Below are 55,089 nucleotides of genomic sequence, written 5' to 3'. Positions count from 1 at the left end.
ATCGTCGCCGGCAACGACCTCATGGCGCTCGGCGCGATCGACGCGCTCCGCGAGGCCGGCAAGGACGTCCCCGGCGACGTCTCAGTCGTCGGCTTCAACGACATGGACTGGAGCGACCGGTTCGACCCGCCGCTCACCACCGTCCGCGTCCCGCACGACGAGCTGGGGGAGGAGTCGGCGGCGCTCCTGCTCGAGCGGCTGGCCGACCCGCAGGCCCCGCCCCGTCACGTGACGCTGCCGACGAAGCTCGTCGTCCGGGGATCGACGGCGCCGCCGGTCGCCGCGCTCCACGGGCGTTCCTGAAGGCGCCCGTCGAAATCCTCTTGACAGACCGTCACACTGCGGTCTAGCCTCCGGCCCAGGGTTCTCGCAAACGTTTGCAGCGCACGAGCTGCAAACGATTGCAACTCACGAGGAGGAGAGGGTTCATGCGTAAGGGAATGGCGCCCTTCATCGCGCTCGCGGCGTGCCTCGCCGCGCTCGCCGTGGGGTGCGGTTCGGACGACGACAACGCCTCCGCCGGGGGCGGCGGAGGCGGCGGAGGCGAGATCAAGATCGGCGCCTCGCTGCCGCTGACGGGCGAGTTCTCCGAGCCGGGCAAGGCGGCCAAGCAGGGCTACGAGGTCTGGCAGGCGATGACGAACGAGAAGGGCGGCCTGCTCGGCCGGCAGGTCAAGTTCATCTTCCGCGACGACGCCAGCGACCAGAACACCGTGGTCTCCGACTACACGTCGCTGATCTCGCGCGACAAGGTCGACCTGCTGATGGGCACGTTCTCCTCGCTGCTGAACATCCCCGCCTCGACGGTCGCCGAGCGCAACAAGATGCTCTACGTCGAGCCCGCGGGCGGCGCGCCGGAGATCTTCGAGCGCGGCTACAAGACGATCTTCTTCGCCCAGCAGGCGACGTCGAACAAGCAGGGCGACGTGTGGGCCGACTGGGTCCTCAGCCTCCCGGCCGACAAGCGGCCCAAGACCGCCGCCTACCCGACGCTCGACGACCCGTTCGCGATCCCGGTGCTCGAGGGCATCCGCGAGAAGTTCGAGGCCGCAGGCATCAAGACCGTCCAGCAGTCGACCTACCCGGCCGACACCAGCAACTTCGACTCGATCGCCAACGCGGTGAAGTCCAAGAACCCGGATGCGGTCATCCACGGCGCGACGTTCGCGGACGGCGTCGGCTTCGTCCGCGCGCTCAAGAAGGTCGGCTTCAAGCCCAAGATGCTGTTCGAGACCTCCGCGCCGTCGTTCGGCGACCAGTACCTGGAGGGCGTCGGCAAGGAGTCGACCGAGGGCATCTTCTACGCGGTGAGCCACACGCCCGAGGCCGCGACCCCGGGCAACGAGGAGTTCGTCGGCAAGTACGCCGAGATGTTCGGCACCGAGGTCGTCCCGGAGGACGCGGCCGACGCGTTCGCCGCCGCGCAGGTGATGGAGGCCGCCGCCAAGGCCGTCGGCTCCGTCGAGCGCAAGGACCAGATGAAGCTCGCGGACTGGCTGCGCGAGAACACCGTGGACACGATCCTCGGCCCGCTGAGCTGGGACGAAGCGGGCCGCCCCGAGGGCGAGTTCCTGGTCGGCCAGTGGCAGAACGGCAAGGCGGAGATCGTCCTGCCGAAGGAGGCCGCCACCAGCGACACCATCGTGGAGACCTACGGCGGCTAGCCGTGACCGAGCTCCTCCAGACACTGATCCTGGGCCTGCTGATCGGCGGCGTGTACGCGCTGCTGGCAGCAGGTCTGACGCTGATCTTCGGCGTCATGAACGTCATCAACGTGGCGCACGGCGCGTTCCTCATCCTGGCCGCCTTCGTCACGTGGACGCTGTGGGACGCGACGGGCATCGATCCGCTCGTCTCGATCCTCTTCACGACGCCGTTGATGTTCGGCTTCGGCTGGCTGCTCTACAACGCCGCCATCCGGCCGATCCGCAAGGCCCCGCCGTCGTCGAGCGTGCTGCTCACGTTCTCCCTCGCGCTGGTCCTCGAAGGGCTGATGGGGATCATCTGGGGGAACACGTCGCACGCCGTCCGCACGCCGTACTTCGACGAGTCGTTCGGCATCGGGGAGATCTTCCTGCCGAAGGCGCAGGTGTACGGCTGCCTCGTCGCGGTCGGCGTGCTGCTCGGGCTCTACGTCTTCCTGAGCAAGACCTGGACGGGCCGCGCGATCCGGGCGAGCGCCGTCAACCCGCAGGGCGCCGAGCTGGTCGGCGTCAACGTCGCCGCGGTCGCCGCGATGACGTTCGCGGTCGGCATCGCGGTCACCGGCGCCGGGGGCTCGATCGTCAGCGTCCTGTACCCGTTCCTGCCCGGCTCCCACTACGTGTGGATCAGCCGCCTGCTCGGCATCATCGTGCTCGGCGGCATGGGCTCGCTGCCCGGCGCGGTGATCGGCGCGCTGCTGATCGGCGTCGGCGAGACGATGACCGCCACCTACATCGGGCCCGAGTGGGCCACGGCGGTGCCGTTCGTCGTCATCTTCATCGTCCTGCTCGTGCGGCCGCAGGGCCTCATGGGCGCTCGGCTCCGGGAGGACGTCGCGCTGTGAGCACGTCAGCACCGCAGGCTCCGATGGCCACGGCCGCCGGCGCCGCGCCGAAGGCCAAGCCGCCGAAGCGGCTGCCGCTGGGCGGGTGGGGGCTGCTGCCCGTCGCCGGCGCGATCTTCGTCGCGCTCTACCCGGTCCTCAGCGACGACCTCTTCTACCAGAACATGATCATCCTCTCGATGATCTTCGCGGTGGGCGCCGTGTCGCTGAACATCATCAGCGGCTACGGCGGCTACATCTCGCTGGGGCAGAGCGCGTTCATCGGCGTCGGCGCGTACACCGTCGCGCTCGGCGCGCTGAAGGTCGGCGGGAACCCGTTCGTGTGGGTCCCCGTCGCCGGCCTCGTCGCCGCGCTGTTCGCGCTGCTGATGGGCGGGATCGCGATGCGCACCCGCGGGCACTCGTTCGTGATCCTCACGATCGGCCTGCTGTTCCTGTCGCAGCTCGTCGCGACGAACTGGGACAGCCTCACCAACGGCACGCAGGGCCTCTCGCTCCCCATCCCGATGTGGGACGTGGCCTACCAGTACTGGCCCTTCTACTACGCGCTGCTCGCGCTGCTGGCGGTGGCGCTGCTGACGTCGTGGCGCATCCGCCGGACGAAGTTCGGCATGGGCCTCATCGCGATGCGCGAGGACGAGGACAAGGCCGCGACCGTCGGCGTCAACACGCCGGTCTACAAGACACTGGGCTTCATCGCGAGCGCCGTGTACATCGGCATGGCCGGCGGCATCTACGCGTACTACACGGCGTTCGTCGACCCGCGCGGCGTGTTCGACATCGTCATCTCCGTCCAGATCATCCTGTGCATGCTGCTCGGCGGTCGCGGGACGCTGTGGGGCCCGGTGCTGGGCGCGTTCCTCGTCGAGCCGCTCAACGAGCTGGCCAACCAGCAGATGGGCGGCGGCAACTCGCGCCTGCTGATCTTCGGCGGCCTGATGGCGCTCGTCGTCCTGTTCCTGCCGAAGGGGATCATCCCGACGGTCAAGGAGCGGCTGGAGGCGCGGCGCACGAAGGGCCAGGCCGGCCTGGTCGGCGCGCGCCTGGACGGCCCGCTCGTGGTGAGCGAGCGCACCAAGCCGCCGGCGACGAACGTGGCGGCGGGCGAGCCGCTGCTGGAGGTGCGCGGCCTGGCCAAGCACTTCGGCGGCGTCAAGGCGGTCGACGCGTGCTCGTTCTCGGTGCCGCAGGGATCGATCACGGCGCTGATCGGGCCGAACGGCTCGGGCAAGACGACCGCGTTCAACCTCATCGGCGGGACGATGACCCCGACCGCCGGCGAGGTCTGGTTCGACGGCCAGCGGATCGACAGGCTGCCGCCCTACCGGCGCGCGCACCTCGGCATCGGGCGCACGTTCCAGATCACGCGCCTGTTCAAGGAGATGACGGTGCTGGAGAACGTGGTGGCGCCGCTGCACACGTTCTCGCTCGGGCAGCTCAACGCGGGCGCGATGCGCGGCGACGAGGCCGAGCGCGCGATGGAGCTCCTGACCTTCGTCGGGATGGAGCGGTTCGCGCAGCAGCAGGCCGGAGCGCTGTCGTACGGCCAGCAGAAGCTGGTCGAGCTCGCGCAGGTGCTGATGCTCGATCCGAAGCTGATCATGCTCGACGAGCCCGCCGGCGGCATCAACCCCACGCTGATCGAGCGGATGGGCGAGATGATCCGCATCCTCAACCGGCAGGGCACGACGTTCCTGATCGTCGAGCACAACATGCCGTTCGTGCTCGGGCTGTGCGACCCGGTCCTCGTGCTCGCGCGCGGGACCTGCATCTGCGAGGGCACGCCGGACAGCGTGCAGAAGGACCCGCAGGTGCTCGACGCCTACCTGGGCGACGACTTCAACCTCGAGGCGCCCGTGGGGGTGAGCCAGTGAGCAGCTTGCTGCGGATGGAAGGCGTCATCGCCGGCTACGGCGGCGGCGACGTGCTGCAGGGCGTGGACATCGCGCTCGAGCCGGGGCAGATCGGCTGCATCGTCGGGCCGAACGGCGCGGGCAAGTCGACGGTGATGCGGGCGATCAGCGGGCTCCTGAAGCCGCGCGTGGGGCGCATCTTCCTCGAAGGCGAGGACATCACGTCGATCGCGCCGGGGGACATCCTCGGCAAGGGCGTCGCGCAGGTCCCGCAGTCCAACGGCCTGTTCCCGAACATCACGGTGCGCGAGAACGTCCTGATGGGCGGCTACATCCTGCGCCGCGACAAGAAGCTGCTGCAGCAGCGGTACGCGGCGATCGAGGAGCAGTTCCCGATCGTCGCCGAGCGGGCGGGGGAGAAGGCGGGCAACCTCTCCGGCGGCCAGCGGCGGCAGGTGGAGATCGCGCGGTCGCTGATGCTCGACCCGAAGCTCGTGATGCTCGACGAGCCGTCGCTCGGCCTGGATCCGAAGGCGCTGAAGGTCGTCTTCAGCACCGTGAAGGACCTCGTGGCCGCCGGCAAGACGGTGCTGCTGGTAGAGCAGAACGTCCGGTTCGGGCTGCGGCTGGCGACCCACGGCATCGTGATGGAGAGCGGCCGCGTGCTGCTCACCGGCAAGGCCGATGACGTGCTCAACAACCCCGAGATGGCGGCGCTGTACTTCGGCGGCTCGATCGAGGAGTCGCGGCGGGCGGCGTCCGCGCCGTCGGCCGCGCCGGCATCCGCGTCGCCGCCGGCGTCGCGGATCGTGCCGGCGACCTGAGGCGAAGGTGAGCGGAGCGTTGCTGGCCGCCGCGTCGGGGGTCGGGTTCGGCCTGTTCCAGAGCGTCAACGTGCGCGCGCTGCGCGGCAGCGACGACCCGTACGCGTCGACGTTCGTGCAGGTGTGCTGCGCGGCGGTCGCGCTGTCGGCGGCGACGGTGGCGGCCGGCCGGGTCGGCGAGCTCGGCGACGTGCCCGCGGGCGCGCTGCTCGACTTCGCGGTTGCGGGCGTCCTCCACTTCCTCGCGGGGTGGTCGCTGTTGAACCTGTCGCAGCAGCGGATCGGGGCGGCGCGCACGTCGCCGCTCCTGACGACCGTGCCGGTGTTCGGCGTGGCGATCGCGGCGGTGACGCTCGGGCAGCTGCCGGGGCTCGTCGCGCTGGCGGCGATCGGCGTGATGGTCCTCGGGGCGTGGCTCGTGGCGGCGCGCGGCGGGCAGACGGCGGCGTCGTGGGGCGACGCGCTGCCGGGCCTGGGATGCGCCTTCCTGTGGGCGCTGTCGCCGACGTTCGTGCTCCACGGGCTCGAGTCGTCCGAGGGGTCGCCGCTGGTGGGGCTGACGTTCGGGCTGCTCGTGTCGGTGGTGCTCTTCGCGCCCGCGTACGTGCTGTCGCGCGGCGGCGCGGGCGCGCTGCGGGCGGTGACGGGCGCGGCGATGCCGCTCAAGCTGCTGGCGGGCGCGCTGGTGGCCGTCTCGACGTGGTGGCGGTGGGCGGCGCTGGACGGCGAGGACGTCGGGCCGGTGCTCGCGCTCTCGCTCCTGTCGGTGCCGGTCGTGCTGCTGCTCGCGCCGGTGATCGCGGGGCGGGACCGCGAGCACGTGACACGGACGTTGTGGGCCGGTGCCGCGCTCGTGGTGGGCGGCGCCCTGATCTTGGTGGTGGCTTGATGGTGATCGATGCGCACGCTCACGTGATCCCGCCGGAGCTGCTGCGCAGCGCCGCGCCTTCGGAGGCGTGGCGGCCGCAGGTGAGCGGGCCGTCCGGCGCGCAGGCCGTGGAGCTCGACGGGCGCGAGATCCGCAGCGCGGTGCGCGAGTGGACCGACCTCGACCTCGTCCTCGCCGACCAGGACCGCGCGGGCACCGACGTCGTCGTGCTCTGCCCGCTCGTCGTGCTGCTCGGCTACGACGCGCCGTCGGTCGGGGAGGCCGAGCGGCGCTGCCGGCTGCAGAACGACGCGCTGGCGCGGATGGTGCGCGCGCGGCCGGACCGGGTCGCGGCGCTCGGGACCGTGCCGCTGCAGGACCCGGTGCGGGCCGCCGCGCTGCTGCGCTCGGTGATGGCCGAGGGCGTCCTGCGGGGCGTCGAGGTGGCGGCGTCGGTGAACGGGACGTTCCTGGGCGACGACGCCTTCGAGCCGTTCTGGGTGGCGGCCGAGGAGACCGGCGCGCTCGTGTTCATCCACCCGACGACCCGCGGCTTCCCCGCGCCGGTGTTCCAGGAGCACTACCTCTGGAACGCGGTCGGCAACCCGATGGAGACGACCGTCTGCGCGGCGCATCTGCTCCTCACCGGGACGATGGAGCGCCACCCCGAGCTGCGCGTGCTGCTGGCCCACGGCGGCGGGGCGATCATGGCGCTGCGCGGGCGGCTGCGGCACGCGCACTCGTTCCAACCTCAAGCGCGCTCGAGGTCGAAGGAGCCGGTCGAGCGGTCGCTCCGGCGGTTCCTGTTCGACACGGTCGTGCACGACCTCGACCTGCTGCGCGCGCTGGTCGACACCGTGGGCGCCGACCGGGTGCTGCTCGGCTCCGACCACCCGTTCGACATGGGCGACCTGCGGCCGGCCGACACCGTCCGCGACGCGCGGCTGCACCCGGCGGACGAGGCCGCGATCCTCGGCGGGAACGCCGCGCGCCTGCTCGGACTGGAGATCCCCGCATGACGACCGTCCACGCCGACGTCGTGGTCGCCGGCGCCGGCCACAACGCGCTCATCACCGCGGCCTACGTCGCGCTCTCCGGCCGTCGCGTGGTCGTGCTCGACGCGCGCGCCGTGCCGGGCGGCGGGGCGGCGACCGAGGAGCTGATGGGGCCGGGCTACCTGCTCGACTCGTGCTCGACCGGTCACACGCTCATCCAGACCAACCCGGTGCTGATGAACGACGAGCTCGGGCTGCTGTCCGAGCACGGCCTGGAGTACCTCGCGCCCGACCCGTTCGCGCACGTCGCGCTCCCCGACGGCGAGCACCTGACCGCGTGGCTCGACCTCGACCGCACGTGCGAGGAGATCGCGCGGTTCAGCAAGGCCGACGCGGCGGCCTACCGGCGGCTGCTCGCCGAGTACGACGAGGTCAAGCACGTCTTCGGCGCCGCGTCGTTCACGCCGGTCGGGTTCGGGCCGTCGCTCGACGAGCGGCTGCGCGCGCACCCGCGCGGGGGCGTGTGGCGGCGGCGCGCGGCGCTCTCGGCCTACGACGTCATCACGCGCGAGTTCGAGTCGCGCCACGTGCAGGCGTTCCTGCTCTGGCAGGCGTACCAGACGCTCGTGCCGGTCGACGCCCCGGGCTCCGGCGTGCTGGCGTCGTCGGTCGTGTTCGGGCGGCAGAAGCGGTCGTGGTCGATCCCGCGCGGCGGCTCCGGGCAGCTCACCGACGCGCTCGTGCGGTGCATCGAGTCTCGCGGCGGGACGGTCGTCTGCTCCGCGCGCGTGTCGTCGCTCGTGCTGGGCGACGGCGGCGCGTGCGTGGGCGTGCGGACCGAGGGCGGGGACGAGTACCTCGCGCGCGACGCGGTCGTCTCGACGATCCACGTCAAGCACCTCGTCGACATGGCGCCCGCCGAGGCGTGGGGGGAGGACTTCCTGTACGGCGTCGAGACGTTCGACGTCGGCGTGCCGTGCAGCGCGACGTTCCTCGCGACGAGCGCGCCGCCCGAGTTCGAGACCGACGCAGGGCCGCGCAGCGCGGTGTCGGCTGGGCTGGCCGGCTGGCCCGAGGACGTCGTCGCGTTCAACCGCCTGCTGCGCGACGGCGCGTGGGTGGAGGAGCCGCAGTGGGTGCTCGTCGCGACCCCGACCCTCGTCGACCCGAGCCGCGCACCGGAGGGCCACCACACGGTGAAGTTCCTCGCGCCGCAGTCGTACGGGTTCGCGGACCGCGCCGCGGCGTTCGCCGACGCGCTGCTCGCGCGCGTCGAGGCCGTCTGCCCGGGGTTCTCCGCCAGCGTGCTCGACCGGCTCGTGCGCATGCCCGAGGACGTCGAGCGCGCGAACGAGCACATGATCCGCGGCACGTTCCACGGCGGCGACCGGACGCTCGCGCAGAGCGGCGCGCTTCGGCCCGTGCCCGGCTACGCCTCGCACCGGATGCCGATCCCCGGGCTCTACCAGACCGGCGGCACGACGCACCCGGGCGGCTCGATCACCGGTGGACCGGGGCGCAACGCCGCGGTCGTGCTGCTGCAGGATCTCGGAACCAGTCTGGAGGAGGTGGTGTCCCATGCCGGACGCCCGCGTGCAGGCCGCCATTGACCACTGGGGCTCGCGCCTCATCGCCAACGGCATCGCGTACGACGACTTCAAGCGCGTCACGGGCGCGCTGGAGCGGTGGGACGACTGGCTGCAGGCGTGGGTCGCGGTCGCCGACGACCACCTCGCCGACGCGCGGCGCGCCCGCGACGACGGGCACCTGGTGTCCGCCGGCGAGGCGTTCCTCCGCGCCGCCGTCTCGTACCACTTCGCGAAGTTCGTCTGGGTGCTCGACGCGGAGCGCAACCGCGAGACGACCGCGCGCGCGATCGCCGCGATGGCCGCCGCGCACGAGCTGCTCGACCCGTCCGCGGTGCGGATCGAGGTGCCCTTCGGCGGCGCCTCGCTCGCGGCGAACCTGCGGCGGCCGCCCGGGGCGGAGCGTCCGCCGCTCGTCCTGCTGATCCCCGGCCTGGACTCGACGAAGGAGGAGTTCTTCTGGCTCGAGGAGGTCTTCCTGCGGCGCGGGATGGCGACGCTGTCGATGGACGGGCCGGGGCAGGGGGAGTCGGGGTTCGCGCTGTCGATCACGCCGCGGTACGAGGAGCCCGTCGGCGCGGTCCTCGACGCGCTCGCGCCGTACGCCGACGTCGTCGACCTCGATCGCATCGGCGCGGTCGGCGTGTCGATGGGCGGCTACTACGCGCCACGGGCGGCGGCCTTCGAGCCGCGTCTGCGGGCGGTCGTGGGGATCTCGGGCCCGTACGACATGAGCGCGAACTGGGACGGGTTGCCGTCGCTCACGCGGGAGACGCTGCGGCACCACACCGGCGCGTCGTCGGACGCGGAGGCGCGGGAGCGCGCGGCGGAGCTGTGCCTGGCCGGCGTCGCGGAACGCATCGCGGTCCCCGCGCTGATCCTCACGGGCAAGCTCGACCGCCTGATCCCGTGGGAGGACACGAAGCGCATCGCGGACGAGATCCCGGGTGCGGAGTGGGTCCTGTACGAGCACGGCACCCACGTCTGCAACAACGTCCCGTTCAAGTCGCGCCCCCTCGTCGGCGACTGGATCGCGGAGCGGTTGGGGGCGACCGCGCCCGCGCCCGCGTCGGAGGTCGCCGCGGCGTGACGCGCCCGCCGGCACCCTCGCGCGGCCCCTCCGAGCGCCCTCCCGGAGTGGCCCTTCTCGGGGCGGGCATGTGGGGCACCCGGATGGCGGCCGCGTGCGCGCGGGCGGGGCTGCGGGTGGCGTGCGTCCACGTGCGCGACGAGGCGCGGCGGCGGGAGGTCGCGGCGTCGCTGGGGTGCGACGCCGCGCCCGACCTCGCCGCGGCGGTCGGCCACCCCGACGTGCGCGGGGTGCTCGTGCTGACACCCAACGACGTGCACGAGGAGCAGGTCGTCGCGGCGGCTGCGGCGGGCCGGCACGTGTTCGTCGAGAAGCCGATTGCCGACACGGTCGCCGCGGCGGAGCGGATGCGCGACGCGTGCGCGGCGGCGGGGGTGACGCTGATGGTCGGCCACGCGTTCCGGCGCCTCGGCGCGGCGCGGAAGGTGGCGTCGCTGGTGGCGGGCGGCGAGCTGGGGCAGGTCGTGCTGGCAGAGGCGACGTTCTCGCTGCCCGGGTCGTTCGGCACCGGCGCGTGGCGCGGCGCGCGGGCGCGCAACCCGGGCGGCCCGCTGATGCAGCTCGGCATCCACCACGTCGACACGCTGATCTCGTGGCTCGGCCCGGTCGCGCGGTCGAGCGGCCGGTTCTCCCACGTCGCCACCGCGGCGGACATCGACGACGTCGGCGTGGTGACGCTCGAGTTCGCGTCCGGCGCGCTGGGCGTCGTGACCGGCTCGTACGTCTCGCCGAAGACGCTGTGGCTGCGGCTGCAGGGGACGGAGGGGGTCTGCGAGGTGCGCACCGACTTCTCCGTCTGGCCCGACTCGCGCGCGCTCGACGGCGCGACCACGGTGACGGTGAACGGCCGCTCGGTCTGGTTCGACGACGTCGACATGCTCGCCGACGAGCTCGCGGAGTTCGCGCGCTGCATGACCACGGGCGCGCGGCCGGAGACCGGCGCGGACGAGGGCATCGCCGCGCTGCGGGTGATCACCGACGCGCTCGCGCCCGCCGCCGCGTCCGCCGCCGCGTCCGCCGCCGCCGCGCCCGCCGCGCCTGCCGGAGCGCCCGCGTGACCTCCGCCGCGCGCACCTCCGCCGCACCCCCGCGCGGCCTCGTCGGGACGCCCGTGCCGCGCCGCGAGGACGCGCGCATCCTCCGCGGCCACGCGCGGTACCTCGACGACCTCGACCTCCCCGGCCTCGCGCACGCCGCGTTCGTGCGCTCGCCCCACGCGCGGGCGCGCGTCGTCTCCATCACGGTGCCCGACGCGGCGGAGGGGCTCGTCTCGGTCTTCACCGCGGCCGGCCTCGCCGGGCGCGTGCGGCCCTTTCCGGTCCAGGTGCCGGAGAGCGGCGAGATCGCGGACGATGCCGGCCACCCGGTGCTGGCCGAGGACGAGGTGCGGTACGTCGGCCAGCCGGTCGCGCTGGTCGTCGCCGAGACCCGCGCGCTGGCGGAGGACGCCGCGGAGCTGGTCGAGGTGGAGTACGAGCCGCTCGACGCCGTGGTCGCCGCGCGTGACGCTCCGCAGTCCCACATGCGGTTCGTGCGGAACGGTGGCGACGTCTCCGCCGCGTTCGCGTCCGCGGCGCACGTCGTCCGCGGGACGTACGGGCTGCCGCGGCTCGTCGCCGCGCCGATGGAGACGCGCGGCGCGATCGCGCAGCACGACGCGGGCAGTGGGGAGCTGACGGTCTGGTGCAGCGCGCAGGACCCGCACCGGCCGCTCGCGCAGCTGTCCCACGTGCTGACGCGCCCCGACGACACGATCCGCGTCGTCGTCCCGGACGTCGGCGGCGCGTTCGGCTCGAAGGGCGTGGTGGGCGCGGAGGTCGCCGCGCTCTGCGTCGCCGCCGCGGACGTCGGGCGGCCCGTCAAGTGGGCGGAGGATCGGCTCGAGAACTTCCAGGCCGCCTACCAGGGCCGCGGGATGGAAGCCGACGTGGAGCTCGCGCTCGACGAAGACGGCACCGTGCTCGCGCTCCGCGCCCGGATCACCGCGGACCTCGGCGCGTACCTCTTCACGACCTCCGCGATCCCGCCGCACACCGCGGCGATGCTGATGTGCGGGGCGTACGCGTTCCCGGCCGCCGAGGTGGAGGTCGTCGGCGCGCGCACCGACAAGGTCCCGACCGGGCCGTACCGCGGCGCCGGCCGGCCCGAGGCGGCCTACTTCGTCGAGCGGGCGATGGACGACGCGGCGCGCGCGCTCGGCCTCGACCCGGTCGACCTGCGCCGCCGCAACCTCGTCCGCGCCTGGCCTCACGCGACACCGCTTGGCTTCACTTACGACAGCGGCGACTACGAACGGTGCCTCGACCTCGCGCTCGAGCTGCTGGAACGGAACGCTCCGGTCCACGAGGGCGAGGTGGTCGGCGAGGGCGTCGGCCTCTACGTCGAGCGCGCCGGCGGGATGTGGGAGAGCGCCGACGTGACGATCGAGCCGACCGGCCGCGTCGTGATCCGCTCGGGGTCCTCGCCGCACGGCCAGGGCCACGACACGACGTTCGCGCAGATCGCCGCCGACCGCCTCGGCGTCGCCATGGACGACGTCAGCCTCCGCTTCGGCGACACCGCCGTCGTGCCGCGTGGTGTCGGCACGTTCGCGTCGCGCTCGGTCGCGATGGGCGGGAGCGCGATCGTCGTCGCGCTCGACAAGCTCGTCGCCCGCGGCCGCATGCTGGCCGCGCACGCCCTCTCGGTCCCGGAGGAGACGGTGCGGTTCGAAGCCGGCGCGTTCGTCGCGGCGGACGGGCGCGCGGTGTCGTGGCGGGAGGTCGCGGCGCTCGCGTACCAGCCGGCGCGGCTGCCGAAGGGCGCGGAGGTCGGGTTGCAGGCGGCGGGGCGGTTCCGGTCGCCGCAGGTGTTCGGGTCGGGCGCGTACGCGGCGCGGGTGGCGATCGATCGCGAGACCGGCGTGCTGCGCGTGCTCCACCTCGCCGGGGTCGACGACGGCGGGACGGTCGTCAACCCGCTGCTCGCGCACGGGCAGGTGCTCGGCGGGATCGCGCAGGGGCTCGGCGAGTGCCTGGTCGAGGAGGCCGTGCACGACGACGCCGGGCAGCTGCGCACCGCGTCGTTCGCCGACTACTCGCTCCCCACCGCCGCCGAGATGCCGCCGATCGCGCTCGGGGTGGTCGAGTCGCCCTCGCCGCACAACCCGCTCGGCGCGAAGGGGCTGGGGGAGGGCGGCGCGATCGGCACGCTGCCCGCCGTCGCGAACGCGGTCGCCGACGCGCTCGGCGGCCGCCACGTCGACCCGCCGTACACCGCCGAGACGCTCTGGCACGCGCTCCAGGAGGACGCATGAAGCTCACGAACGAGTTCGACGTCGGCGCCGGGGTCGACCGCACGTGGTCGACGCTGCTCGACGTCCCGCGCGTGGCCCGCGCGCTGCCCGGCGCGACGATCGACCCCGCGGGCGACGGCGGCACCTGGCGCGGGACGATGAAGATCAAGCTCGGCCCGGTCACCACCGAGTACGCCGGCACTGCGCGCGTGCAGGACGTCGACGAGGACGGCCGCGTCGCGTCGTACCGCGTCGAGGGGCGCGAGGCGCGCGGGCAGGGCAGCGCCGCGGCGACGATCACCACGCGCGTCGCGCCCGCCGCGTCCGGTGGCACGCGCGTGGTCGTCGAGACCGACATGCACGTGACCGGCCGCCAGGCGCAGCTCGGCCGCAACCTGATGGAGGACGTCGCAGGCGCGATCCTCGGCGAGTTCGCCGGGCGGCTGGAGCGGGAGCTCGAGGATGCCGGCGCGGGCGCGGCGGCCGGCGCCGGTGCGGGTGCGGCGGCGGGAGCGGCCGGCGCGGACGACGTCCTCGACCTCTCCGCCGCCACCCGCGGCGCCCTGGCCGAGCGCGCCGTGGTGTTCGCGGCCGGGCTCGCCGTCGGGCTCCTCGCCGCGCTGGTGCTGCGCCGCCGCCCGCGCGCCGTCGTCCTCCCGCCGGTGCCGCCCGCGTGAAGCCCGCGCCGTTCACCTACGAGGCCCCGCGCACGGTCGACGACGCGCTCGCGCTGCTCGCCGCCAACGAGGACGCGAAGGCCCTCGCCGGCGGGCAGAGCCTCGTGCCGGTGATGAACTTCCGCCTCGCGCGACCCGGCACGCTCGTCGACCTCAACGGCATCGGTGACCTCGCCTACGTCCGCAAGGCGGAGGGCGCCCTGCGCATCGGCGCGCTCACGCGGCACGCGACGGTCGAGCGCTCCGGCCTGATCGCGCGCGAGTGGCCGCTGCTGGCCCAGGCGGTCAGGCACGTCGGCCACCCGCAGATCCGCTCGCGCGGCACGATCGGCGGCTCGTGCGCGCACGCCGACCCGACCGCGGAGCTGCCGGTCGCCCTCAGCGCGCTCGATGCGCGGTTCGTCATCCGCTCCGCCGCCGGCGGCACCCGCACGCTCGCGGCCGCGGACTTCTTCGTCACGCACCTCACCACCGCGCTGCACGCCGACGAGCTGCTCGTGGCGATCGAGATCCCGCCGCTGCCCGATCACGCACGAACGGCGTTCGTCGAGTACGCCCGCACCCACGGCGACTGGGCGATCGCGGGCGCCGCGGCCGTCGTCGCGCCCCAGCGGTGCGCGATCGCGCTGCTTGGCGCCGGCCCGACTCCCGTCCGTGCGCGCGAGGCCGAGGGCGCGCTCACCGAAGGCGTCCCCGCCGCGGAGGTCGCGCAGATCGCCGCGCGCGCGGTCGCCGACCCGTGGCGCCGCGCGCTCACCGGCAAGCTCGTCCGTACCGCGCTCCGCGAGGCAGGCGCCGCGTGAAGGTCGCGCTCGACGTCAACGGGGAGCGCCGCGTCGTGGACGTCGAGCCGCGTGCGCTGCTCAGCGACGTCCTCCGCCACGACCTCGGCCTCACCGGCACCCACGTCGGGTGCGAGCACGGCGTCTGCGGCGCGTGCACGGTGCAGGTGGATGGCGAGCCCGTCCGCGCGTGCCTGATGTTCGCGGTGCAGGCCGCCGGCAAGCACGTGCGGACCGTCGAGGCGCTCGCCGCGGAGGACGGCACGCTCCACCCGCTCCAGCAGGCGCTCCACGAGCACCACGGGCTGCAGTGCGGCTTCTGCACGCCGGGGTTCCTCATGTCGCTCGAGCCGTTCGTGCGCGACCGCCCGGACGCAGACGAGGAGGAGATCCGCGCCGCGCTCGCCGGGAACCTGTGCCGCTGCACGGGCTACGAGGGCATCGTCGCCGCGGTGATGGACGTCCTGCGCGGCGCGCGGGCCGACGCGTGAGCGACTACCCGCGCTTCTCTCACGCGGAGCTGGCCCGCCGCCGCGCGGCGGTCGAGGCGCTCGCCGCCGAGCATGCGGCCGACCACGTCCTCGTCTACGGCGCGAACCGGTTCGGCTCGGCGGTGCCGTGGCTCACGCGCTGGCCGGTCACCCGCGAGGCGGTCGCGCTGCTCACGCCCGGCGAGCGGCCCGTGCTGTGGGTGGACTTCTACAACCACGTCCCGAACGCGACGGCGATGGCCGCCGGCTGCGACGTGCGCGGGCTGGAGGGGCGCGGCCTGGAGCTGCCGCGCGCGGAGGTGCGCGCGCGGGGCGGGAGGCGGGTCGGCGTGATCGGTCCGCTGCCGTGGCGCGCGGCGGCGGCGCTCCAGGAAGCGGTCGAGCTGGTCGCCCTCGACGCCGGCATGACGCGCCTGCGCCTGCGCAAGTCCGAGGAGGAGCTGGCGTGGCTGCGGACCGGCTGCGCGCTCACCGACGCGGCGGTCGAGGCAGTCGCCCACGCCGCGCGCCCCGGCGTCGACGAGCGCGAGCTGGGCGCCGCGTGCGAGGCCGCCTACCTCGCGCAGGGCGGCACCACCCACATCCACTACTTCGCCGCCAACCCGATGGCGAGCGGCGCGCCCGGCCTCGCCGCACCCGCACAGTGGCCGACGACCCGCCGCCTGCAGGTGGGCGACGCGCTCGTGTGCGAGATCAGCGCCGCATGGTGGGACCACCCCGGCCAAGTCCTGCGGACGTTCGCGATCGCCGCCGACCCGACGCCGCGCTACGCCGAGCTGCACGCCGTCGCCACCGCCGCCTTCGACGCGATCGTCGCGCGCGTCAGGGCCGGCGCTCACGCGCACGAGCTGGTCGACGCCTCGCGGGTGATCGAGGACGCCGGTTTCACCACCCGCGACGACCTCGTCCATGGCTTCGTCGGCGGCTACCTGCCGCCGGTCCTCGGCTCGAGCTCACGTGAGCTGCGACCTGCACCCGACTTGCGGTTGGAGGCGGGGATGACGATCGTCGTCCAGCCCAACGTCTGCACGCGCGACGAGACCGCCGGCGTGCAGGTCGGCGAGCTGCTCCTCGTCACCGACGACGGCCACGAGCGCCTCCACACCACGCCACACGGCCTGCGCCGCGTGGGCGACTGACGGCCATGCCGTTCGACCCCGGACCGCCCTGCCGAAAGCGACCGGGAAGCGGCGGCGGCGGGCGTAGGTTCGCGGAGGTTCCAACCGAGGGAGCGCCGCATGTCCACCACGGCCGCAACAACTACCGTCCGCCCGTTCCGGATCGACGTCCCCGAGGAGCGGCTCGCCGACCTGCGCCGCCGCGTCGAGGCGACGCGCTGGCCCTCCCGCGAGCTCGTCGCCGACCGCTCGCAGGGCGTGCAGCTCGCGGCGATGCAGGCGCTCGCCCGGTACTGGACGACCGAGTACAGCTGGCGCGCGTGCGAGGCCAAGCTCAACGCGCTCCCGCAGTTCGTCACGACGATCGACGGCGTCGACGTCCACTTCCTGCACATCCGGTCGCGGCACGGGGACGCGCTGCCGCTGATCATGACCCACGGCTGGCCGGGCTCCGTCGTCGAGCTGCTCGAGACGGTCGCCCCGCTCACCGACCCGACCGCGCACGGCGGCACCGCCCAGGACGCGTTCCACGTCGTGCTGCCGTCGCTGCCCGGCTACGGGTTCAGCGGCGAGCCGGCCGAGCTGGGCTGGGAGAACGGCCGCATCGCGCAGGCGTGGGCGGAGCTGATGACCCGCCTCGGCTACACGCGCTACGTCGCCCAGGGCGGCGACGTCGGCGCGGCGGTGACGGACGCGATGGGCCGCCAGGGCCCGGCCGGGCTCGTCGGGATCCACGTCAACCTGCTCGCCACGGCGCTCGGCCTGAAGGACCAGCTGCCCGCCCGCACCGACGAGGAGAGCACCGCCCTCGCCGCGCTCACGACGTTCACCACCGACGGCTTCGGCTACTTCCTCGAGCAGTCCACGCGACCGCAGACGATCGGCTACTCGCTGCTCGACTCGCCCATCGGGCTCGCGGCCTGGATCCTCGACCACGACACCGACAGCTACACGAAGATCGCCCGGGCGTTCGTCGACGGCCAGGCCACCGGCGGCCTCACGCGCGACAGCGTGCTCGACAACATCACGCTCTACTGGCTGACCGGCACCGGCGCGTCCGCGGCCCGCTGGTACTGGGAGTTCGGGCGCTTCCTCGCCGCCGCGACGGCCTCCGGCCAGCTGCCGCCGCCGGTCACGGTGCCGGTCGGCTTCACGGCGTTCCCCGGCGAGATCTGGGCGGCGCCGCGCAGCTGGGCGGAGACCGTCTACCCCGGCCTCGCGTACTACAACGCGGTCGACCGCGGCGGGCACTTCGCCGCCTGGGAGGAGCCGCGCCTGTTCGCGGAGGAGGTCCGCGCCGCGTTCCGCCGCCTGCGCTAGGCGGCAGCTGCAGTAGTGGCCCGGGCGGCACGCGCGGCGGCCCGGTACCGCCCGGGCGGCACGCCGCGCGCCCGCGCGAAGGCCCTGTTGAACGCGTACGGCGACGTGTAGCCGACCGCCTCCGCGACGGCCGGCAGCGGGTCGTCGGTGTCGCGCAGGCGGCGGGTCGCGAGGTCCATCCGCCACCGGGTCAGGTAGGCCATCGGCGGCTCGCCGAGCGCCGTCGTGAACCGGCGCGCCAGCGTCGCGCGCGACACCGCGGTCTCGCGCGCGAGGGACTCCGCCGTCCAAGGCGCGTCGGGCCGCGCGTGCAGATGGGCGAGCGCCGCCCCGACGACCGGGTCGCGCAGCGCCCCGAGGCCCCGGGGCACCGCGTCGGGTGCCGCGGTCTCGAGCCACGCGCGCAGCAGCTGCACGAGCAGGATGTCGACGAGGTGGTCGAGCACGACCGAGGTCGCCAGTCGCGGCCGCGCGAGCTCCCGCCCCAGGAGCCGGACCGTGTCCGCCAGCCCGTCGTCGCCGTCCTCCGCGCGCACGTGCACGACGTCGGGGAGCGCGGGGAGCACCGGCGTGGCCACGGCCGCGTCGTGCAGGTAGTGCGCGCACAGGATGTGGGTCCGCTCGGGCGGCACGCCGATGCGGACGATCCCGCTCGTGTCGCCGGTGTCGGCCGCGTCGAACCGGCCCGGGCCCGTGCGGCGCAAGGCGGCCAGGTCGCTCCCGAGCACGTGCTGCGTCCCGCGGGGGAGGAGCACGACGTCGCCCGCGAGCAGCTCGCGCGGCTCGTCCCCGTCGACGTGGAGCCACATCGTCCCCGAGGTCACCGCGTGGAACGCCGCGCCGTGGCTCTGGGCCGACCACCAGCCCCAGTCCGAACCGGCCTCGATGCGCGCGCCGAGGACGCCCCGGACCGAGGCGGCGGCGAGCAGGTCACTCAGGACGTCCACGTGGATGAGCGTATCGGACAACAGAACGCGCTCGGGAGCCATTGAGACGCTCGCAGGCGACCGTACGGTGGTCGACATGGACATCACCGGCAGCGTCGCCCTCGTCACGGGCGCCAACCGCGGCCTCGGCCGCCACTTCACCGAGCAGCTGCTCGGGCGCGGTGCGCGCAAGGTCTACGCGACCGCCCGCGACCCGCGCTCGATCGAGGCCCGTCAGGGCGTCGTGCCGCTCGCGCTCGACGTGACCGACCCCGAGGCCGTCGCCCGCGTCGCCGCGGCGGCCGCCGACGTCACGCTCCTCGTCAACAACGCCGGCGTCAGCACCTACAGCGACCTCGTCACCGGCGACCTCGACCGCATCCGGCTCGAGCTCGAGACGAACCTCCACGGCCCGCTGGCCACGATCCGCGCGTTCGCGCCGATCCTCGGCGCCAACGGCGGCGGCGCGATCGTCAACGTCAACAGCCGCCTGTCGTGGCTGTCGGTTCAGGGCGCGAACGCCTACGCCGTGTCGAAGGCCGCGGCGTGGAGCCTGACGAACGGCGTCCGGCTCGAGCTCGCCGCGCAGGGCACGCTCGTGACCGGCGTCTACCTCAGCGCGACCGACACCGACATGATGGCCGGCTGGGACATCCCGAAGAACGACCCCGCGGACGTCGTTCGCGCGACGCTCGACGGGGTCGCGGCGGGCGCCCACGAGGTGATCGCGGACGCCGACACGGCCGCGGCCAAGGCCGCGCTGAGCGCGGACCCGGCCGAGGTGTACGCGGAGCTGCTGGGCGCGCCTGCGGCTACTTGACGCCGACGAGGTCGACGACGAAGACGAGCGTCTCGTCCGGGCCGATCACGCCGCCCGCGCCGCGCTTGCCGTAGGCGAGGTTCGGCGGGATCGTGATCTTGCGGCGGCCGCCGACCTTCATGCCCGCGACGCCCTGGTCCCAGCCGGGGATGACCTGGCCCTTGCCGAGGCCGAACTTGAAGGTCGAGCCGCGATCCCACGAGGCGTCGAACTGCTGCTTGGTCTGCCACGACACGCCGACGTAGTGCACCTCGACGACGTTCCCGGCGGTCGCCTCGTCGCCGTCGCCCACGACGAGATCCTCGATCTCGAGCTGGTAGGAGGGCGACCCGTCGGGGATCTCGATCTCAGGCTTCTCGGTCGTGCTCATGGTCGGACCGTACCTTGGACTGCTCGATCTGCTCGATCACCCCGCTGGTGATCGGCTCGCCCTTGAACGCCGACGGGTCGTCGACCTGCTCGCCGGCCACCGAGACCGAGCCGTCCTCGTGGTGCTCGACCTCGGCGGGGCCGAGCTTCGCCGTCGGCCCCTCGCCATACGGCTCGTCGCTCTCCCCGCCGTAGGTGACGTACTTCGCCTCGCCGCCGGGCCAGTCGGACGGGTCCTTCGGGACCTCGTCGGACTGCTCCAGCCGGCGCATCTCCTCCGCAGCCTCGGCGTGCGGATCCTCGCGCTGATCGTCGGACGCCATGTCGGGTCGCATACCCGCGCCTCCCGCGCGGCACCCGCCGGATGTCGTGTTCTTCCAAGACGGATGTGGGGACGGCGCGTAGCGTCCCGGCCATGAGCAAGGTCGTACGTTTCGCGAAGTCCAAGGCCCAGCCCGGCAAGGGAGACGAGCTCGTCGAGAAGCTGCTGGAGGCCGCCGCCGGCCTGGAGCGGTTCCCCGGCTGCGAGCGGTACGTGGTGTGCCGCGACCCGCAGGACCCGGACACGGTCTGGGTCGACGAGCAGTGGCGCTCGATGGACGACCTCCAGGCGTCGCTGAAGCAGGAGGGCGTCCCCGAGAAGATCGCCGAGGTGCTCCCGCTGCTCGACCGTGAGAGCTCGACGTCGTTCGACCTGCAGCCGGTCGGCGGCAAGGGGTACGTCGACGCGGCGGAGGGCGTTCCCCCGTACACGAAGGTCGCGCTCGGCGAGGTCGAGGACCAGGCCGCCAAGTTCGGCTACGGCGAGATGGGGGAGGCGCGGTTCGCCAACACGGCCCTCGCCACGAAGGCCACCGGCGTCAGCGTCCAGTCGTTCCGCCCCGGCAAGCGCGCCATGTTCGGCCACGTGCACGTCAACGCCGAGGAGGTCTACGTCGTGCTGCGCGGCGCCGGGCGGCTGGCGCTCGACGACGAGGTGATCGAGGTGCGCCCGGGCGACGCGGTGCGGGTCGCCCCGCCGGTGACGCGGGCGTTCGAGGCGGGCGACGAGGGGCTCGAGGTCCTGGCCGTCGGGCCGCGCCACCAGGGCGACGGCGACGTCGTGCCGGAGTGGTGGCCGGCATGACACCAGTCATCTGACGGTTGGCACGGGCTTGACGGGTCTCGTAGCGTCGCACCTGACCATGCCTCCCGTCTCCCGTGGCTTCTTCGGCCGGCGTCGCCCCGACGTCGACCCCGCCCGGCTTCCGCCCGGGCAGTACTTCACGCCCGACTTCCCGGTCCTCTCCGCGGGGCCGACGCCGCACACGCCGCTCGACGAGTGGTCGCTCACCATCGACGGCGCGGTCGCCGCGTCGGCCTCGTGGACGTGGGAGGAGCTGCTCGCGCTCCCCGCCGAGGAGATCACCGTCGACATCCACTGCGTCACGAAGTGGTCGAAGTTCGACACGTCGTGGAAGGGCGTCTCGCTGGACACGCTGCTCGACGGCGTCGAGACGTCCGGCGACTACGTGACCGCCTGGTGCGACGGCGACTACACGACCAACCTGCCGCTCGAGGACCTGCTCGACGGCAAGGCGTGGATCGCGTACGAGTACGGGGGCGAGCCGCTCGACCCTGAGCACGGCGGGCCCGCGCGCCTGCTCGTGCCGCACCTGTACTTCTGGAAGAGCGCCAAGTGGGTGCGCGGGCTGACGCTCACGCACGACGACGTCCCGGGCTTCTGGGAGTCGGTCGGCTACCACAACTACGGCGACCCGTGGCGGGAGCAGCGGTACTGGAACGACTGATGCCGCCGCTTGCGAGCGCCCGCGTCGTCTGGCGCGAGGCCGTCGTGCGCGAGGTGGTGGTGGAGACGCCGTCCGCCCGCACGCTCGTGCTGGACGTGCCCGACTGGCCGGGACATCGCGCCGGCCAGCACGTCGACGTGCGCCTGACCGCGCCGGACGGCTACCAGGCCGAGCGCTCGTACTCGATCGCGTCTGCGCCCGAGCTGGATCGGGTGGAGCTGACGGTCGAGCTCGTGGAGGACGGCGAGGTGTCGCCGTACTTCGTCGAGGTGATCGAGCCGGGCGACGTGTTCGAGCTGCGCGGCCCGATCGGCGGGCACTTCACCTGGTCCGCCTCCGACGGCGATGCCCCGCTGTTCCTGGTGGGCGGTGGGAGCGGGCTGGTGCCGCTGATGGCGATGGTGCGGCACCGGGCCGCGCGGGGATCGACGGTGCCCGCGACGCTGCTCGTCTCGGCCCGCACCGCCGGCGACCTGCTCTACGCCGACGAGCTGGCCGAGCTGTCGGACGCGCTCTCGATCGTCCACACGTACACGCGCGGGGCGCCTGCCGGGTGGGACGGCTACACGCGGCGGGTCGACCTCGACATGCTCCGCGACGTCGCGCCCGCCGCCGACGCGGGCGCGCGCGTCTTCGTGTGCGGCCCGACCCCGTTCGTCGAGCTCGTCACGGGGCTGCTCGTCGAGCTCGGCTTCCCGCCCCGCGACATCCACGCCGAGCGCTTCGGCCCCACAGGAGGTTCCTCGTGAGCGACGCCCTTCCCACCGACGGCAACTCGATCGCCGGCCTGCTCGGCGGCGTCTTCGCGGTCGACCTCACGGTCGTCGAGCGCCGCTGCCGCACGTGCGGCTACACCGGTCCGCTCGGCGCCCATCGCGTCTACCGCGGCGCCGGGGTCGTCGTCCGCTGCCCCTCCTGCTCCGACGTCGCCCTCCGCGCCGTCGAGCGCGACGGCGCGGTGAGCGTGACGTGGGCGGGGACGTTCTCGGTCCCCGCGCCGGCGGCCGCGGCGGGTTAGACGAGCGCGGCGGACGCGCCGGTGTCGGCCGCGACGCGCGGGACGGCCGTCTGCGCGTCGTGGTCGAGCACGGTGTTGCGGTCGCTCGTGACCTCGCGCTCGACCGGCAGCGCGCCGCCGGTGGTGTAGAGCCGGCGGCCGGCGACGAGGAGGTCCTCGGCGGGGAAGCGCGTGATGACCTCGCAGCCGGTCTTCGTCACGACGAGCTGCTCCTCGATGCGCGCGGCGCTCCAGCCGTCGGACGACGGCCAGAAGGTCTCGAGCGCGAAGACCATGCCCTCCTGGATGACCTCCGGGTGGTCGATGGAGACCAGGCGGCTGAAGACCGGCTTCTCCCAGATCGTCAGGCCGACGCCGTGGCCGAACTGGAGCGCGAACGCGGCCTCCTCGTCGGGGAACCCGAACTCCTGCGCCTTCGGCCAGACCTGCACGACCTCGCCGGTCGTGGCGCCCGGCTTGATGAGCGCGATCGCCGCGTCGAGGTAGTAGCGGCACCGCTTGTAGGCATCGACCAACCCGCGCGACGCGCTCCCCACCGCGAAGGTGCGGTAGTAGCACGTGCGGTAGCCCATGTACGAGTGGAGGATGTCGAAGTACGCGGGGTCGCCGGGGCGCATCGCGCGGTCGGTGAAGACGTGCGGATGGGGGGAGCAGCGCTCGCCGGAGATCGCGTTGACGCCCTCGACGAACTCGCTGCCGCGCTCGTAGAGCACCTTGTTGACGAGCGCGACCGCCTCGTTCTCGCGGAAGCCGGGGCGCATCGCCTCGTAGAGGTGGTCGTACGCCTCGTCGACCATCCCGCATGCGTGGTTGAGCAGCAGGATCTCGTCGCGCGTCTTGATCATCCGCGACTCCTGCATGAGCTGCTGGCCGTCGACGATCTTCACGCCGGCGCGCTGCAGCGCGAACAGCACCTCGGGCTCGATCGCGTCGACGCCCACCGGCTCGTCGAGCAGGCCGCGCTCCGCCAGCTCGGCCCGGATCTTCTCCGCCACCGACTCGGCGCGGCCGGACTGCGGCGACATCGCGCCGCGGAGGGTGGAGATGCCGGCCCGTGACCGCTCTTCGCCGAGCCACGGGTTGTAGAGCTGGTGGTGCCGGGCGGCCGAGCCGAAGTCCCACATGATCGGCTCGCCGCCCTGGGGCAGGAGGCAGAACCGGTTGAGCTTGTCCGCCGCCCACGTCCCGATGTGCGTCGCGGTGACGTAGCGGATGTTGCTCATGTCGAAGCACAGCAGGGCGCCGAGCTCGGACTGCTCCAGCAGCCCCTTCAGGCGCGCCAGCCGCTCGTCGCGCAGCCGGTCGAAGCGCACGCGCTCCTCCCAGTCCACGCCCATCGTCCCGTAGCTGTGGATGCTCACCGCGGTCTCTCCTCCGAAGGCTGCTGCAAACGATTGCAACGCTACCACGGCGGGTCGGCATGCTCCACCCCTTGACGTCCTCGCTTTCGCTCCTCTACGGTGTGCAAACGTTTGCAACGAGCGGACGAGATCGGAGCGAGGAGCAACCACATGGCACCCGTGAACGGGACTTCTGCGCGGCTCGGCTGGGCCGGGACGGGGCGGATGGGCTACGCGCTCGTGAGCCGCCTCCTGGAGGCCGGGCACGACGTGGCCGTCTACAACCGCACGCGGGCGAAGGCCGAGCCGCTGGCCGCGCTCGGGGCGACGATCGTCGACGCCCCGGCCGACCTCGGCGACCGCGACGTCGTCTTCACGATGGTCGCGGGGCCGGCGGACTTCACGGAGGTCGTGCTGGGCCCGGGCGGCATCCTGTCCGGGGGTCGCAAGCCGCGGCTCATCGTGGACTCCACCACGGTCTCCCCGGCCGCGGGCGAGGAGGTGCGTGCTGCTGCGGCGGAGGAGGGGGTCGCGCTCCTCGCGGCACCGGTCTCGGGCAACCCGAAGGTCGTCGCGTCAGGCAACCTGACGATCTGCGCATCGGGCCCCGCCGACGCGTGGGAGGAGGCGCGGCCGCTCCTCGAGCTGCTCGGCAAGGGCGTCACGTACGTCGGCGAGGGCGAGCGCGCGCGGCTGGTGAAGATCTGCCACAACCTGATGCTCGGCGTCGTCTCGCAGTGCCTGGCGGAGATCACTGTGCTGGCCGAGAAGGGCGGCGTGTCGCGCGCGGACTTCCTCGCGTTCCTCAACGACTCCGTGATGGGGAGCGTCTTCACGCGCTACAAGACGCCCGCCTACGTCAACCTCGACTTCACCCCGACGTTCACGCCCGCGCTGCTGCTCAAGGACTTCCACCTGGGCTTCGAGGCGGCGCGCGAGCACGGTGTGCCGATGCCGGTCGCGGCCGCGACGCAGGAGATCGTCCAGGGGATGATCGGCCACGGCTACACCGACGTCGACTTCGCCGCGCTGCTCGAGCTGCAGGCGCGCACGGCGGGGTACGCGATCGAGCCGGAGGACGTGGCGGTCGCGGACGGCCTCTCACCCAACGGCGCGCCCGCGCCCGCTCCCACCCCGGCCTGACGCCGCGCCTTCACCGCCCGCCGTCGCTCGCGTAGGGTCCCCGGCATGTCCGAGTGGGCCACGTGGACGGCGCGGGCGGTGCGCGCCGCGGTCTTCCAGGTGTTCGCGGAGGAGGGCCGCGCGCCGTCGCCGGCCGAGCTGGCGGAGCTCGTGCACGCCGACCTGGGCGAGATCCGCGGTGCGCTCGACGAGCTGCATGCCGCGCATGCGCTCGTCCTGAGCTCCGCCGGCGATGCGATCCGCATGGCGCACCCGTTCTCGGCCGCGCCGATGGGGTTCGTCCTGCGCGGGAGCGGCGACCGCCTGTGGTGGGGCGGCTGCGCGTGGGACTCGTTCGGGATCGTCGCGGCGGTGGGCGAGGAGCTGACGATCGGGACGATCTGTCCGGGGTGCGGGGCCGAGCTGCGCTACACGGCGTCGCCGACCGACCCGCCGTCGGGTGCGCCCGAAGGGGCCGTCGTGCGCGTGCCGCGGCCCGCACGCGAGTGGTGGGACGACGTCGTCGCGACGTGCACCCACATCCGCGCGTTCTGCTCGCGCGACCACGTCGACGCATGGGTTGCGCGCACGCACTCGGCGCCCGGCGACGTGGTCGAGCTGCGCGCGCTGTGGGCGCTCGCCCAGCCCTGGTACGGCGACCGGCTCGACCCCGAGTGGGAGCCGCACGCGCGCGACCACAACCAGGCGCTGCTCGAGCAGCACGGCTTCACCGGCGACTTCTGGCGCCTGCCCTAGCCGCCGGACGCGGCGAGCGCCGCGCGTCCCTGCTCCGTGGCGACGTAGCCCTCGCCGCCGGCGTCGCGCGCGATCAGCCCCGCGGCAACCAGATGCTGCACGGCCGGCGTCTCGGTGTCGACGCCCGTGCCGTTCGCGATCGCGCGCAGCGTCAGGCGGTGGGCGAAGTCCAGCACGCAGGGAACGCTACAGGGCGAACGCGAGCGGCTGCTCGAGCAGCTCGCGCACGCGGGTGAGGAACTCGGCCCCGTCCGCGCCGTAGAGGATGCGGTGGTCGCAGGCGAGCGTGAGCGTGAGCATCGGGCGCGCCTCGATCCGGTCGTCGTCGCCGACCACGACCGCGCGCTTGCGCAGCGCGCCGACGGCGAGGATGGCCGCCTGCGGCACGTTGATGACGGCGGAGAAGCTGTCGACGCCGAACATGCCGAGGTTCGAGACCGTGAACGTGCCGCCGGCGAGCTCGGGCGGGGTGATCGAGCTGTCGCGGACCTTCGCCGCCAGCTCCCGTGTGCGGCGGGCGACGTCGCCGAGCGAGCGGCGGTCGGCGTCGGTGACCGTCGGCACGACGAGCGCGTCGTCGGCCGCGACCGCGACCCCGACGTTGACGCTCGCGTAGTGCTCGAACGTGCCGTCGCGGTACGACCCGTTCACGCGCGGGAGCTCGCGCAGCGCGAGCGCGCACGCCTTCACGATCATGTCGTTGTAGGACGGGAGCGGGTCGGCGCCGAAGTCGCGCAGCTTCTCCCGCAGGGCGACGCACTCACTCATGTCGACGTCCGCGCGCAGCTCGAACTCGGGCACGGTCGCGCGCGACTCCGCCATCCGCCGCGCGACCGTCTGCTGCAGCCGCGTGAGCGGGATGGCCTCCACGTCGCCTCGCGCGCCCGCGGCGGCCGGGGCCGCGGGGATGGGAGGGGGCTCCGGCGCCGCGAGCGGCGCGGGCGACGATGCGGCGGCCTCGACGTCGGCGCGCACGACGCGCCCGCCGGGGCCGGTGCCGGTGAGGGCCGCGAGGTCGACCCCGAGGGCCGCCGCCACGCGGCGCGCGAGCGGCGACGCGGGCACGCGCGTGGGGCGCTCGGCCACGGCGACGCCGTTGGTGGGCGCGGCGGACATGCCGGTGGGGACGCCGGCGTCGGCGGCGGCCGCCCACGAGGGTGTGGTGGGGGCGCTGGGTGCGCCGGTGGGGTCGGCGACCACCTCGCCGGCCGCGCCGATCACCGCGAGGAGCCCGCCGAGCGGCACGCTGGCGCCGACCGGAGCGACGATCCGGAGCAGCACGCCGTCGGCCTCGGCCTCGCAGGGCATCGTGGCCTTGTCGGTCTCGATCTCGACGATCGGCTCGCCGCGCCGCACCTCGTCGCCCTCGGCGACGAGCCACTCCACGATCGTGCCCTCCTCCATCGAGTCGGACAGGCGCGGCATCACGACGTCGACGGCCATCAGCGGTTCTCCTCGGCTTGCGGTACTGCAAACGATTGCGGTACGGTTTCTACCACACCGCGACGGCACCGCACAAACGGCTTGCCAGACACGGTGCACGCGTTTGCAGCCCACCCCGTCTGGAGGAGATCAACAGGTGGCGAAGGTCGAAACCGCCGCGGCCCCGGATGCGGTCCGTCCGTACCTGGAGTCCTACGGGAGGATGCACCTCATCCGGATGTTCGAGCACGAGATGCACCGGCTCTTCCTCAAGGGCGAGGTGCACGGCACGACGCACCTCGCCGCGGGGCAGGAGGCGATCCCCACGGGCGTCTGCCAGGCGCTCGAGCCCGATGACTACGTGGCGGGCACGTACCGCGGCCACGGCCACGCGCTGGCGAAGGGCACGACCGCGGTCGGCATGGTCGGCGAGATGCTCGGCCGCGCGAACGGCGTGTGCGGCGGGCGCTCGGGCTCGATGAACGTGATCGACCGCGCGCACGGGCTCGTCGGGTGCTACGGCATCGTCGGCGGCTCGATCGCGGCGGCCACCGGCGCGGCGCTCAGCGCTCGGAACCAGGGCCGCGTGGCGGCCGCGTTCTTCGGCGACGGCGCCACCAACCAGGCGTACTTCTTCGAGTGCCTCAACTTCGCCGCCGTGATGAAGCTCCCGATGCTCTTCGTCTGCGAGAACAACTGGTACGGCGAGTTCACCCCGATGCAGCAGGTCACCGCGGGCGCGGACATCGCCAGGCGCGCGGAGCCGTTCGGGGTCCCGAGCGAGGTCGTCGACGGCAACGACCTCTTCGCGGTCGTCGAGGCAGCGGGGCGCGCGGTCGACCGGGCGCGCGCCGGCGACGGCCCGACGCTGCTCGAATGCCAGACGTACCGCCACTTCGGCCACTCCAAGTCCGACCCGGCCAAGTACCGGCCCGAGGGCGAGCTGGAGCGGTGGAAGGAGCGCGACCCGCTCCTCGTCGCCCGCGACCGCCTGCGCGCCGAAGGCGTCAGCGAGGAGGAGCTCGACGGCATCGAGGCCGACATCCGCGCGCACCTGGACGAGGCGGTCGAGGCCGCGCTCGCCGCGCCGTACCCCGACCCCGCCACGCCCGCGACGGAGTTCGCCCCCGCATGAGCCAGCTGGAGTTCCGCGTCGCCATCCGCGACGCCATCGCCGAGGAGATGGAGCGCGACGAGAGCGTCGTCTTCTTCGGCGAGGACGTCGCCGCCGCCGGCGGCGTCTTCAAGGCCACGCCCGAGCTGCAGGCGCGGTTCGGCGACACCCGCGTCTTCGACACGCCGATCTCCGAGCTGGCCCTCGCCGGTGCCGCATATGGCGCGGCGATCACCGGGCTGCGGCCGGTGTTCGAGATCATGTTCGGCGACTTCATGGCGCTGCCCATGGACTCGCTCGTCAACCAGGCCGCGAAGTACTGGTACATCTCGAACGAGCAGGGCTCCTGCCCGCTCGTCGTGCGCAGCGCGGTCGGCGCGGGCGGGCGGTTCGGCGCGATCCACTCGCAGAACCACGGGACCTGGTTCAACGGCGTGCCCGGCATCAAGATCGCGATGCCGTCGACACCCGCGGAGGCGAAAGGGCTGCTGAAGGCGGCGATCAGGGACCCGAACCCGGTGATCTTCCTGGAGCACAAGCGGCTCTACTCCGTGAAGGGCGACCCGCCACCGGCGGACGAGGTGATCCCGCTCGGGCAGGCGCGCATCGCCCGGCCCGGCCGCGACCTGACGCTCGTGACGATCGGCAAGGGCGTGAGCGACGCGCTCGCGGCGGCCGACGAGCTGGCGACCTCGACCTCCCTCGAGGTGGAGGTCGTCGACCTGCGCACGCTCCGCCCGCTCGACCTGCCGACCGTGCTGGCGTCGGTCGCCCGCACGAACCGCGTACTCGCCGTCGAGGAGGGCCCGCGGACCGGCGGCTGGGCCACCGGCCTGCTCGGCGCGGTGGCGGAGGCCGGCCTGCACGACCTCGACGACGCCTGGATCATCGCCACGGAGGAGACGCCGGTGCCCTACAGCCCGTCCCTGGAGGACGCGTTCCTGCCCGACGCCGCGACGATCGTCGCCGCGGTCCGCGACCGGCTGCCCGCCGCGACCGGAGCGCCCGCCTGATGGCCGCGACCGCGCCCGCCGCGGCGCTCTCCCGCGAGGAGGTCGTCGCGCGCGTCCCGAAGGGGCTCTACATCGGGGGCGAGTGGCACTCCGGAGCGTCGCTCCGGGTCGACGATCCCGCCACCGGCGAGACGCTCGCCCACATCGCCGACGCGACGCCCGACGACGCCCGCGCCGCACTCGACGCCGCCTGCGCGGTGCAGGACGAGTGGGCGCGCACCGCGCCGCGCGAGCGCGGCGAGATCCTCCGCCGGGCGTTCGAGGAGCTGATGGCGCGCCAGGACGAGCTCGCGCTCCTCATGACGCTCGAGATGGGCAAGCCGCTGGCCGAGGCACGTGGGGAGATCGCCTACGCCGCCGAGTACTTCCGGTGGTTCGCCGAGGAGGCGGTGCGGATCGACGGGCGGTTCTCGACCGCGCCCGACGGCCGCTCCAAGCTGCTCGTCATGAAGCAGCCGGTCGGCCCGTGCCTCCTGATCACGCCGTGGAACTTCCCGATGGCGATGGGGACGCGGAAGATCGGGCCGGCCATCGCGGCCGGGTGCGCGATGGTCGTCAAGCCGGCCAAGCAGACGCCGCTCTCGATGCTCGCGCTGGCCGAGATCCTCGAGCGCGCGGGGTTGCCTGACGGCGTGTGCAACGTGATCACGTCGTCGAGCGCGTCGTCGGTCGTCACGCCGCTGATCGAGGATCCGCGGATGCGGAAGGTCTCGTTCACCGGCTCGACCGAGATCGGCCGGCTGCTGATGGAGCAAGGCGCGCGGCAGATCCTGCGCATGTCGATGGAGCTCGGCGGGAACGCGCCGTTCGTCGTCTTCGAGGACGCCGACCTCGACGCCGCCGTCGAGGGCGCGCTGCTGGCGAAGATGCGCAACGGCGGCGAGGCGTGCACCGCCGCGAACCGCTTCTTCGTGCACGAGGACGTCGCCGACGAGTTCACGCGCCGGCTGGCGGAGCGCATGGGCGCGCTGCGCGTGGGGCACGGCGCGGACGACGGCACGGACGTCGGCCCGCTGATCGACCGCGGCGAGCGCGACAAGGTCGCCGGGCTGGTCGACGACGCGCGCGCGGGCGGCGCGTCGGTGCTCTGCGGCGGCGAGGTGCCGGACGGGCCGGGCGCGTTCTACCCGCCGACGGTGCTCGGCCGCGTGCCCGCGGGCGCGCGCGTCCTGCACGAGGAGATCTTCGGGCCGGTCGCGCCGGTCCAGACGTTCACGTCCGAGGACGACGTCGTCGCCCGCGCGAACGCCACCGAGTACGGCCTCGTCGCGTACGTCTTCACCCGCGACCTCGACCGCGCGCTGCGGGTGGGCGAGCGGCTCGAGACCGGCATGCTCGGCCTCAACCAGGGCATCGTCTCCAACCCCGCCGCGCCGTTCGGCGGCGTCAAGCACTCCGGCTTCGGCCGCGAGGGAGGCCGCGAGGGCATCGACGAGTACCTCTCGACCAAGTACTTCGCGATCGCGACGCCCGGGGCGCCGTCGGTCGGCTAGGCCGAGGGCGCCTCCGCGTCGCTGAGCGTGCGGGTCGAGCGCCGCGTCAGGCGCTCGATCGCGTCCGCGAGGTGGACGCGGTCGATGTTGTAGTCGCCGCGCTCGACGCGGATGAGGTGCGCCTCGAAGAGCACGTCGGCGTGCGTGTGCCCGTGCGGCGGCTCGAAGCGGTACGACGCGAGCTCGATGAGGAGCCCGAGCGGGTCCTTGAAGTAGATCGAGTCCATGAACCCGCGGTCCTTCACCCCGCTGTGGTGGATGCCGCGCTCGTCGAGCCGCTCGACCGCCTGCGCGAACGTCGCCTGCGACAGGTTGAACGCGAGGTGGTGCACGCACCCCGGGTCGGTCGGGGTCCGGTCGTGCACCGGCCCGCGCGACTCGTTCGTGAAGATCGTGATGAGCCGCCCGTCGCCCGGGTCGAAGTACAGGTGGCTCTCGTCCGGGTTGTCGAGGTTCGGCTGCTCGAACACGAACGGCATCCCGAGGACGCCCTCCCAGAAGTCGATCGACGTCTGGCGGTCGGCACCGGTGAGCGTGATGTGGTGCACGCCCTGGCTTTGAAGCTTCCTCACGTCGATCCTTCCGGCAGCATGGAGGCTTCATTCTGCGCCAGCGCGCGCAGGTCGTCGAGGAGCTGGCGCACGAGCACCGCCCAGTCCGGCGGCTCGTCGGCCGCGAGCCAGCGGGCGAACGCGACCTTGAACACCGCCACACCGGCCTCCGCGGCGATGCTGGCGGACGGCTCGGGGACGCCGCGGTCGCGGAGCACGCCGGCCAGCGTCCGCGCCAGCGCGGCGAGCTTGATGAGCTCGCGCTCCTGCAGTGACGGGTTCAGGTCGATGACGGCCTGGCGCCGGCGTGCGCGGTCGCGGCGCTCGCGGAACGGGCCGCCCGCCGCGGTCAGGCCGGTCGCCACGATCTCGAGCGGCGACGCCGACGGCGGCAGCTCGGCGACGGCCTCCGTGAGGAGCGCGTCGAGGCGGCCCGCGCCGCCGAACAGCACCTCGCGCTTGTCGGCGAAGTGGCGGAAGTACGTGCGCTCGGTGACGCCGGCGCGCTGGGCGATCTCGGCGACGGTCGTCTGCTCGTAGCCGCGCTCGGCGTAGAGCTCGAGCGCGGCCTGCTCCAGCCGCCCGCGCGCGTCGGGTTCCCATCGGGCCATCACTGCGGAGCCTACCCATGTCAGTGACTGACATAGATCTGCTAGCGTCCGTCATGTCAGTTCCTGACATCACTCGACCCAAGGAGGACTCCGTCATGCACGTCTTCGTCACCGGCGCCTCGGGGTGGATCGGCTCCGCCGTCGTCCCCGAGCTCCTCGCCGCGGGGCACACCGTCACCGGCCTCGCCCGCTCCGACGCCTCCGCCGCCGCCCTCGACGCCGCCGGGGCGCAGGTCGCCCGGGGCACGCTCCACGACCCGGCCGTCCTGCGGGACGCCGCGGCCGCGGCCGACGGCGTCATCCACCTCGCCTTCATCCACGACTTCTCCGACTACGCGGGCGCGATCCGCGCCGACCAGGGCGCCATCGCGGCGCTCGGCGACGCGCTGGCGGGCACGGACCGGCCGCTCGTGATCGCTTCCGGTCTGGCGGGGCTCGCGTCCGGGCGGGTCGCCACCGAGGACGACCGGCCCGGGTCCGAGGCGCCCCGCGGCGCGTCCGAGCAGGCCGCGCTCGCGCTCGCCGACCGCGGCGTCCGCGCCGCCTCGGTGCGCCTGGCGCCGACCGTCCACGGCGCCGGCGACCACGGCTTCGTCGCGACGCTCGTGCAGGTCGCGCGGTCGCGCGGCGTCGCCGGGTACGTCGGCGACGGCGCGAACCGGTGGCCGGCGGTGCACCGCTCCGATGCGGCGCGGCTGTTCCGGCTCGCGGTGGAGCGCGCGCCCGCGGGCAGCGTGCTGCACGGAGCCGCGGAGGAGGGCATCCCGGCGAAGGACATCGCGGAGGCGATCGGACGCGGCCTCGGGCTCCCGACCGCGTCGGTGGCGCCCGCCGACGCCGACGAGCACTTCGGCTGGCTCGGCCGGTTCTTCGCCGCGGACATGCGCGCCTCCAGCGCGCTGACGCGTGAGCGGCTGGGGTGGGAGCCCGCCGGGCCGACGCTCCTCGACGACCTCCGGTCCGGCTCCTACTTCGCCTCGGCGGTCACTCCGGCGTGAGCCCGAGCGTCGCGAGCCAGCGCTGCTGGCCGAAGAGGAACGCGATCGCGTAGCCGAGCTCGACGAGCTGCGGGTCGGTGAAGTGCGCGTGGAGCGCTTCCCACACCGCGTCGTCGGCGCGCGCGGCGTCCCACGCGATGGCCTCGGTCCAGTCGACGGCGGCGCGCTCGCGTGGGGTGAGCGCGCCGAGGTCGAGCGCCGGGTCCTCCGCGAGGAACCGCGCGCACAGGTCCTTCAGCCCCGCGTCGACGAGGCCGTCGCCGAGGCAGGCCGCGACGTTCTCGCGATGGGAGACGAGCACGTCGGGCACGCGGGCGCGGATCGCGTCGGCGGGGCCGACGGGGGCGACGCGGCTCACGACGCCACCGCCGGCGCGAGGCCGGCCGCCGACACGTTCAGGACCTCGCCGTGCCGCAGGTCGAGCGTCTTCAGCATCCGCTGCTGGCCGAGCGTGAGCGCCACGAACCAGCCCAGCTCCACGAGCTCCTCCTCGCCGAACCACCGCCGCAGCTCGGCCCACAGCTCGTCGTCGGCCTCGCGCGGGTTCCACGCGATCGCGCGCGCGTAACGAAGGGCCGCCCGCTCCCGCGCGTCGAACCGGTCCGACGACTCGAAGTCCGCCAGCTCCGACACCGCGTCCTCGGACACCGCCGCCTCGCCCGCCCGCTGAGCGCCGCAGTAGCGGCAGTCGGCGGTCTTCGACACGTAGAGCCGGCACAGCTCCTTGATCTCGCCGTCGCACACGCCGTGGCGGAACGTCCGGTCCCACGCGCGCGTGAACGCCCGCAGGATCTCGGGCACGTGCGCGCGGATCGCCTGGCTCTCCGGGCGCGGCGTGCCGTGGCGCGCGGCGTGCTGGAGCGCGGCGCGCAGCTCGGGGTCGACCAGGTCCTCGACGGGGAAGTAGCTGATCCGCGGCATGGGCGGGACGCTACTCCCGTGACAGCCGTACCGCAAACGTTTGCGGCCGGGTCGCGAGGTCAGGGCTGTCGACCCGCGACAGGTTGCGTGGGAACCTCCGCTTGCACGCGCCGGCTACACAGGCGTAACGTCGTCCCATGCGGGGGCACGGAGCGCTCATCGCCGCAGCGGTGGCAGCAGGGATGGCGATGGCGAGCCCCAGTGGCGCGCACGCCGCTCCGACCGACCCGCCGGCCCCGCCGTACACCAAGGACTCGTTCGCGTTCGCCGAACCCGCCGAGCGCAGCGTGCGGCTGGCGGAGGTCACCGACCGGCAGAGCCGCGGCACGATCACGCTCCGGCTGCGCAACCGCACGAAGCTCGGCGGCAAGCTCGTGCTGCACTACTACCCGGCGGCCGCGACCGGCGCGAAGGCGGAGATCGTCGCGCCCGCGCGGCTCGGCCCGCGCGACGCCACCCAGGTGCAGCTGCGCTTCACGCTCCCCAGCGGCCGGCCGGTCACCGACCTCGACGGGCTGCTCACCGCGCGGCTCGCGTCCCGCGGGACCTTCGGGCCGCTCGCCCGGCTGCGCATCCGCGGCGCCGGCCCGCGCATCACGTTCGCCCCCGAGAAGCTCGAGCTGACCGTCGACCGGTACGGCCCGTTCGACGTGGGGGAGCGGAGCGAGGTCACGGTCCGGGGCGAGGACGCGCCGCTGCTCGCGCGCCTCGGGCAGCCGATCGGCGGCCAGGTCCTGCGCGACGGCGACGCCACGATCCGCGTCGCGATCGGCGCGCCCGTCCTCACCGACGGCGTCTACATCGCGCCCGTCACGGTGTCGGAGGTCAAGTGGCTCGACACCGGCAGGTTCAAGGGCGCCGTGCCCGTCACGAGCGGCCGCGGCGAGGCGGCGCTCGACGTCGAGGTCACGGTCGGCTTCTCGTTCCTCGTCATGGCCGCGGTCGTCCTCTCCGGCGCGATCCTCGGCGGCTTCGCCCAGCGCTACAGCGACGTCGGCCGGGACGCGCGCATCCTCCGGCTGCGGCTGCTCGCGGCGGTCGACGACTACGACGCGAAGGTCGACGAGCGGCCCGGAGAGAGGCCCGCCAGCTACGCGCTCGACGCGTTCCTCGACCCGCGGCCGCCCGACAAGGGCGCCGCCCGCTACCCGGGCACGCGGGGCGTCGCGGGCATGCAGTGGCACCTGGCGACCGCCCGGACCAAGCGCGACGTGGACGACCAGCGCTACCGCGTCCGCGTCGTCGTCCGCCACGTCGAGCGGTGGCTGACGCTGGAGCCGGTCGCCCGCGCCGCCGCCGACGTGCTCGAGCAGCGGCCGCCGCGGCGCGGGACGGTGTCGATGCTCCAGTGCTCGGCCTTCAAGGACGTCCGCCGCCTGCTCGACGAGGCGCACACCGCGCCCGACGCGTCGCGGCCCACGCCGGAGGACGAGGAGGCCTGCCGGGCGCAGGAGCAGCGCGAGGACGCGGAGGCGGCCGCGCTCGTCGCCGCGCTCGCCGACCAGACCGCGGTGCTCGACCTCGCGCTCGAGGCCTGGTGCTACCTCAGCGCGTTCGACCGCATCGCCGATGAGCTCGAGCCGCAGGTCCACGCCGAGGTGCTCACCTGCGAGCTGGCCGAGCTGGAGGACCGCTACCCGCCGCTGGACCAGCGCGACGAGGCGACCCGCCAGCAGCTGCGGCTCGACCTCCACGACCGCGTGGACCGGCTCGCGGAGCTGTGGCCGGAGGAGCGCCATCCGCGCCCGCGCCGCGACGGCGGACGGCTGCGCGCCGCTCAGCTCGAGCGCGTCGTGCACGACCCCAGCCGCACGGTCGCGAGCGCCCCGCCCGCCGCGCACCTCGGCGCCGGCGGCGGCTGGCGCGGGGTCGTCCTCGCCGACTGGGGCTGGACGCTGCTCGCGGGCCTGGTCTCGGCGATCGTCTACACGCTCGGCGCGAAGGCGTTCGCGGGCGGCACGTGGGGCGGGAGCCTGGCCGAGTACGCGTCGGCGTTCGCGACCGGCTTCGCGGGCGAGGCGATCGCGTGGCGGCGCTTCCCGCTGTTCCGCGGCAAGCGCGGCGACGTCGAGCCGGAGCCGCCGAAGGAGACGCCGGCGGCGGAGAAGCCGGCGCCGGACAAGGCGGCGCCGGAGACGGCGACGCCGGCTCCCCCCGAACGGCAGGAGGAGCCGGCGGTCGTGGGCGGCTAGCGCGCCTCGATCTGGAACCGGTTGACGATCTCGCCGACCTGGTCGGCGGTGCTCGCCAGCGAGTCGGTCGACGCGGCGATCTCCTGCGCGGACGCGGAGGTCTCCTCGGTCGACGCCGAGACGTCCTCGGTCGCGGCGGAGGAGCGCTCGGCCAGCTCGGCCACGGCGGCGATCCGGTCGTTCACGTCGGCCGCGCCGTGGGCGATCGACTCGGTGACCTGGGCGATGCGGCGGACCCGCTCGCCCATGTCGTCCACCGACGCGCCGATGCGCTGGAACGCCTCGCGGGCGGACTCGACGGTGCCGGCCCCGGCCTCGGTGCGCTCGGCGGTCCGCTCGACCACCGTGACGACCTTCTGCGTCTCGGTCTGCATGTGGCCGATCAGCTCGGAGATCGACGCGGCGGCGGTCTGCGAGTCCTCGGCGAGCTTGCGGACCTCCTCGGCGACGACCGCGAAGCCGCGGCCCTGCTCACCCGCACGCGCGGCCTCGATGGCGGCGTTGAGCGCGAGGAGGTTGGTCTGCTCGGCGATGCCGGTGATCGTCTCGACGATGCCGCCGATCTCGTCCGACTTGGTGCCGAGGTCGCGGATCGCCGTGGCGACCTCGCCGGACGAGTCGCGCAGTGCGCGCATCGCCTCGGTGGCCTCGTCGGCCGCCGACACGCCGGCGCGGACGAGGTCGGTGGCGTCGTCGGCCGCGCGGGCGGTCTCGTCGGCGGCGCGCGCCGACTCCTCGATGCCCTCGACGACCTCGGTGACGAGCTCGCGCGTCTCGCCCAGCTGGTGGGCCTGCTGCTCGGCGCTCTCGGCGATGCGCTGGATGGCGTCGGCGATCTCGCCCACCGCGCGGCCCGCCTCCTGCGCGGCGCCGGACATCTCGTGGGAGGCCGACGACACGGTGGTGACCGAGCCGCGGACGTCGCCGAGCGCGAGGCGGAGCGAACCGGTCATGCCCGCGAACGCGTTGCCGAGCGCGTCGCGCTCCGAGCGCGGCGTGACGTCGAACGAGACGTCGCCGGCGGCGATGCGGTCCGCGACCACGACGGAGTCCTCGAGGTACTCGACCATCTCGCCGAACGCCTTGCCGACGTCGCCGAGCTCGTCGTTGGAGGTGAGCTTGACGTCCTGCTCGACGTCGCCCTGGGCGATGCCGCGCGCGGCGGTGACGATGCGCCCCAGGCCGCCCGCGATGTGGCGGGTGAGGAGCAGCGCGGCGGCAAGCGAGATCAGGATGCCCGCGGCGAGCAGCACGAGCGAGAGCGTGCGCGTGGTGGACGCGGTGTCCTCGGCGTTCGCCTGCGCGGCCTGGGCGACCTTGTCGGTGGCGTCGGTCCAGGTGGCGATGCTCTCCTTCGTGGCCTCCCACGCCGCGTCGCCCTCGCCGTTGGAGAGGATCTGCATCGTGGCGGCGATGTCGTTCTCGGCGACGTCCGCGAAGCCCTTGGTCTTCTCGCGGTAGTCGGACCAGGCCGCGGCGAACGCGGCCGCGGCGGCAGCACCGTCGCCGCCGTCGGAGTACTTGGTGTTGTACTCGTCGAGCCAGCCGTCGATGTCGGCGATGTTCTCGTCGAGCTCCTTCAGGTCGCTCTCGCGTGCGGCGAAGAGGATCTGGTTGCGGCGGTAGGCGCCGGTCTTGTCCTTGACGTCGCCGATGAGGCGCGTCGCGGGGACGACCTTGTCGCTGAGCTCGCCCGTCGCGTCGCTCATGCTCGCGGTGCGGGAGACGGAGTAGAGGCCGAGGCCGGCCAGGATCGCCACGACGCACGCGAAGGCGAGCGCCAGCTTGGCGGTGATGGTGAAGCGCAAGTCGGGGTCCTTGGGGCGGGGTGGTGGGACGGCGGCGTATGGGAGAGTCGGCAGCTCGCCCGATCGGTTGACCGCCAGTTGGATGGCAACGCGCCAGGTTGGCGGTGACACGGCGCGTTGCGGCCCTCCCTCCGGCCGTGTGCCAGCCTGTACGGCGTGGCATTGAACTTCGGCTTCGGGGCGCGCGACGTCGCGATCGACCTCGGGACCGCCAACACGCTCGTCTACCTGCGCGGGCGCGGGATCGTCGCCTCCGAGCCGTCCGTCGTCGCGATTGACCAGGACACCGGCGAGGTCCACGCGGTCGGCAGCGAGGCCAAGCGCATGATCGGCCGGACGCCGGCGCGAATCTCCGCGGTCCGCCCGCTGCGCCATGGCGTGATCGCGGACTTCGAGGTCACCGAGGCGATGCTCCGCTATTTCATGCGCCTGGTCGACCAGCCCCGGTTCGGCCGGCCGCGCCTGGTGATGTGCGTGCCGTCGGGCGTCACCGAGGTCGAGAAGCGGGCGGTCATCGACGCGTCGTCGTCGGCGGGCGCGCGGCAGGTCCAGCTGATCGAGGAGCCGCTCGCCGCGGCCATCGGAGCGGGGCTCGACATCTCCGAGCCGCGCGGCCACATGGTCGTCGACATCGGCGGCGGCACCACGGAGGTCGCGGTGATCTCGCTGGGCGGGATCGTCGTCTCCGAGTCGCTGCGGATCGGCGGCTACGAGCTGGACGACGCGGTGACCGCGCACCTGCGCAACGAGCACGGCCTCGCGGTCGGCTCGACGACGGCGGAGGAGATCAAGATCACGCTCGGCACCGCGTGGGCGGAGGTCGAGGACCTCGAGATGGAGGTCCGCGGGCGCCACCTGGAGTCGGGGCTCCCGCGCAGCGTGCTCCTGTCGACCGACGAGATCCGCAGCGCGCTGGCCGAACCGGTCCAGATGATCGTCGACGCGGTGAAGGAGACGCTCGAGCGCACGCCGCCCGAGCTGGCCGCCGACATCCCGATCACCGGCATCCTGCTGGCCGGCGGCGGCTGCCTGCTGCGCGGCTTCGCGGAGCGGCTGTCGGACGAGACCGGCATGCCCACCTACCTCGCCGAGTCGCCGCTCACCTGCGTGGCGATCGGCTCGGGCATGGCGCTGGAGGAGTTCAACACCATGGAGGCCGGGGACCGGATGGCGCGCCGTGCGGCGCGCCGGGCTGCGGTCACGCCCGAGCCAGGCGCGTAGCGCGCCCGGCCCGGGGTGAGGCGTAGGGGCCTCCCGGCGCCTACTCCGCCTGCTGCGTCGCCAGCTGGCCCGCGGGGACCTCGTGGCGGCGAAGGCTGCCGCTCAGCGCGACGAAGAGGCCGACGAGCGCCAGGCCCGCGACCACGCCGAGGGCGGGCCGCATCGCGTCGATGAAGGCCTCCACGCCCAGCGTCGACTCGGCGTTGAGCACCGCGGTCACGACCGCGAGCGACACGGCGCCGCCGACCTGGAAGGAGGTCTGGACGAGGCCGGAGGCCAGCCCCTGCTCCTCGTTCGCGACGCCCGTCGTGCCCTGGATGTTCAGCGACGGGAACGCGAGCGCGAAGCCGATGCCGATCAGGATCATCGTCGGCAGGATCTCCACCGCGTAGGTGGGCGAGCCGTCGATGCCCAGGAACAGCGCGTACGCGCCGGCGAAGGCGACGAAGCCCGTGGCGATCACCCGCGCGGTGCCGAAGCGCTCGATCAGCAGGCCGACGCGCGGCGAGCCGAAGGCGACGATGAGGCCGGCGGGGAGGAAGGCCAGCGCGGTCTCGAGCGCCGACCAGCCGAGCACGGACTGCAGGTACATCGTGGCCACGAACTGGAAGCCCAGGTAGCAGCCGAACGTCGCCATCGCGCCGAGGTTCGCCCGCACGATGGGCCCGTTCTTGAGGATGCTGAGGCGCACCAGCGGCTGCTTGGTCCGGCTCTCGATCGTCACGAACAGCGCCAGCAGCGCGGCGGCGCCAGCGAGGCTGAGCACGGTCTGCAGCGCGCCCCAGCCGACCTCGGGCGCCTCGACGACCCCGCGGACGAGCAGGAGCATGCCGGCGGTCACCGTGACCGCGCCCGGCAGGTCGAACGCGCCGCGCGTGACGGCGCTCGGGCCGTCCTTGCGCAGGACGTAGACCACCGCGAGCAGCACGCCGGCGGCGAACGGCACGGGGAGGAGGAACGTCAGCCGCCAGCCGACCTCGGTCAGCAGGCCGCCGAACACGAGGCCGAGCGAGAAGCCGCTCGCGGCCACGGCGGTGTAGATCGACAGCGCCTTGTTGCGGGCGGCGCCCTCGGGGAACGTCGTCGTGACGAGCGAGAGCGCGGCCGGGGCGGTGAACGCGGCGGCCATGCCCTTGATGAAGCGCGTGACGACGATGATGGTCGGATCGCTCACCACGCCGCCGACGAGCGACGCGAGGGTGAACACGGAGAGCCCAGCGATCAGGACGCGTCTGCGGCCGACGAGGTCGGCCACGCGCCCGCCCAGCAGCAGAAGGCCGCCGTAGCCGAGGACGTAGCCGCTGACGATCCACTGCATCTGCGACGTCGTGAGCCCCAAGTCCGCGCTGATCTGCGGCAGGGCCACGCCGATCATCGACACGTCGAGACCGTCGAGGAACATGACGCCGCACGCGATCAGCAGCGTCAGCCACAGGCGCCGGTCCCAGCGACCGGCGGTGGTGGGGAGAGGGGAAGTCATGGCGTGGCAGACTACATGCACATGCATTGAATGCAAGTGCAGAAGATGTGAACGCAAAATCTGCGCGGTTCTGGTATGATGCACCGCCCAATGAGTCGGGTCAGCTCGGAGACGGATCTCGTCGACGCGTACCGCGCCTTGCTCTCGCAGCACGCGCGCATCACCTGCGCCATGGATCGCGAGCTGGGGCAGCACGGCCTCGGCATGAGCGAGTTCGAGGTGCTGGAGCGGCTCTACGCCGAGGGTTGCTGCCAGAAGCGCCGCGTGCAGGAGCTCGCGGACGCCGTCCACCTGTCGCAGAGCGCGCTGTCGCGCGTGATCGGGCGGCTGGAGAAGGACGGCCTGGTGTTCCGCGCGATGTGCGCGGAGGACCGGCGCGGCATCTTCGTGGAGCTCACCGACGAGGGGCGCGCGCGCTACGAGGCCGCGCGGCCGGCGCACCGGTCGGTGCTCGAGCGCGTCCTCGCGGACGGCGCCGACGAGATGTCCTGCTGAGACGTCCGTCCGCGCCGGGCATCACGCCGCCGACGCGCGCGCCATCATGCGTGCGATGGACGCGACCGACACCCCGCTGACCGTCAAGGCGTCGGCGCCCTCCGCGCCGTACCTGCACATCGACAACCGCGCGCTGATCGTCTACGACGGGCGCGGCGTCGTGATGTTCCCCCACGGCTCGTACCTCTGGCTGTCCGAGACGCTGAAGGTGCTCAAGGACGAGAAGCGGGCGACGCGCCAGCAGGGTCCGAACGTCTTCGGCGGGTTCCTGCACGAGGACGGGTCGGCGACGATCTTCGCCGGGACGGTGCACCATCTGGTGACCGTCGAGGTGGGGGAGAAGGAGCTGGCGGAGATCGCCGCCAAGCTCGCGCGCTGAACGTCCGTCATCTGACCACCGGCTGAAGGTGGGCGCCTCCGGTGTCGAGAGAGCAGGTGCATGCGTGCACCGTTTCGCTCTTCCCTGCTCGCCGGCGCCGGCGCCGGCGCCGCCGTCGTGGCCGCGGCGCTCGCGGCCGCCCCGCCGTCCGCCTCGGCCGCCGCGCCCCGCATCGACGCGGATCTCGCCTGCAACGCCGGGCTCTACGACATCATCATCGTCCGCAGGTGGCCCGTCGCGCGGTGCGAGATGGATCTCGAGGCGAGCGACCCGGCCGACTGGGGCGATCCGCAGTGGAGCGTCTACGGCTGGTGGAAGCCGACGGTGCGCAGCGTCGTCGTCGACCGCGACGGCGGGACGGCGACCGCGACCGTCGCCCGCGACCACGCGCCGAGCCCGGTGTGGCTGAGCTGGACCACGCAGGACGGGACGGCCAAGGCGGGCGTCGACTACACCGCCGCGAGCGGGGAGCTGGCCTTCGACAAGCTCGCGCAGAGCTTCACGGTGCCGCTGCTGGACGACGGCGACCACGGCGACGGGCCGAAGACGCTCGAGGTGCGCTTCGCCAACCCGACGACGGCGTACGTCACGCCGCCGCCGGCGCTGACGATCACGCTGCCCGCGGACGCGTCGTACGTGCCGCCAGCGCCGGATCCCGATCCCGACCCGCCCGTGGGCGACCAGCCCGCGACCGACCCCGAGGCGGAGCCCGCGCCGGGCGGCTCGGCCACGACGCCGACGACGCCGGAGCCATCGGCCGGCCTCGTGCCAGCGCCGGCTGGGGCGGCCACGGCCACTGCCGCCGCCGCGCCCGCCCCGCCGGCCACGCTCCTCGCGCCGCTCCACGCGCGGCTCGAGCAGCAGCGGACGGTCGGCGCGCTCGTCGCGGGCCGCGCGCGCCTCCCGGTCTCGTGCGCGGGCACGTGCACGCTCACGGCGCGGCTGTCGGTCTCGCCCGCGACGGCCCGCCGCCTGCGGCGCCCGTGGCGCACGCTCGGCAGCGCGCAGGTCACCGGCTCAGGCCGGGTGCTCGTCCCGCTCCGCGTCACCGCGCGCGCCAAGCGTGCGCTCGGCCGCGCGGACCGGCCGGTCGTGGTCGGCGTCCGCGTCCGCGCCACCGGCGGCCGCACGATCACCGCCCGCGTGACGCTGAAGCCGTAGCTCAGGCCGCGCCCTGCAGGGCGCGGTCGATCGCCTCGGGCGCGAGGACGTGCTCGATGACCATGATCGCCGCGCCGATCACGCCCGCGCGGTCGCCCAGCCGGCTCGGCACCGTCTGCAGCGACTGCGTGGCGAGGGGGAGAGAGCGCTGGAACGTGACCTCGCGGACGCCCGCGAGCAGCGGCTCGTGCGCCTCGCTGAGGTCGCCGCCGATGACGATCACGCCCGGGTTGAAGAAATTGACCGCGGCGGCGAGCACCTCGCCGAGCGTGCGGCCCGCCTCGCGCACGAGCCGGCCCGCCTGCGCGTTGCCGGCCCGCACGAGCCGGACGACGTCGCGCGAGCCGCGCGCCTCGATGCCCGCCTCCGTCAGCGCGCGGGCCAGCGCCGCGCCGCCCGCCACGGCCTCCAGGCACGCGACGTTCCCGCACCGGCACAGGACGTCCTCGTGGCCGTCGACGTGGATGTGGCCGATGTCGCCCGCCGCGCCCTGCGAGCCGCGGTGGATGGCGCCGCTCGCCACGATGCCGCAGCCGATGCCGGTGCCGACCTTCACGAACAGGAGGTGCTCGACGTCGCGCCAGGTCATCCAGTGCTCGCCGAGCGCCATGATGTTCACGTCGTTGTCGACGAGCACCGGCGCGTCGTAGCGCTCCGCGAACCACGCGGGGATCGCGAACCCGTCCCAGCCGGGCATGATCGGCGGGTTGACGGGGCGGCCCTCGGCGAACGCGACCGGTCCGGGGACGCCCATGCCGATGCCGCGCACGTCGGCGGCGGTGCGGCCGGTCTGCGTCAGCAACGCGCGCAGCTCGGCGTCGACGCGGGTGAGGACGGCCTCGGGCCCCTCGGCGATCTCCATCTCGAACGCGTGCTCGGCGAGCGGTGAGCCCGCCAGGTCGCTGACCGCGAGGCGCGAGTGCGTCGCGCCGAGGTCGGCGGCGAGCACGACGCCCGCCTCGTGGTTGAAGGCCAGGACGGTCGGCGGACGGCCGCCCGTGGAGGCCGATCCGCCCGCCTCGTAGACGAGCTCGTGGGCGAGCAGCGTCTCGACGCGCTGCGCCACGGTCGAGCGCGCGAGGCCGGTGCGGCGCGCCAGGTCGGTGCGCGTCACGGCCTCGCCGTCGCGAATGAGGCGCAGGACCGATCCCGCGCCGATCAGGGCCGACGAGCGTTCGCTGCTGGTCGCGGCCGGCGGGGTGGTTCCGTTGCGCGCCATCGTCGGCCAGCAGAGTAACCCGTCGCAGTTCTGCCTGACAAGCGACGCACTTTCTGCGTTGCGTCTACGCGAAGTTGTCGCACTTTTGCTTGACAGACGATCAAAGTCCGACGTAGGGTGCCGGCAATGGGTCTTGCAGCACTGCGCGTCGGCGTCGCCGGCGCGGGCTTCATCGGAGCGGTCCACGCTCGTTCGGCACGCCTCGCCGGCGGCCACCTCGCAGGCGTCGCGGCGTCGACGCCGCAGCGTGGGGAGGAGGCGGCGGCGCGGCTCGGCGCGGAGCGCGCGTACGCCACAGCCGAGGAGCTCGTCACGGCGCCGGACATCGACGTCGTCCACATCTGCACCCCCAACCACCTCCACCTCCCCCTCGCGGAGCGGGCGCTGGCGGCCGGCAAGCACGTCGTGTGCGAGAAGCCGCTGGCGCTCGACCTCACCGGGGCGCAGCGGTTGGTCGATGCCGCCGCATCGGCCGGCCGCTGCGTCGGGGTGCCGTTCGTCTACCGCTACCACCCCACGGTGCTGGAGGCGCGCGACCGCGTGCGCTCGGGCGCGACCGGCCCGTTGCGGCTCCTGCACGGCTCGTACCTGCAGGACTGGCTGCTCCGCGCCGAGGACGACAACTGGCGGGTCGACGAGCAGTTGGGGGGAGCGTCGCGGGCGTTCGCGGACATCGGGTCGCACTGGTGCGACCTCGTCGAGTTCGTCTCCGGGCACCGCATCGCGCGGCTCTCGGCGCGGATCACGACGGTGCTCTCCGAACGCGTGGAGGCCGGCGCCCGCCCCGCGTTCGCCGGGGCGGGCGACGGCAACGGCGCGGCCGGGCACGAGCTGCGGCCGGTCGCCACCGAGGACGCGGCGGTCGTGCAGTTCGAGACGGACCGCGGGGCGCTGGGGTCGACGGTCATCTCGCAGGTCAGCGCCGGGCGCAAGAACCGGCTGTGGTTCGAGCTGGACGGCGCCGAGGAGGCCGTCGTCTTCGACCAGGAGAACCCCGAGACGCTGTGGGTCGGGCGGCGCGAGGCGACCACGCTGCTGCGGCGCGACCCCGAGCACCTGAGCGCCGCCGCCGCGCGCGTGAACGTGCTGCCCGCCGGCCACCCCGAGGGCTACGCGCTCTGCTTCGACAGCTTCATCCGCGACGTCTACGACGCGGTGCGCCGCGGCGACGGCACCGTCGCCGACGGGATGCCGGTCTTCACCGACGGGCTGCGCGCCGCGCAGATCACCGACGCGGTGCTGCGCAGCGCGGCCGAGCAGCGCTGGGTCGACGTCGCGGGCGCGCCGGCGACGACGGAGGTGGCCGCATGAGCACGCCGATCCTCCAGGTGCGCGGGCTCGTCAAGCACTACCCGGGCGCGAAGGCGCTGGACGGCGTCGACTTCGACGTCCTACCCGGCGAGGTGCACTGCCTCCTCGGCCCGAACGGCGCGGGCAAGTCGACGCTCATCAAGTGCGTGAGCGGCGCGATCGAGCCGACCTCCGGCGAGGTGCTCGTGGACGGCGAGCCGCTCCCGACCGGCGCGCCGAAGGAGTCGCTCGCGCGCGGCGTCGCGACGATCTACCAGGAGCTCGACCTCGTCGAGGACCTGCGCGTCTACGACTCGATCTTCCTCGGGCACGAGCTGCGCCGCGCGGGCGGGCTGCTCGACCGCGACCGGATGAAGCGCGAGACGCGCGCGCTGCTGGAGCGGCTCGACCACGCGAACATCCCGATCGACGCGCGGGTCGGCGCGCTGCGGCCCGCCGCGCAGCAGGTCGTCTCGATCGCCCGCGCGCTGTCGCACAAGGTGCGGCTGCTGATCATGGACGAGCCGAGCGCGATCCTCGACGACAGCGAGGTCGAGACGCTGTTCGGCGTCGTGCGGCGGCTCACCGCGGACGGCGTCGGCGTCGTCTACATCTCGCACCGGCTCGACGAGGTGCGCCGCATCGGCGACCGCGTGACGGTGCTGTCCGACGGGCGCACGGTCGCGACCGGCCTGCCCGCCGACACCCCGCCCGACGTCCTCGTCGAGAAGATGGTCGGCCGCAAGGTCGAGCAGCTGTTCCCCGACCGCCCGGTCGCGCGTGAGGCGGCCGCCCCTGCCCTCCAGGTGCGCGGCCTCTCGCGCGCGCCGGACGTCAAGCCGACGAGCTTCGAGGTGGCGTCGGGCGAGGTGCTCGGCATCGGCGGGCTGGTCGGCGCCGGGCGCACCGAGCTGCTGCGGCTCATCTACGGGCTCGACAAGCCGGACGCGGGCGAGGTGCTGGTGCACGGCGAGCGGCTGAAGGCCGGGTCGCCGCGGGCCGCCATCCGCGCCGGGCTCGGCATGGCGCCGGAGGACCGCAAGTCGCAGGGCCTGCTGCTCGACTGGTCGCTCGCGCGCAACGTCTCGCTCGCCGACCTGCCGCGGTTCACGCCGCGGGCGGGCGTGCTGTCGCTGGCGTCCGAGCGGGCCGCCGCGACCGAGCAGCTGCGGGCGCTGAAGACCGTTCCCGACGACGCCGACCGCATCGTCCGCGAGCTGTCGGGCGGCAACCAGCAGAAGGTGGTGCTCGCACGGTGGCTGCTGCGCGAGTGCAAGGTCCTGCTGCTCGACGAGCCGACGCGCGGCGTCGACGTCGGCGCGAAGGCGGAGATCTACAACGTGATCGCGGGCCTGGCCAAGGCCGGCCTGGCGGTCGTCGTCGTGTCGTCCGAGCTGCCCGAGCTGATCGGCCTCTGCTCGCGGATCCTCGTGATGCGCGAGGGGGAGGTCGTCGCCGAGGTCGACGGCGCCGCCGCGACCGAGCTCGAGCTGCTGCGCCACGCCGTGGCGCCCACCGATTCCGATCCTGTCCTGGAGGAGACCGCATGAGCACCGTCCAAGGCGCAGCGCCCCGGCGGCGCTCGCTCCCGTTCAACCTGCCCAGCGGGAGCGGGCTGCAGGAGTACACGCTGGTCGCCGTCGTCCTGCTGCTGCTCGTGGTGGGAGCGATCCTCGAGCCCGACGCCTTCCTGACGTCGGACAACATGCTCAACGTCCTGCGCCAGGCGAGCGTCGTCGGCGTCATCGCGATCGGCATGACGTTCGTCATCGCGACGTCGGGCATCGACCTGTCGGTCGGGTCCATGGTCGCGTGCGCGTCGGTCGCGGGCGGCCAGCTCGCGGACTCCGGGTCGCTGATGTTCGTCCTCGGCGCGCTCGGCATGGGCGTGCTGCTCGGCGGCATCAACGCGGGGGCGATCGCGTACGGGAAGGTCGTCCCGTTCATCGCGACGCTCGCGATGTTCACCATGGCCCGCGGGCTCGGGCTGTGGCTGAGCGACAAGCAGCCGGTCTCGATCTTCGACCTCGAGTTCGTGCGCTGGTTCGGCAACGGCGAGGTGCTCGGCATCCCGTCCGCGGCGGTGGTCTTCCTCGCGGTGACGGTGATCGCGTGGATCCTGCTCAACCGGACGCCGTACGGCAGGTACGTCGTGGCGGTCGGCGGCAACCGCGAGGCCGCGCGCATCGCGGGCGTCCCCGTCCGCCGGATCATCTTCAGCGTCTACGTGCTCAGCGGGCTGTGCGTCGGCATCGCGGCGATCCTGCTCTCGGGCCGGCTCGCGTCCGCGTCGCCGATCGTCGGCAACCTATACGAGCTGGACGCGATCGCCGCCGTGGTCATCGGCGGCACCGCCCTGGCGGGCGGTCGGGCCACCATCGTCGGCACGTTCCTGGGCGTCATCACGTTCGCCCTGATCTTCAACCTGCTGACGCTCATGGATCTCGCGACCGAGATCCAGCAGGTCACGAAGGGCCTGATCATCCTCGCCGCCGTCCTGATCCAGCGCAGGGAGCGCTGAGTCGGTGTTGTCCCAACCCTCTAGGAGGAGGAGCCAGTCCATGTCCATGAAGCGATACGTGCTGCCGTTGTGCGTCGCGCTCGCACTCGGCGTCGCCGCGTGTGGCGACGACGAGGACGAGGGCAACGCGTCGGAGAACGCCGCCGCCTCGACCGAGGAGACCGGCACGCCCGCCCAGGGCACCGGTGAGGGCGGGAAGGTCAAGATCGCCTTCAGCGCGCCCGGCGCCGATCACGGCTGGATGGCCGCGATCACCGAGAACGCCCGCGAGCAGGCCGAGAAGCTCGGCGACGTCGAGCTGATCGCCGCCGAGGGCGTCACCGACAGCGCCGCGCAGGCCGACCAGATCGAGACGCTGATCGCGCAGAAGCCCGACGCGCTCGTGATGCTGCCCAACGAGGGCGACGCGCTGACGCCGGTCGCGCAGAAGGCGACCGCCGCCGGCATCCCCGTCGTGGTCGTCGATCGCGCGCTGTCCGCCCCGGGCGCGTCGCGCTCGTTCATCACCGGCGACAACTACGGCATCGGCTGGCAGGCCGGCAACTACTTCGCCGACCAGCTCAAGTGCTCGGGCAACGTCGTCGAGATCCAGGGCATCGCGGGCATCGCGGTGACGGAGGACCGCTCGAAGGGCTTCCGTGACGCGCTCAAGCGCAAGTGCCAGGACAAGGTGAAGATCGTCGCGTCCCAGCCGGCCGACTTCGTCCCGGACAAGGGCCTCTCGGTCATGGAGAACATCCTCCAGGCGCAGAAGGACATCGACGCCGTGTACACGCACGACGACGACATGGCCGAGGGCGTCGTCTCGGCGATCGAGAACGCGGGCCGCGAGGACGAGATGTTCCTCACCGGCGCCGGCGGCTCGAAGGCCGCGATGGACCGCATCGAGGCCGGCGGCCTGTACCGCGCGACGTTCCTCTACAACCCGTCGATGAGCGCGTCGGCCATCAACATGGCCCGCCTGATCGTGCAGAAGCAGGGCTTCGAGGAGCTCGCGGAGCCCGAGGTCCCGTCGCAGATCACCGTGCCGGCGACGACGGTCACCAAGGAGAACGTGGCCGACGTCAAGGAGCTCGGCTTCTAGCCCACTCCCGCCCTCCTCGGGATGATGGTGGCGGCCCGCCCTTTCGCGGGGGCGGGCCGCCGTCCGTCGGAGGAGGCTCGCGCGCCATGGCACGACCAGTCACGATGATCACCGGCCAGTGGGCGGACCTCCCGCTGGCGGACCTCGCCGCGAAGTGCGGCGAGTGGGGGTTCGACGGCCTCGAGCTCGCCACGTGGGGCGACCACTTCGACGTCCCCGCCGCGCTGTCCGACCCCTCCTACGTCCGCGAGCGCCGCGCGCTGCTGGAGCGGCACGGCCTCGGCGTGTGGGCGATCTCCGCGCACCTCGTCGGGCAGGCGGTGTCCGACCCGATCGACGCGCGCCACCAGGCGATCCTGCCGCCCGAGGTGTGGGGCGACGGGGAGCCCGACGGGGTCCGCGCGCGGGCGGCCGAGCGGGTCAAGGACACCGCGCGCGCCGCTGCGGCGCTCGGGGTGGAGGTCGTGACGGGCTTCACCGGCTCGCCGATCTGGCACCTCCTCTACTCGTTCCCGCCCAACGACCCGGCCGTGATCGAACGCGGCTACGAGCAGTTCGCGGAGGCGTGGGCGCCGATCATCGACGTCTTCGACGCCGAGGGCGTGAAGTTCGCGCTGGAGGTCCACCCGACGGAGATCGCGTACGACTTCGTCACCACCCGCCGGGCGCTCGACGCGCTGGGGCGGCGTCCCGGGTTCGGCCTCAACTTCGACCCGTCGCACCTCGTCCACCAGTTCCTGGACTGCGCGGCGTTCGTCGACGACTTCGCCGACCGCATCTACCACGTGCACGTCAAGGACACGAAGCGGCGCCTCGACGGCCGCTCCTCGATCCTCGGCGGCCACCTCGACTTCGGCCAGCCCGGCCGCGGCTGGGACTTCGTCTCCCCGGGTCACGGCGACGTCGACTTCGAGTCGATCTTCCGCGCCCTCAACCGCGCCGGCTACACCGGTCCCCTCTCGATCGAGTGGGAGGACGCGGGGATGGACCGCGACTACGGCGCCCAGGACGCGCTCGCCTTCGTCCGCCGCACCGACTTCCCCGCCTCCACCGTCGCCTTCGACGCCGCCTTCGCCAACGACTGACCACGGGTGCGCGGCCGCGCCCCGCGAGAGCGCCGTCGCACGCGGGGTCGTCCGGCGCGGCCCAACATCCCAACGGTCCGCCGCCGGCGGAGGGTTGGGGCGTTCTGCCGCGCAGCACGGCACGGCTTCCAGCGCGTCGCGGTGCGGCGGCCCGGTTGGGATGTTGTGCCGGGCGCGGCGTGGGTACCGTGGCCGCGTGATGCGGACAGGGGTGAGCGCGCTGTGCGCGCTGGTGCTGGCGGTGCCCGCGGCGAGCGAGGCGCGGACGTTGGCGGTGGGGCCCGGGCACGCGTACGCGAAGCCGTGCCAGGCGATCGCCGTGGCGAAGCCCGGGGACGTCGTGCGGATCGACGCGCGGGGGAACGGGACGTACGACGGGGACGTCTGCGCGAGCAGCGTCGCGCGGCTCACGATCGAGGGCTTCAACGGGCGGGCGCGGGTCGACGCGCGGGGGCGCAACGCGAACGGCAAGGGCACGTGGGTGCTCGCGGGTCCGGACACCGTCGTCCGCAACGTCGAGCTCTCCGGCGCGCGGGTGCCGGACCGCAACGGCGCCGCGATCCGGCTCGAGGGCGACGGCGACCTGCACCTCTCCAACGCCTACCTGCACCACAACGAGAACGGCCTCCTCGTCACCGCGAGCAGCACGCGGACCCGTGTCGTCGTCGAGCGCACCGAGCTCGACCAGAACGGCGCGGGCGACGGCCAGTCGCACAACGTCTACGTCGCCCGCGCGCGGAGCTTCGCGATGCGCTTCAGCCACTCGCACCGCGCGAAGGTCGGCCACCTCGTCAAGTCGCGGGCGCAGGTCAACGACATCTCCTTCAACCGGCTCACGGGGGAGGGCGGCACGTCGTCGTACGAGCTCGAACTGCCGGACGGCGGCGCCGCGCGCGTGGTCGGCAACGTCATCCAGCAGGGCCCGACGACCGAGAACCACGCGCTCCTGTCGTACGCCGCCGAGAGCGTGCGCAACCCGCGCTCCAGCCTCCGCGTCGTCCACAACACGTTCGTCAGCGACCGGCCGCAGGGCGGGACGGCGATCGTGATCGGCGCGGCCGCGAGCAACGCCCGCGTCGACATCGCCAGCAACCTCGCGGTCGGCCACACGCGGTTCGTGGAGCCCGGCGGCGCGACCCCGCGGCTCACGCGGAACTGCCTCCCGAAGGACGCCCGCTTCGTCGCCCCGGCAGCGTTCGACTTCCGCCTCCGCCCGACCTCGCCGTGCCGCGACAAGGCCACCCGCAAGCCTCCAGGCGGCCTCCCGCGCCGTCAGTACCGCTACGACCTGCGAGGAGCCACGCGCCGCACCACGGGCCGCGCCCCCGACGCCGGCGCCTTCGAGGCTGTCGCGAAACGCGCGGGGTTGCGCTCGCTCGCGCGGATGTGATCGAGTCGGCTCGTGTCACGGACGACGCGAGCGCGGTGGGTGGCAGTGGCGGCGGCGATCGCCGTCGCGAGCGGGGCGACGAACGCCCACGCCGCACCGCTCCCAACGCACATCAAGATCACCGGCGCGGCGTGCACGAAGGCGCTGCAGGTCGCGGTCGGGGACGGGCTCGATGGAGGATCGAGGCCCGGGCCGCGGAGCCCGTTCGACGACCACTGGATCGACCTGACGATCACGCCCGGCGCCACCGCCGCGGGCAAGACGCGGTACGACGTCGCGTGGGCGCTGAAGCCCGGCGTGCGGATCTGCCCCGGCAGCTGGACCCGGCTCGGGGCCGGCACCGACACGCCGATCACCACCGCGACCGGCACGCGCGGCGACGACGTGACGAACGGCGGGCCGGCGCAGGCGAAGGTCAAGGCCCGGTTCACGCAGGACCTGCAGCTGCGCGACGGGCTCGGGCCGACGAAGCTCCGGACGCTTGTCGCCGGATGGGCGCGGCGCGCGTGCGAGCTCGGCGGCGGCGCCGCGAAGGAGCTCCTCACGTCGCTGGCCACCCGCGCCGGCGCCCGCGACTGCAGGCCACCCAAGCGCCTGCGGCCCACGCAGGTCGAGCTGCTCCACCACCTCGTCGCGCACTTCAACCATGCGAAACCGGCGGCCGGGGAGGCGTTCGCCCGCGAGTACTACCGCGTCCTCGCGCAGCTGACGACGTTCGACCCCGCGAAGGCCGGCCTGCGCTGACGGGGGAGGCTCAGCCGCCGAGCACCTCCCGGAGCCGGCGTGCGAACGCCTCGGGCTGACCCGGGTAGCCGTACTCGCCACCGGCGAACCCGCCGTGATGGCTGGGGAACACCGCGGGCTCCTGCCCGAGCAGCGCGGCGAGCGCTCGCGCCGCGCGGTCGGTGAACGTCCCCGCGGACTCCTCGCCGACCGCGACGACGATCCGGGTCGGCGCCGCCTGCAGCGCGGCCACGTCCGGCCGGTGGTCGCTGACGGCCCACGAGCGGTCCGAGAGGAGCGGGTCGTCGCGGGACCCGTCGTCCTCGGTCGGGAGCCCGAACGCCGCGGGGTCCGGCGCCGGCTGCGCGAAGTACGCGTCGGTCAGCTCGCCCTGCCACGACGTCATCGCGATGAACGCCGCCATGCCGGCGCCCCAGCCGCGCGCCTCGTAGGCATCGCGGAAGCCGGCACGGGCGCGCACGACCGCCGCCGCGTCGGGCAGCACCGAGATGAGCGGCGGCTCGTGGGCGACCAGCGTCACGACGTCCTCCGGGTGCGCCGTGACGAGCGCGAGGGCGGTGATCGCCCCGCCGCTGCTGGCGAACAGCTCCACCGGCCCGGCACCCAGCGCCGCGATCAGCGCGTGGAGGTCCGCGGCCTGCACCTCCGGCACGTGGTCGACGCGCCCGTCGCTGCGCGTGCTGCGGCCCAGCCCGCGCGGGTCGTACGTGACGCACGTGCGGTCGGGCAGGTGCGACACGAGCGTGCGGAACCCGGCCGCGTCCATCGGGTGGCCGACCATCAGGAGCGGCGGCCGGCCGTCGGCGGTCGGGAGCGGCCCGACGACGTCGTAGGCGATCTGCGCGCCGTCGGTGGCGAGCGTGGCGTGCGTCGTGGTGGTCATGCCGCTACAGACCGCGCCGGCGGTCCAAGCTCATCGGTCCGGAGCCGCCGTTAGACCGACCCACATCGGGGGCATGCGACCATGCGGTGCTCATGATTGCTCCCGGACAGCAGGACATCGACAGGGCAGCGAGCGCACTCGCCTCGCGCCTGCCGTGGCCCCTCGGCGTGCTCGGGCGGCTCGCGTACAACTACCGCTGGGCGTGGTCCGCGGACGGGACGTCGGTCTTCCGCGACGTCGATCCGCGCCGCTGGCGGCTGTGCGACGCGAACCCGGTGCGGCTGCTGCAGGAGGCCTCCCCCGAATCGCTCCTCCGTGCCGCGGCGAACGACGACCTCGTCGCCCGCGCGGAAGCCGTCGAGCAGGAGATCCAGGCGGACCTCGCGCGGCCGTACCGCACGAACGCGACCGAGGCCGACAAGCCGATCGCCTACTTCAGCGCCGAGTACGCGGTGCACCGCTCGCTACCGATCTACAGCGGCGGCCTCGGCGCGCTCGCCGGCGACACGGTCAAGGAGGCGTCCGACCTGGCGCTGCCGTTCGTCGCGATCGGCCTCATGTACCGGCGCGGGTACTTCCGCCAGCGCATCGACGTCACCGGCTGGCAGCAGGAGTTCTGGGTCCCGACCGACCCCGAGCGCACGCCTGCCGTCCTCGTCACGCACAACGGCGACGGCCGGACGCCGGTGAAGATCAGCGTCGAGGTCGGCGACGACACGGTCTACGCGCAGATCTGGCGGGTGAACGTCGGCCGCGTCCCGCTGCTCCTCCTCGACACCGAGATCGAGGAGAACAACCGCGTCACGCGCTGGATCACCTCGCGGCTGTACGACGGCGACCCCGGCACGCGCCTGGCGCAGTACATGCTGCTCGGCGCGGGCGGGATCACGGCACTGCGCGCGCTCGGGATCGACCCCGGCGTCGTGCACATGAACGAGGGCCACGCGGTCTTCGCCGCGCTGGAGACCGCGCGGGCCGAGGTCGAGAACGGCGCGTCGTTCGAGCAGGCGCTCGACCGCGCCCGCCGCCGCACGGTCTTCACGACCCACACGCCCGTGCCGGCCGGCAACGACACGTACCCGGCCGACCAGCTGGCCGCGACGGTCGACAAGCTCGCCGTGGCGTCCGGCACCGACGCGGGGGCGATCGTCCGGCTCGGCCGCACGCACCCCGACGACGAGGGCGAGCCGTTCGGCGTCACGCAGCTCGCGCTCCGCACCGCGCGCAGCGCCAACGGCGTCGCGCGCCGGCACGGCGAGGTCGCGCGCGAGATGTGGCAGGGGCTGTGGCCCGACCGGCCGGTCGACCAGGTCCCGATCACCCACGTGACCAACGGCGTCCACGTCCCGTCGTGGGTCGGCCGGTCGATGCGCGAGCTGCTCTGCAAGCACCTCGGCGACGACTGGCTCGAGCGCGCCGGCAGGCCCGAGACGTTCGACGGCATCGACGCCATCCCGGCCGAGGAGCTGTGGGCGGTGCGCAACGAGCAGCGCGCGCAGCTCGTCGACTTCGTGCGGGAGCGCTCGACGCTCGAGCGCGTCGCGCGCGGCGAGCAGCGCTCGTACGCCGACGCGGCCGCGCAGGCGTTCGACCCGGACGCGCTGACGATCGGGTTCGCCCGCCGGCTGGCGACGTACAAGCGCCTGCACCTGCTCATCCACGACGCCCAGCGCGCGCTCGGCGTGCTCGGCGGCGACCGGCCGATCCAGCTGCTGCTGGCCGGCAAGGCGCACCCGCGCGACAACGACGGCAAGCACGTCGTGCAGGGGCTGTTCGGCCTGCGCGGCGAGCAGGCGGTCGCCCAGCGCGTCGTGTTCCTCGAGGACTACGACCTCGGCGTCGCCGCGCGGCTCGTCCGCGGCTGCGACGTGTGGGTGAACGTCCCGCGGCCGCCGCTGGAGGCGTCCGGCACGTCCGGCATGAAGAACGCCGTCAACGGCGGGCTGCAGCTGAGCGTGCTCGACGGCTGGTGGTGCGAGGGCTACACGGGCGACAACGGCTGGGCGATCTCCGGGGACGTCGACCCGGACCACGGCGCGCAGGACCACCGCGACGCGGCCGAGCTGTACCGGCTGCTGGAGCAGGAGGTCGTGCCGGAGTTCCACGACCGCGACGGGAGCGACATCCCGCAGGCGTGGATCGCGCGCGTCAAGCGCTCGATGAAGACGAACATCGCGCGCTTCTCGGCGACGCGGATGCTCGTCGACTACGAGCAGAACATCTACCGAACCTGAACCTCGGCGCGCCGCGGCGGCCGTACGCTGCGGCGCGTGCTCCGAGACCGGTTCGGACCGTGGACCTGGCGGCGGGTGCTCGCGCTCGCCGCGGTCGCGCCGTGGGCGTGCTGGGCGCTGGTGCGGACGTTCGGGGTCGACGACCTCGGGCACCCGTTCGTGTCGGTGATCGCCTTTACGCCGTACGCGGCGGCGACGTCGGTGCTGCCGGTG

At 73.7% G+C, this 55,089-nt stretch carries 55 protein-coding genes (2 of these 55 cut by a window edge); 41 read left to right on the top strand and 14 right to left on the bottom strand.

The genetic code is table 11. From position 1 onward, the window contains the following. The 16 genes from AC1UE5_RS24460 to AC1UE5_RS24385 form a co-directional block, all read left to right on the top strand. Window positions 1–303, top strand: the 3' portion of a protein-coding gene (locus tag AC1UE5_RS24460) for a LacI family DNA-binding transcriptional regulator (protein ID WP_482928548.1). 741 nt of this gene lie to the left of the window's left edge; the window shows 303 of its 1,044 coding nt (coding positions 742–1,044); the start codon falls outside the window, past its left edge; its stop codon occupies window positions 301–303. Between the two features lie 125 nt (window positions 304–428). Then, window positions 429–1,664 (top strand): amino acid ABC transporter substrate-binding protein, encoded by a 1,236-nt coding sequence (locus tag AC1UE5_RS24455; protein WP_482928547.1) that lies wholly within the window; start codon window positions 429–431, stop codon window positions 1,662–1,664. Between the two features lie 2 nt (window positions 1,665–1,666). Further along, a complete protein-coding gene (locus AC1UE5_RS24450; protein WP_482928546.1) occupies window positions 1,667–2,548 on the top strand; it encodes a branched-chain amino acid ABC transporter permease in 882 nt (293 codons plus the stop codon). Next, window positions 2,545–4,422: a branched-chain amino acid ABC transporter ATP-binding protein/permease gene (locus tag AC1UE5_RS24445; protein WP_482928545.1), complete on the top strand. Its 1,878-nt coding sequence runs from the start codon at window positions 2,545–2,547 to the stop codon at window positions 4,420–4,422. Before AC1UE5_RS24450 ends, AC1UE5_RS24445 begins: the two co-directional genes overlap by 4 nt. Continuing rightward, window positions 4,419–5,225 carry an ABC transporter ATP-binding protein gene (locus AC1UE5_RS24440; protein WP_482928544.1) on the top strand — a complete coding sequence of 269 codons (807 nt, stop codon included), beginning with the start codon at window positions 4,419–4,421 and terminating at the stop codon, window positions 5,223–5,225. Before AC1UE5_RS24445 ends, AC1UE5_RS24440 begins: the two co-directional genes overlap by 4 nt. Window positions 5,226–5,232: 7 nt before the next feature. Next, window positions 5,233–6,114: an EamA family transporter gene (locus AC1UE5_RS24435; RefSeq protein WP_482928543.1), complete on the top strand. Its 882-nt coding sequence runs from the start codon at window positions 5,233–5,235 to the stop codon at window positions 6,112–6,114. Further along, on the top strand, window positions 6,114–7,112 hold the full coding sequence (locus AC1UE5_RS24430) for an amidohydrolase family protein (protein ID WP_482928542.1): 999 nt from the start codon (window positions 6,114–6,116) through the stop codon (window positions 7,110–7,112). The genes AC1UE5_RS24435 and AC1UE5_RS24430 overlap by 1 nt, the downstream gene beginning before the upstream one ends. Beyond that, entirely contained in the window at window positions 7,109–8,698 is a 1,590-nt protein-coding gene (locus tag AC1UE5_RS24425) for a phytoene desaturase family protein (protein ID WP_482928541.1), read from the top strand. The genes AC1UE5_RS24430 and AC1UE5_RS24425 overlap by 4 nt, the downstream gene beginning before the upstream one ends. After that, on the top strand, window positions 8,667–9,764 hold the full coding sequence (locus AC1UE5_RS24420; protein ID WP_482928540.1) for an alpha/beta hydrolase family protein: 1,098 nt from the start codon (window positions 8,667–8,669) through the stop codon (window positions 9,762–9,764). The genes AC1UE5_RS24425 and AC1UE5_RS24420 overlap by 32 nt, the downstream gene beginning before the upstream one ends. 47 nt (window positions 9,765–9,811) lie before the next feature. Continuing rightward, window positions 9,812–10,822, top strand: coding sequence for a Gfo/Idh/MocA family protein (locus tag AC1UE5_RS24415; RefSeq protein ID WP_482928539.1), 1,011 nt, complete (start codon window positions 9,812–9,814; stop codon window positions 10,820–10,822). Continuing rightward, the gene (locus AC1UE5_RS24410) at window positions 10,819–13,059 is read left to right on the top strand and encodes a xanthine dehydrogenase family protein molybdopterin-binding subunit (RefSeq protein WP_482928538.1); all 2,241 of its coding nucleotides are present in this window, start codon (window positions 10,819–10,821) and stop codon (window positions 13,057–13,059) included. Before AC1UE5_RS24415 ends, AC1UE5_RS24410 begins: the two co-directional genes overlap by 4 nt. Then, a complete protein-coding gene (locus tag AC1UE5_RS24405; protein WP_482928537.1) occupies window positions 13,056–13,715 on the top strand; it encodes an SRPBCC family protein in 660 nt (219 codons plus the stop codon). Before AC1UE5_RS24410 ends, AC1UE5_RS24405 begins: the two co-directional genes overlap by 4 nt. Continuing rightward, window positions 13,712–14,518 (top strand): FAD binding domain-containing protein, encoded by an 807-nt coding sequence (locus tag AC1UE5_RS24400; protein ID WP_482928536.1) that lies wholly within the window; start codon window positions 13,712–13,714, stop codon window positions 14,516–14,518. Before AC1UE5_RS24405 ends, AC1UE5_RS24400 begins: the two co-directional genes overlap by 4 nt. Continuing rightward, window positions 14,515–14,988: a (2Fe-2S)-binding protein gene (locus AC1UE5_RS24395; RefSeq protein ID WP_482928535.1), complete on the top strand. Its 474-nt coding sequence runs from the start codon at window positions 14,515–14,517 to the stop codon at window positions 14,986–14,988. The genes AC1UE5_RS24400 and AC1UE5_RS24395 overlap by 4 nt, the downstream gene beginning before the upstream one ends. After that, window positions 14,985–16,127, top strand: coding sequence for a M24 family metallopeptidase (locus tag AC1UE5_RS24390; RefSeq protein ID WP_482928534.1), 1,143 nt, complete (start codon window positions 14,985–14,987; stop codon window positions 16,125–16,127). The genes AC1UE5_RS24395 and AC1UE5_RS24390 overlap by 4 nt, the downstream gene beginning before the upstream one ends. 99 nt (window positions 16,128–16,226) lie before the next feature. After that, window positions 16,227–17,426, top strand: a complete 1,200-nt coding sequence (locus AC1UE5_RS24385) for an epoxide hydrolase family protein (RefSeq protein WP_482928533.1) — start codon at window positions 16,227–16,229, stop codon at window positions 17,424–17,426. On the opposite strand, the gene AC1UE5_RS24380 is transcribed toward AC1UE5_RS24385, so the two are convergent. After that, window positions 17,423–18,373 carry an AraC family transcriptional regulator gene (locus AC1UE5_RS24380; RefSeq protein WP_482928532.1) on the bottom strand — a complete coding sequence of 317 codons (951 nt, stop codon included), beginning with the start codon at window positions 18,371–18,373 and terminating at the stop codon, window positions 17,423–17,425. The two genes, AC1UE5_RS24385 and AC1UE5_RS24380, sit on opposite strands and share 4 nt — an antisense overlap. A 76-nt stretch (window positions 18,374–18,449) precedes the next feature. Between AC1UE5_RS24380 and AC1UE5_RS24375 the strand changes: the two genes are divergently transcribed. Continuing rightward, the gene (locus tag AC1UE5_RS24375) at window positions 18,450–19,172 is read left to right on the top strand and encodes an SDR family oxidoreductase (RefSeq protein WP_482928531.1); all 723 of its coding nucleotides are present in this window, start codon (window positions 18,450–18,452) and stop codon (window positions 19,170–19,172) included. On the opposite strand, the gene AC1UE5_RS24370 is transcribed toward AC1UE5_RS24375, so the two are convergent. After that, entirely contained in the window at window positions 19,165–19,542 is a 378-nt protein-coding gene (locus AC1UE5_RS24370; RefSeq protein WP_482928530.1) for an FKBP-type peptidyl-prolyl cis-trans isomerase, read from the bottom strand. The two genes, AC1UE5_RS24375 and AC1UE5_RS24370, sit on opposite strands and share 8 nt — an antisense overlap. Next, window positions 19,520–19,864 carry a hypothetical protein gene (locus AC1UE5_RS24365; RefSeq protein WP_482928529.1) on the bottom strand — a complete coding sequence of 115 codons (345 nt, stop codon included), beginning with the start codon at window positions 19,862–19,864 and terminating at the stop codon, window positions 19,520–19,522. Before AC1UE5_RS24365 ends, AC1UE5_RS24370 begins: the two co-directional genes overlap by 23 nt. Window positions 19,865–19,956: 92 nt before the next feature. Between AC1UE5_RS24365 and AC1UE5_RS24360 the strand changes: the two genes are divergently transcribed. Genes AC1UE5_RS24360 through AC1UE5_RS24345 form a run of 4 tightly spaced genes read left to right on the top strand, consistent with a single transcriptional unit; the run spans window position 19,957 to window position 22,349 of the window. Next, entirely contained in the window at window positions 19,957–20,667 is a 711-nt protein-coding gene (locus AC1UE5_RS24360; protein ID WP_482928528.1) for an antibiotic biosynthesis monooxygenase, read from the top strand. A gap of 58 nt (window positions 20,668–20,725) precedes the next feature. After that, complete coding sequence (locus tag AC1UE5_RS24355; RefSeq protein ID WP_482928527.1) at window positions 20,726–21,331, top strand: sulfite oxidase-like oxidoreductase; 606 nt, start codon at window positions 20,726–20,728, stop codon at window positions 21,329–21,331. Next, window positions 21,331–22,080: a ferredoxin reductase gene (locus tag AC1UE5_RS24350; protein ID WP_482928526.1), complete on the top strand. Its 750-nt coding sequence runs from the start codon at window positions 21,331–21,333 to the stop codon at window positions 22,078–22,080. Before AC1UE5_RS24355 ends, AC1UE5_RS24350 begins: the two co-directional genes overlap by 1 nt. Continuing rightward, entirely contained in the window at window positions 22,077–22,349 is a 273-nt protein-coding gene (locus AC1UE5_RS24345; RefSeq protein WP_482928525.1) for a DUF6510 family protein, read from the top strand. The genes AC1UE5_RS24350 and AC1UE5_RS24345 overlap by 4 nt, the downstream gene beginning before the upstream one ends. Here the strand turns inward: AC1UE5_RS24345 and AC1UE5_RS24340 are convergent. After that, window positions 22,346–23,710, bottom strand: coding sequence for a M24 family metallopeptidase (locus tag AC1UE5_RS24340; RefSeq protein WP_482928524.1), 1,365 nt, complete (start codon window positions 23,708–23,710; stop codon window positions 22,346–22,348). The genes AC1UE5_RS24345 and AC1UE5_RS24340 overlap by 4 nt on opposite strands. 150 nt (window positions 23,711–23,860) lie before the next feature. Here AC1UE5_RS24340 and AC1UE5_RS24335 point away from each other — a divergent pair, with 150 nt between their 5' ends. After that, window positions 23,861–24,832, top strand: a complete 972-nt coding sequence (locus AC1UE5_RS24335; RefSeq protein WP_482928523.1) for an NAD(P)-dependent oxidoreductase — start codon at window positions 23,861–23,863, stop codon at window positions 24,830–24,832. A 45-nt stretch (window positions 24,833–24,877) separates the two neighbouring features. Next, a complete protein-coding gene (locus tag AC1UE5_RS24330; RefSeq protein ID WP_482928522.1) occupies window positions 24,878–25,567 on the top strand; it encodes an alkylmercury lyase family protein in 690 nt (229 codons plus the stop codon). Here the strand turns inward: AC1UE5_RS24330 and AC1UE5_RS24325 are convergent. After that, window positions 25,564–25,743, bottom strand: a complete 180-nt coding sequence (locus AC1UE5_RS24325) for a hypothetical protein (RefSeq protein WP_482928521.1) — start codon at window positions 25,741–25,743, stop codon at window positions 25,564–25,566. The two genes, AC1UE5_RS24330 and AC1UE5_RS24325, sit on opposite strands and share 4 nt — an antisense overlap. A 10-nt stretch (window positions 25,744–25,753) precedes the next feature. Then, window positions 25,754–27,010 (bottom strand): dihydrolipoamide acetyltransferase family protein, encoded by a 1,257-nt coding sequence (locus AC1UE5_RS24320; protein WP_482928520.1) that lies wholly within the window; start codon window positions 27,008–27,010, stop codon window positions 25,754–25,756. Window positions 27,011–27,146: 136 nt separating this feature from the next. Here AC1UE5_RS24320 and AC1UE5_RS24315 point away from each other — a divergent pair, with 136 nt between their 5' ends. The 3 genes from AC1UE5_RS24315 to AC1UE5_RS24305 are packed head-to-tail and all read left to right on the top strand — an operon-like array spanning window position 27,147 to window position 30,609. Next, window positions 27,147–28,124: a thiamine pyrophosphate-dependent dehydrogenase E1 component subunit alpha gene (locus AC1UE5_RS24315; RefSeq protein WP_482928519.1), complete on the top strand. Its 978-nt coding sequence runs from the start codon at window positions 27,147–27,149 to the stop codon at window positions 28,122–28,124. Then, window positions 28,121–29,116: an alpha-ketoacid dehydrogenase subunit beta gene (locus AC1UE5_RS24310; RefSeq protein WP_482928518.1), complete on the top strand. Its 996-nt coding sequence runs from the start codon at window positions 28,121–28,123 to the stop codon at window positions 29,114–29,116. The genes AC1UE5_RS24315 and AC1UE5_RS24310 overlap by 4 nt, the downstream gene beginning before the upstream one ends. Next, window positions 29,116–30,609 carry an NAD-dependent succinate-semialdehyde dehydrogenase gene (locus AC1UE5_RS24305; protein WP_482928517.1) on the top strand — a complete coding sequence of 498 codons (1,494 nt, stop codon included), beginning with the start codon at window positions 29,116–29,118 and terminating at the stop codon, window positions 30,607–30,609. The genes AC1UE5_RS24310 and AC1UE5_RS24305 overlap by 1 nt, the downstream gene beginning before the upstream one ends. Here the strand turns inward: AC1UE5_RS24305 and AC1UE5_RS24300 are convergent. Next, window positions 30,606–31,181 carry a VOC family protein gene (locus tag AC1UE5_RS24300; protein WP_482928516.1) on the bottom strand — a complete coding sequence of 192 codons (576 nt, stop codon included), beginning with the start codon at window positions 31,179–31,181 and terminating at the stop codon, window positions 30,606–30,608. The genes AC1UE5_RS24305 and AC1UE5_RS24300 overlap by 4 nt on opposite strands. Next, complete coding sequence (locus AC1UE5_RS24295; RefSeq protein ID WP_482928515.1) at window positions 31,178–31,771, bottom strand: TetR/AcrR family transcriptional regulator; 594 nt, start codon at window positions 31,769–31,771, stop codon at window positions 31,178–31,180. The genes AC1UE5_RS24300 and AC1UE5_RS24295 overlap by 4 nt, the downstream gene beginning before the upstream one ends. A gap of 95 nt (window positions 31,772–31,866) precedes the next feature. Between AC1UE5_RS24295 and AC1UE5_RS24290 the strand changes: the two genes are divergently transcribed. Then, window positions 31,867–32,769 (top strand): SDR family oxidoreductase, encoded by a 903-nt coding sequence (locus tag AC1UE5_RS24290; RefSeq protein ID WP_482928514.1) that lies wholly within the window; start codon window positions 31,867–31,869, stop codon window positions 32,767–32,769. Here AC1UE5_RS24290 and AC1UE5_RS24285 read toward each other — a convergent pair. Together AC1UE5_RS24285 and AC1UE5_RS24280 are read right to left on the bottom strand one after the other, a co-directional pair. Further along, entirely contained in the window at window positions 32,756–33,127 is a 372-nt protein-coding gene (locus AC1UE5_RS24285) for a carboxymuconolactone decarboxylase family protein (RefSeq protein ID WP_482928513.1), read from the bottom strand. The genes AC1UE5_RS24290 and AC1UE5_RS24285 overlap by 14 nt on opposite strands. Then, a complete protein-coding gene (locus AC1UE5_RS24280) occupies window positions 33,124–33,690 on the bottom strand; it encodes a carboxymuconolactone decarboxylase family protein (RefSeq protein WP_482928512.1) in 567 nt (188 codons plus the stop codon). The genes AC1UE5_RS24285 and AC1UE5_RS24280 overlap by 4 nt, the downstream gene beginning before the upstream one ends. Before the next feature lie 137 nt (window positions 33,691–33,827). Between AC1UE5_RS24280 and AC1UE5_RS24275 the strand changes: the two genes are divergently transcribed. Then, window positions 33,828–35,882: a hypothetical protein gene (locus AC1UE5_RS24275; RefSeq protein WP_482928511.1), complete on the top strand. Its 2,055-nt coding sequence runs from the start codon at window positions 33,828–33,830 to the stop codon at window positions 35,880–35,882. On the opposite strand, the gene AC1UE5_RS24270 is transcribed toward AC1UE5_RS24275, so the two are convergent. Then, entirely contained in the window at window positions 35,879–37,690 is a 1,812-nt protein-coding gene (locus AC1UE5_RS24270; protein ID WP_482928510.1) for a methyl-accepting chemotaxis protein, read from the bottom strand. The genes AC1UE5_RS24275 and AC1UE5_RS24270 overlap by 4 nt on opposite strands. A 156-nt stretch (window positions 37,691–37,846) precedes the next feature. Between AC1UE5_RS24270 and AC1UE5_RS24265 the strand changes: the two genes are divergently transcribed. After that, window positions 37,847–38,911: a rod shape-determining protein gene (locus AC1UE5_RS24265; protein ID WP_482928509.1), complete on the top strand. Its 1,065-nt coding sequence runs from the start codon at window positions 37,847–37,849 to the stop codon at window positions 38,909–38,911. Window positions 38,912–38,951: 40 nt separating this feature from the next. Here the strand turns inward: AC1UE5_RS24265 and AC1UE5_RS24260 are convergent, their stop codons facing one another. Further along, window positions 38,952–40,391 carry an MFS transporter gene (locus tag AC1UE5_RS24260; RefSeq protein WP_482928508.1) on the bottom strand — a complete coding sequence of 480 codons (1,440 nt, stop codon included), beginning with the start codon at window positions 40,389–40,391 and terminating at the stop codon, window positions 38,952–38,954. A gap of 90 nt (window positions 40,392–40,481) precedes the next feature. Here AC1UE5_RS24260 and AC1UE5_RS24255 point away from each other — a divergent pair, with 90 nt between their 5' ends. Genes AC1UE5_RS24255 through AC1UE5_RS24245 form a run of 3 tightly spaced genes read left to right on the top strand, consistent with a single transcriptional unit; the run spans window position 40,482 to window position 42,426 of the window. Further along, window positions 40,482–40,886, top strand: coding sequence for a MarR family transcriptional regulator (locus AC1UE5_RS24255; RefSeq protein WP_482928507.1), 405 nt, complete (start codon window positions 40,482–40,484; stop codon window positions 40,884–40,886). Window positions 40,887–40,941: 55 nt separating this feature from the next. Next, complete coding sequence (locus tag AC1UE5_RS24250; protein WP_482928506.1) at window positions 40,942–41,265, top strand: hypothetical protein; 324 nt, start codon at window positions 40,942–40,944, stop codon at window positions 41,263–41,265. Window positions 41,266–41,325: 60 nt separating this feature from the next. After that, window positions 41,326–42,426 (top strand): Calx-beta domain-containing protein, encoded by a 1,101-nt coding sequence (locus AC1UE5_RS24245; RefSeq protein ID WP_482928505.1) that lies wholly within the window; start codon window positions 41,326–41,328, stop codon window positions 42,424–42,426. Window position 42,427: 1 nt separating this feature from the next. On the opposite strand, the gene AC1UE5_RS24240 is transcribed toward AC1UE5_RS24245, so the two are convergent. Then, window positions 42,428–43,645: an ROK family transcriptional regulator gene (locus AC1UE5_RS24240; protein WP_482928504.1), complete on the bottom strand. Its 1,218-nt coding sequence runs from the start codon at window positions 43,643–43,645 to the stop codon at window positions 42,428–42,430. A 126-nt stretch (window positions 43,646–43,771) separates the two neighbouring features. On the opposite strand from AC1UE5_RS24240, the gene AC1UE5_RS24235 reads away from it, so the two are divergent. The 7 genes from AC1UE5_RS24235 (at window position 43,772) to AC1UE5_RS24205 (ending at window position 51,759) form a co-directional block, all read left to right on the top strand. Then, window positions 43,772–44,956 (top strand): Gfo/Idh/MocA family protein, encoded by a 1,185-nt coding sequence (locus AC1UE5_RS24235; protein WP_482928503.1) that lies wholly within the window; start codon window positions 43,772–43,774, stop codon window positions 44,954–44,956. After that, complete coding sequence (locus AC1UE5_RS24230; protein WP_482928502.1) at window positions 44,953–46,485, top strand: sugar ABC transporter ATP-binding protein; 1,533 nt, start codon at window positions 44,953–44,955, stop codon at window positions 46,483–46,485. Before AC1UE5_RS24235 ends, AC1UE5_RS24230 begins: the two co-directional genes overlap by 4 nt. Next, on the top strand, window positions 46,482–47,456 hold the full coding sequence (locus tag AC1UE5_RS24225; protein ID WP_482928501.1) for an ABC transporter permease: 975 nt from the start codon (window positions 46,482–46,484) through the stop codon (window positions 47,454–47,456). The genes AC1UE5_RS24230 and AC1UE5_RS24225 overlap by 4 nt, the downstream gene beginning before the upstream one ends. A gap of 40 nt (window positions 47,457–47,496) precedes the next feature. Further along, a complete protein-coding gene (locus AC1UE5_RS24220) occupies window positions 47,497–48,540 on the top strand; it encodes a substrate-binding domain-containing protein (protein ID WP_482928500.1) in 1,044 nt (347 codons plus the stop codon). Window positions 48,541–48,626: 86 nt separating this feature from the next. Further along, entirely contained in the window at window positions 48,627–49,625 is a 999-nt protein-coding gene (locus AC1UE5_RS24215; protein WP_482928499.1) for a sugar phosphate isomerase/epimerase family protein, read from the top strand. A 199-nt stretch (window positions 49,626–49,824) separates the two neighbouring features. Beyond that, window positions 49,825–51,015 carry a right-handed parallel beta-helix repeat-containing protein gene (locus tag AC1UE5_RS24210; protein ID WP_482928498.1) on the top strand — a complete coding sequence of 397 codons (1,191 nt, stop codon included), beginning with the start codon at window positions 49,825–49,827 and terminating at the stop codon, window positions 51,013–51,015. Window positions 51,016–51,054: 39 nt separating this feature from the next. Continuing rightward, window positions 51,055–51,759 carry a hypothetical protein gene (locus tag AC1UE5_RS24205; RefSeq protein WP_482928497.1) on the top strand — a complete coding sequence of 235 codons (705 nt, stop codon included), beginning with the start codon at window positions 51,055–51,057 and terminating at the stop codon, window positions 51,757–51,759. A gap of 10 nt (window positions 51,760–51,769) precedes the next feature. On the opposite strand, the gene AC1UE5_RS24200 is transcribed toward AC1UE5_RS24205, so the two are convergent. Continuing rightward, on the bottom strand, window positions 51,770–52,642 hold the full coding sequence (locus tag AC1UE5_RS24200; RefSeq protein ID WP_482928496.1) for an alpha/beta fold hydrolase: 873 nt from the start codon (window positions 52,640–52,642) through the stop codon (window positions 51,770–51,772). Window positions 52,643–52,734: 92 nt separating this feature from the next. Between AC1UE5_RS24200 and glgP the strand changes: the two genes are divergently transcribed. Together glgP and AC1UE5_RS24190 are read left to right on the top strand one after the other, a co-directional pair. Then, window positions 52,735–54,876 (top strand): alpha-glucan family phosphorylase, encoded by a 2,142-nt coding sequence (glgP, locus tag AC1UE5_RS24195; protein ID WP_482928495.1) that lies wholly within the window; start codon window positions 52,735–52,737, stop codon window positions 54,874–54,876. A gap of 36 nt (window positions 54,877–54,912) precedes the next feature. Next, window positions 54,913–55,089, top strand: the beginning of a protein-coding gene (locus AC1UE5_RS24190; RefSeq protein ID WP_482928494.1) for an endonuclease/exonuclease/phosphatase family protein. The gene runs 801 nt beyond the window's last position; only the first 177 of its 978 coding nucleotides appear in the window; it begins with the start codon at window positions 54,913–54,915; its stop codon lies beyond the right edge, outside the window.

The sequence above is a fragment of the Parviterribacter multiflagellatus genome, assembly GCF_056863265.1.
The sequence above is the reverse complement of the archived record's forward strand: the minus strand, read 5'-3'. Positions and strand labels throughout refer to the sequence as shown.

Excerpts from the sequence above, each read along its gene's own strand:
- AC1UE5_RS24230 (WP_482928502.1), top strand. The coding sequence starts at position 44,953 with ATGAGCACGCCGATCCTCCAGGTGCGCGGGCTCGTCAAGCACTACCCG.
- glgP (WP_482928495.1), top strand. The coding sequence starts at position 52,735 with ATGATTGCTCCCGGACAGCAGGACATCGACAGGGCAGCGAGCGCACTC.
- AC1UE5_RS24275 (WP_482928511.1), top strand. The coding sequence starts at position 33,828 with ATGCGGGGGCACGGAGCGCTCATCGCCGCAGCGGTGGCAGCAGGGATG.
- AC1UE5_RS24360 (WP_482928528.1), top strand. The coding sequence starts at position 19,957 with ATGAGCAAGGTCGTACGTTTCGCGAAGTCCAAGGCCCAGCCCGGCAAG.
- AC1UE5_RS24250 (WP_482928506.1), top strand. The coding sequence starts at position 40,942 with ATGGACGCGACCGACACCCCGCTGACCGTCAAGGCGTCGGCGCCCTCC.
- AC1UE5_RS24425 (WP_482928541.1), top strand. The coding sequence starts at position 7,109 with ATGACGACCGTCCACGCCGACGTCGTGGTCGCCGGCGCCGGCCACAAC.
- AC1UE5_RS24290 (WP_482928514.1), top strand. The coding sequence starts at position 31,867 with ATGCACGTCTTCGTCACCGGCGCCTCGGGGTGGATCGGCTCCGCCGTC.
- AC1UE5_RS24370 (WP_482928530.1), bottom strand. The coding sequence starts at position 19,542 with ATGAGCACGACCGAGAAGCCTGAGATCGAGATCCCCGACGGGTCGCCC.
- AC1UE5_RS24240 (WP_482928504.1), bottom strand. The coding sequence starts at position 43,645 with ATGGCGCGCAACGGAACCACCCCGCCGGCCGCGACCAGCAGCGAACGC.
- AC1UE5_RS24430 (WP_482928542.1), top strand. The coding sequence starts at position 6,114 with ATGGTGATCGATGCGCACGCTCACGTGATCCCGCCGGAGCTGCTGCGC.
- AC1UE5_RS24245 (WP_482928505.1), top strand. The coding sequence starts at position 41,326 with ATGCGTGCACCGTTTCGCTCTTCCCTGCTCGCCGGCGCCGGCGCCGGC.
- AC1UE5_RS24295 (WP_482928515.1), bottom strand. The coding sequence starts at position 31,771 with ATGGCCCGATGGGAACCCGACGCGCGCGGGCGGCTGGAGCAGGCCGCG.
- AC1UE5_RS24220 (WP_482928500.1), top strand. The coding sequence starts at position 47,497 with ATGTCCATGAAGCGATACGTGCTGCCGTTGTGCGTCGCGCTCGCACTC.
- AC1UE5_RS24330 (WP_482928522.1), top strand. The coding sequence starts at position 24,878 with ATGTCCGAGTGGGCCACGTGGACGGCGCGGGCGGTGCGCGCCGCGGTC.
- AC1UE5_RS24255 (WP_482928507.1), top strand. The coding sequence starts at position 40,482 with ATGAGTCGGGTCAGCTCGGAGACGGATCTCGTCGACGCGTACCGCGCC.
- AC1UE5_RS24310 (WP_482928518.1), top strand. The coding sequence starts at position 28,121 with ATGAGCCAGCTGGAGTTCCGCGTCGCCATCCGCGACGCCATCGCCGAG.
- AC1UE5_RS24405 (WP_482928537.1), top strand. The coding sequence starts at position 13,056 with ATGAAGCTCACGAACGAGTTCGACGTCGGCGCCGGGGTCGACCGCACG.
- AC1UE5_RS24210 (WP_482928498.1), top strand. The coding sequence starts at position 49,825 with ATGCGGACAGGGGTGAGCGCGCTGTGCGCGCTGGTGCTGGCGGTGCCC.
- AC1UE5_RS24455 (WP_482928547.1), top strand. The coding sequence starts at position 429 with ATGCGTAAGGGAATGGCGCCCTTCATCGCGCTCGCGGCGTGCCTCGCC.
- AC1UE5_RS24260 (WP_482928508.1), bottom strand. The coding sequence starts at position 40,391 with ATGACTTCCCCTCTCCCCACCACCGCCGGTCGCTGGGACCGGCGCCTG.
- AC1UE5_RS24200 (WP_482928496.1), bottom strand. The coding sequence starts at position 52,642 with ATGACCACCACGACGCACGCCACGCTCGCCACCGACGGCGCGCAGATC.
- AC1UE5_RS24385 (WP_482928533.1), top strand. The coding sequence starts at position 16,227 with ATGTCCACCACGGCCGCAACAACTACCGTCCGCCCGTTCCGGATCGAC.
- AC1UE5_RS24320 (WP_482928520.1), bottom strand. The coding sequence starts at position 27,010 with ATGGCCGTCGACGTCGTGATGCCGCGCCTGTCCGACTCGATGGAGGAG.
- AC1UE5_RS24225 (WP_482928501.1), top strand. The coding sequence starts at position 46,482 with ATGAGCACCGTCCAAGGCGCAGCGCCCCGGCGGCGCTCGCTCCCGTTC.
- AC1UE5_RS24355 (WP_482928527.1), top strand. The coding sequence starts at position 20,726 with ATGCCTCCCGTCTCCCGTGGCTTCTTCGGCCGGCGTCGCCCCGACGTC.
- AC1UE5_RS24305 (WP_482928517.1), top strand. The coding sequence starts at position 29,116 with ATGGCCGCGACCGCGCCCGCCGCGGCGCTCTCCCGCGAGGAGGTCGTC.
- AC1UE5_RS24215 (WP_482928499.1), top strand. The coding sequence starts at position 48,627 with ATGGCACGACCAGTCACGATGATCACCGGCCAGTGGGCGGACCTCCCG.
- AC1UE5_RS24235 (WP_482928503.1), top strand. The coding sequence starts at position 43,772 with ATGGGTCTTGCAGCACTGCGCGTCGGCGTCGCCGGCGCGGGCTTCATC.
- AC1UE5_RS24280 (WP_482928512.1), bottom strand. The coding sequence starts at position 33,690 with ATGCCGCGGATCAGCTACTTCCCCGTCGAGGACCTGGTCGACCCCGAG.
- AC1UE5_RS24350 (WP_482928526.1), top strand. The coding sequence starts at position 21,331 with ATGCCGCCGCTTGCGAGCGCCCGCGTCGTCTGGCGCGAGGCCGTCGTG.
- AC1UE5_RS24375 (WP_482928531.1), top strand. The coding sequence starts at position 18,450 with ATGGACATCACCGGCAGCGTCGCCCTCGTCACGGGCGCCAACCGCGGC.
- AC1UE5_RS24365 (WP_482928529.1), bottom strand. The coding sequence starts at position 19,864 with ATGGCGTCCGACGATCAGCGCGAGGATCCGCACGCCGAGGCTGCGGAG.
- AC1UE5_RS24335 (WP_482928523.1), top strand. The coding sequence starts at position 23,861 with ATGGCACCCGTGAACGGGACTTCTGCGCGGCTCGGCTGGGCCGGGACG.
- AC1UE5_RS24420 (WP_482928540.1), top strand. The coding sequence starts at position 8,667 with ATGCCGGACGCCCGCGTGCAGGCCGCCATTGACCACTGGGGCTCGCGC.